Source organism: Paenibacillus sp. DCT19 (assembly GCF_003268635.1).
Lineage (GTDB): Bacteria > Bacillota > Bacilli > Paenibacillales > Paenibacillaceae > Paenibacillus.
Map to the genome: position 1 here is coordinate 990,514 of NZ_CP029639.1, position 57,671 is coordinate 1,048,184.

At 45.0% G+C, this 57,671-nt stretch carries 54 protein-coding genes, 2 pseudogenes and 2 riboswitches (2 of these 58 only partly in view); of the genes and pseudogenes, 43 read left to right on the forward strand and 13 right to left on the reverse strand.

What is annotated here, in order from left to right; all coding sequences use genetic code 11:
* The 3 genes from DMB88_RS04375 to DMB88_RS04385 all read left to right on the forward strand — a co-directional run.
* Nucleotides 1-607, forward strand: the 3' portion of a protein-coding gene (locus DMB88_RS04375) for a M48 family metallopeptidase (protein ID WP_174715268.1). The gene continues 56 nt to the left of window position 1, outside the view; the window shows 607 of its 663 coding nt (coding positions 57-663); its start codon lies beyond the left edge, outside the window; the stop codon is at nucleotides 605-607.
* A gap of 200 nt (nucleotides 608-807) precedes the next feature.
* On the forward strand, nucleotides 808-1,053 hold the full coding sequence (locus tag DMB88_RS31930) for an iron chaperone (protein ID WP_368028317.1): 246 nt from the start codon (nucleotides 808-810) through the stop codon (nucleotides 1,051-1,053).
* Nucleotides 1,054-1,082: 29 nt separating this feature from the next.
* Nucleotides 1,083-1,613, forward strand: coding sequence for an isochorismatase family protein (locus DMB88_RS04385; protein ID WP_128100355.1), 531 nt, complete (start codon nucleotides 1,083-1,085; stop codon nucleotides 1,611-1,613).
* 163 nt (nucleotides 1,614-1,776) lie between these two features.
* On the opposite strand, the gene DMB88_RS04390 is transcribed toward DMB88_RS04385, so the two are convergent.
* Nucleotides 1,777-3,186, reverse strand: coding sequence for a CAP domain-containing protein (locus DMB88_RS04390; RefSeq protein ID WP_128100356.1), 1,410 nt, complete (start codon nucleotides 3,184-3,186; stop codon nucleotides 1,777-1,779).
* A gap of 166 nt (nucleotides 3,187-3,352) precedes the next feature.
* On the opposite strand from DMB88_RS04390, the gene DMB88_RS04395 reads away from it, so the two are divergent.
* The 3 genes from DMB88_RS04395 (at nucleotide 3,353) to DMB88_RS04405 (ending at nucleotide 7,049) form a co-directional block, all read left to right on the forward strand.
* Complete coding sequence (locus DMB88_RS04395) at nucleotides 3,353-4,951, forward strand: glycosyltransferase family 39 protein (protein ID WP_128100357.1); 1,599 nt, start codon at nucleotides 3,353-3,355, stop codon at nucleotides 4,949-4,951.
* 4 nt (nucleotides 4,952-4,955) lie between these two features.
* Nucleotides 4,956-5,504 carry a hypothetical protein gene (locus DMB88_RS04400; RefSeq protein ID WP_128100358.1) on the forward strand — a complete coding sequence of 183 codons (549 nt, stop codon included), beginning with the start codon at nucleotides 4,956-4,958 and terminating at the stop codon, nucleotides 5,502-5,504.
* Between the two features lie 558 nt (nucleotides 5,505-6,062).
* A complete protein-coding gene (locus DMB88_RS04405; RefSeq protein ID WP_128100359.1) occupies nucleotides 6,063-7,049 on the forward strand; it encodes a phosphotransferase enzyme family protein in 987 nt (328 codons plus the stop codon).
* A gap of 207 nt (nucleotides 7,050-7,256) precedes the next feature.
* Here the strand turns inward: DMB88_RS04405 and DMB88_RS04410 are convergent, their stop codons facing one another.
* The gene (locus DMB88_RS04410; RefSeq protein WP_128100360.1) at nucleotides 7,257-7,862 is read right to left on the reverse strand and encodes a hypothetical protein; all 606 of its coding nucleotides are present in this window, start codon (nucleotides 7,860-7,862) and stop codon (nucleotides 7,257-7,259) included.
* Nucleotides 7,863-8,020: 158 nt separating this feature from the next.
* Nucleotides 8,021-9,028, reverse strand: coding sequence for an AraC family transcriptional regulator (locus DMB88_RS04415; protein WP_128100361.1), 1,008 nt, complete (start codon nucleotides 9,026-9,028; stop codon nucleotides 8,021-8,023).
* A 299-nt stretch (nucleotides 9,029-9,327) separates the two neighbouring features.
* On the opposite strand from DMB88_RS04415, the gene DMB88_RS04420 reads away from it, so the two are divergent.
* The 5 genes from DMB88_RS04420 (at nucleotide 9,328) to DMB88_RS04435 (ending at nucleotide 15,255) form a co-directional block, all read left to right on the forward strand.
* The gene (locus tag DMB88_RS04420; protein ID WP_128100362.1) at nucleotides 9,328-12,024 is read left to right on the forward strand and encodes a glycosyl hydrolase; all 2,697 of its coding nucleotides are present in this window, start codon (nucleotides 9,328-9,330) and stop codon (nucleotides 12,022-12,024) included.
* A gap of 92 nt (nucleotides 12,025-12,116) precedes the next feature.
* Nucleotides 12,117-13,259 carry a PTS transporter subunit EIIC gene (locus DMB88_RS30540; protein WP_217363768.1) on the forward strand — a complete coding sequence of 381 codons (1,143 nt, stop codon included), beginning with the start codon at nucleotides 12,117-12,119 and terminating at the stop codon, nucleotides 13,257-13,259.
* On the forward strand, nucleotides 13,232-14,035 hold the full coding sequence (locus DMB88_RS30545; protein ID WP_217363769.1) for a PTS sugar transporter subunit IIA: 804 nt from the start codon (nucleotides 13,232-13,234) through the stop codon (nucleotides 14,033-14,035). Before DMB88_RS30540 ends, DMB88_RS30545 begins: the two co-directional genes overlap by 28 nt.
* Nucleotides 14,036-14,289: 254 nt before the next feature.
* Nucleotides 14,290-14,763, forward strand: coding sequence for a GyrI-like domain-containing protein (locus DMB88_RS04430; RefSeq protein ID WP_128100363.1), 474 nt, complete (start codon nucleotides 14,290-14,292; stop codon nucleotides 14,761-14,763).
* 42 nt (nucleotides 14,764-14,805) lie between these two features.
* On the forward strand, nucleotides 14,806-15,255 hold the full coding sequence (locus tag DMB88_RS04435; protein ID WP_128100364.1) for a hypothetical protein: 450 nt from the start codon (nucleotides 14,806-14,808) through the stop codon (nucleotides 15,253-15,255).
* Nucleotides 15,256-15,454: 199 nt separating this feature from the next.
* On the opposite strand, the gene DMB88_RS04440 is transcribed toward DMB88_RS04435, so the two are convergent.
* Nucleotides 15,455-15,859, reverse strand: coding sequence for a CBS domain-containing protein (locus DMB88_RS04440; protein WP_056692743.1), 405 nt, complete (start codon nucleotides 15,857-15,859; stop codon nucleotides 15,455-15,457).
* Between the two features lie 146 nt (nucleotides 15,860-16,005).
* Between DMB88_RS04440 and DMB88_RS04445 the strand changes: the two genes are divergently transcribed.
* Nucleotides 16,006-18,117, forward strand: coding sequence for a penicillin-binding protein PBP4(5) (locus DMB88_RS04445; protein WP_128100365.1), 2,112 nt, complete (start codon nucleotides 16,006-16,008; stop codon nucleotides 18,115-18,117).
* Nucleotides 18,118-18,206: 89 nt separating this feature from the next.
* Here the strand turns inward: DMB88_RS04445 and DMB88_RS04450 are convergent, their stop codons facing one another.
* Nucleotides 18,207-18,959: a class I SAM-dependent methyltransferase gene (locus tag DMB88_RS04450; protein ID WP_128100366.1), complete on the reverse strand. Its 753-nt coding sequence runs from the start codon at nucleotides 18,957-18,959 to the stop codon at nucleotides 18,207-18,209.
* Between the two features lie 273 nt (nucleotides 18,960-19,232).
* Between DMB88_RS04450 and DMB88_RS04455 the strand changes: the two genes are divergently transcribed.
* The 14 genes from DMB88_RS04455 (at nucleotide 19,233) to DMB88_RS04515 (ending at nucleotide 31,452) form a co-directional block, all read left to right on the forward strand.
* Nucleotides 19,233-19,652 (forward strand): VOC family protein, encoded by a 420-nt coding sequence (locus tag DMB88_RS04455; RefSeq protein WP_128104307.1) that lies wholly within the window; start codon nucleotides 19,233-19,235, stop codon nucleotides 19,650-19,652.
* 179 nt (nucleotides 19,653-19,831) lie between these two features.
* Nucleotides 19,832-20,014, forward strand: coding sequence for a hypothetical protein (locus DMB88_RS04460; RefSeq protein WP_128100367.1), 183 nt, complete (start codon nucleotides 19,832-19,834; stop codon nucleotides 20,012-20,014).
* Nucleotides 20,015-20,117: 103 nt separating this feature from the next.
* Nucleotides 20,118-20,288 (forward strand): hypothetical protein, encoded by a 171-nt coding sequence (locus DMB88_RS30135; RefSeq protein WP_164848566.1) that lies wholly within the window; start codon nucleotides 20,118-20,120, stop codon nucleotides 20,286-20,288.
* A gap of 236 nt (nucleotides 20,289-20,524) precedes the next feature.
* Entirely contained in the window at nucleotides 20,525-21,124 is a 600-nt protein-coding gene (locus DMB88_RS04465; RefSeq protein ID WP_128100368.1) for a TetR/AcrR family transcriptional regulator, read from the forward strand.
* A 68-nt stretch (nucleotides 21,125-21,192) separates the two neighbouring features.
* On the forward strand, nucleotides 21,193-22,416 hold the full coding sequence (locus DMB88_RS04470; RefSeq protein WP_128100369.1) for an MFS transporter: 1,224 nt from the start codon (nucleotides 21,193-21,195) through the stop codon (nucleotides 22,414-22,416).
* A gap of 131 nt (nucleotides 22,417-22,547) precedes the next feature.
* Nucleotides 22,548-22,712 carry a DUF3934 family protein gene (locus DMB88_RS04475; RefSeq protein WP_082560289.1) on the forward strand — a complete coding sequence of 55 codons (165 nt, stop codon included), beginning with the start codon at nucleotides 22,548-22,550 and terminating at the stop codon, nucleotides 22,710-22,712.
* A gap of 185 nt (nucleotides 22,713-22,897) precedes the next feature.
* On the forward strand, nucleotides 22,898-24,001 hold the full coding sequence (locus tag DMB88_RS04480; RefSeq protein ID WP_128100370.1) for a PsbP-related protein: 1,104 nt from the start codon (nucleotides 22,898-22,900) through the stop codon (nucleotides 23,999-24,001).
* Nucleotides 24,002-24,293: 292 nt separating this feature from the next.
* Nucleotides 24,294-25,211: an ABC transporter ATP-binding protein gene (locus tag DMB88_RS04485; RefSeq protein ID WP_128100371.1), complete on the forward strand. Its 918-nt coding sequence runs from the start codon at nucleotides 24,294-24,296 to the stop codon at nucleotides 25,209-25,211.
* A gap of 4 nt (nucleotides 25,212-25,215) precedes the next feature.
* Nucleotides 25,216-25,941, forward strand: coding sequence for an ABC transporter permease (locus DMB88_RS04490; RefSeq protein WP_128100372.1), 726 nt, complete (start codon nucleotides 25,216-25,218; stop codon nucleotides 25,939-25,941).
* A 2-nt stretch (nucleotides 25,942-25,943) separates the two neighbouring features.
* A complete protein-coding gene (locus DMB88_RS04495; protein ID WP_128100373.1) occupies nucleotides 25,944-26,372 on the forward strand; it encodes an ABC transporter permease in 429 nt (142 codons plus the stop codon).
* Nucleotide 26,373: 1 nt separating this feature from the next.
* Complete coding sequence (locus DMB88_RS04500; protein WP_128100374.1) at nucleotides 26,374-27,480, forward strand: ABC transporter permease; 1,107 nt, start codon at nucleotides 26,374-26,376, stop codon at nucleotides 27,478-27,480.
* Between the two features lie 562 nt (nucleotides 27,481-28,042).
* On the forward strand, nucleotides 28,043-29,374 hold the full coding sequence (locus DMB88_RS04505; protein WP_254438449.1) for a sensor histidine kinase: 1,332 nt from the start codon (nucleotides 28,043-28,045) through the stop codon (nucleotides 29,372-29,374).
* 23 nt (nucleotides 29,375-29,397) lie between these two features.
* Complete coding sequence (locus DMB88_RS04510; protein ID WP_254438450.1) at nucleotides 29,398-30,696, forward strand: sensor histidine kinase; 1,299 nt, start codon at nucleotides 29,398-29,400, stop codon at nucleotides 30,694-30,696.
* Nucleotides 30,697-30,717: 21 nt separating this feature from the next.
* Nucleotides 30,718-31,452 (forward strand): LytR/AlgR family response regulator transcription factor, encoded by a 735-nt coding sequence (locus DMB88_RS04515; protein WP_128100375.1) that lies wholly within the window; start codon nucleotides 30,718-30,720, stop codon nucleotides 31,450-31,452.
* Between the two features lie 148 nt (nucleotides 31,453-31,600).
* Here DMB88_RS04515 and DMB88_RS04520 read toward each other — a convergent pair whose 3' ends face one another.
* Both DMB88_RS04520 and DMB88_RS04525 read right to left on the reverse strand, forming a co-directional pair.
* Nucleotides 31,601-32,251: a hypothetical protein gene (locus tag DMB88_RS04520; protein WP_128100376.1), complete on the reverse strand. Its 651-nt coding sequence runs from the start codon at nucleotides 32,249-32,251 to the stop codon at nucleotides 31,601-31,603.
* On the reverse strand, nucleotides 32,248-32,664 hold the full coding sequence (locus tag DMB88_RS04525) for a hypothetical protein (protein ID WP_128100377.1): 417 nt from the start codon (nucleotides 32,662-32,664) through the stop codon (nucleotides 32,248-32,250). Before DMB88_RS04525 ends, DMB88_RS04520 begins: the two co-directional genes overlap by 4 nt.
* Nucleotides 32,665-32,987: 323 nt before the next feature.
* Between DMB88_RS04525 and DMB88_RS04530 the strand changes: the two genes are divergently transcribed.
* The 3 genes from DMB88_RS04530 to DMB88_RS04540 all read left to right on the forward strand — a co-directional run bounded on the left by DMB88_RS04530 (nucleotide 32,988) and on the right by DMB88_RS04540 (nucleotide 35,069).
* Nucleotides 32,988-33,611 (forward strand): deoxynucleoside kinase, encoded by a 624-nt coding sequence (locus tag DMB88_RS04530; protein ID WP_128100378.1) that lies wholly within the window; start codon nucleotides 32,988-32,990, stop codon nucleotides 33,609-33,611.
* On the forward strand, nucleotides 33,608-34,264 hold the full coding sequence (locus tag DMB88_RS04535; protein WP_128100379.1) for a deoxynucleoside kinase: 657 nt from the start codon (nucleotides 33,608-33,610) through the stop codon (nucleotides 34,262-34,264). Before DMB88_RS04530 ends, DMB88_RS04535 begins: the two co-directional genes overlap by 4 nt.
* 325 nt (nucleotides 34,265-34,589) lie before the next feature.
* Nucleotides 34,590-35,069, forward strand: a complete 480-nt coding sequence (locus DMB88_RS04540) for a hypothetical protein (RefSeq protein WP_254438451.1) — start codon at nucleotides 34,590-34,592, stop codon at nucleotides 35,067-35,069.
* Between the two features lie 266 nt (nucleotides 35,070-35,335).
* Here DMB88_RS04540 and DMB88_RS04545 read toward each other — a convergent pair.
* A pseudogene (locus DMB88_RS04545) lies at nucleotides 35,336-36,084 on the reverse strand (MerR family transcriptional regulator).
* Between the two features lie 271 nt (nucleotides 36,085-36,355).
* Here DMB88_RS04545 and DMB88_RS04550 point away from each other — a divergent pair.
* The 6 genes and pseudogenes from DMB88_RS04550 to DMB88_RS04575 all read left to right on the forward strand — a co-directional run bounded on the left by DMB88_RS04550 (nucleotide 36,356) and on the right by DMB88_RS04575 (nucleotide 42,948).
* A pseudogene (locus DMB88_RS04550) lies at nucleotides 36,356-37,323 on the forward strand (ABC transporter ATP-binding protein).
* Nucleotides 37,324-37,356: 33 nt separating this feature from the next.
* Nucleotides 37,357-38,376 (forward strand): ABC transporter ATP-binding protein, encoded by a 1,020-nt coding sequence (locus tag DMB88_RS04555; RefSeq protein WP_128100380.1) that lies wholly within the window; start codon nucleotides 37,357-37,359, stop codon nucleotides 38,374-38,376.
* A gap of 4 nt (nucleotides 38,377-38,380) precedes the next feature.
* Nucleotides 38,381-39,331, forward strand: coding sequence for an ABC transporter permease (locus tag DMB88_RS04560; protein ID WP_164848608.1), 951 nt, complete (start codon nucleotides 38,381-38,383; stop codon nucleotides 39,329-39,331).
* 41 nt (nucleotides 39,332-39,372) lie between these two features.
* Nucleotides 39,373-40,290 (forward strand): oligopeptide ABC transporter permease, encoded by a 918-nt coding sequence (gene opp4C, locus DMB88_RS04565; protein ID WP_128100381.1) that lies wholly within the window; start codon nucleotides 39,373-39,375, stop codon nucleotides 40,288-40,290.
* Between the two features lie 150 nt (nucleotides 40,291-40,440).
* A complete protein-coding gene (locus DMB88_RS04570; RefSeq protein WP_254438452.1) occupies nucleotides 40,441-42,087 on the forward strand; it encodes an ABC transporter substrate-binding protein in 1,647 nt (548 codons plus the stop codon).
* A gap of 21 nt (nucleotides 42,088-42,108) precedes the next feature.
* Entirely contained in the window at nucleotides 42,109-42,948 is an 840-nt protein-coding gene (locus tag DMB88_RS04575) for an amidohydrolase family protein (RefSeq protein WP_128100382.1), read from the forward strand.
* A gap of 379 nt (nucleotides 42,949-43,327) precedes the next feature.
* Here DMB88_RS04575 and DMB88_RS04580 read toward each other — a convergent pair whose 3' ends face one another.
* From DMB88_RS04580 to thiM, 4 genes are all read right to left on the reverse strand, one after another.
* On the reverse strand, nucleotides 43,328-44,269 hold the full coding sequence (locus tag DMB88_RS04580) for a dipeptidase (protein ID WP_128100383.1): 942 nt from the start codon (nucleotides 44,267-44,269) through the stop codon (nucleotides 43,328-43,330).
* Between the two features lie 445 nt (nucleotides 44,270-44,714).
* On the reverse strand, nucleotides 44,715-45,380 hold the full coding sequence (gene thiE, locus DMB88_RS04585; protein WP_128100384.1) for a thiamine phosphate synthase: 666 nt from the start codon (nucleotides 45,378-45,380) through the stop codon (nucleotides 44,715-44,717).
* Nucleotides 45,380-46,189 (reverse strand): bifunctional hydroxymethylpyrimidine kinase/phosphomethylpyrimidine kinase, encoded by an 810-nt coding sequence (gene thiD / locus DMB88_RS04590; RefSeq protein ID WP_128100385.1) that lies wholly within the window; start codon nucleotides 46,187-46,189, stop codon nucleotides 45,380-45,382. The genes thiE and thiD overlap by 1 nt, the downstream gene beginning before the upstream one ends.
* Nucleotides 46,180-47,004: a hydroxyethylthiazole kinase gene (thiM, locus tag DMB88_RS04595; RefSeq protein ID WP_128100386.1), complete on the reverse strand. Its 825-nt coding sequence runs from the start codon at nucleotides 47,002-47,004 to the stop codon at nucleotides 46,180-46,182. Before thiM ends, thiD begins: the two co-directional genes overlap by 10 nt.
* Before the next feature lie 226 nt (nucleotides 47,005-47,230).
* Nucleotides 47,231-47,331: riboswitch (TPP riboswitch) on the reverse strand.
* A 276-nt stretch (nucleotides 47,332-47,607) separates the two neighbouring features.
* Between thiM and DMB88_RS04600 the strand changes: the two genes are divergently transcribed.
* Entirely contained in the window at nucleotides 47,608-48,483 is an 876-nt protein-coding gene (locus DMB88_RS04600) for a radical SAM/SPASM domain-containing protein (RefSeq protein ID WP_174715269.1), read from the forward strand.
* A 347-nt stretch (nucleotides 48,484-48,830) separates the two neighbouring features.
* Complete coding sequence (locus DMB88_RS04605; protein WP_128100387.1) at nucleotides 48,831-49,499, forward strand: pectate lyase; 669 nt, start codon at nucleotides 48,831-48,833, stop codon at nucleotides 49,497-49,499.
* Nucleotides 49,500-49,591: 92 nt separating this feature from the next.
* Here DMB88_RS04605 and DMB88_RS04610 read toward each other — a convergent pair whose 3' ends face one another.
* On the reverse strand, nucleotides 49,592-50,545 hold the full coding sequence (locus tag DMB88_RS04610; protein WP_164848609.1) for a copper amine oxidase N-terminal domain-containing protein: 954 nt from the start codon (nucleotides 50,543-50,545) through the stop codon (nucleotides 49,592-49,594).
* Between the two features lie 208 nt (nucleotides 50,546-50,753).
* Nucleotides 50,754-50,862, forward strand: a riboswitch (TPP riboswitch).
* A gap of 283 nt (nucleotides 50,863-51,145) precedes the next feature.
* Here DMB88_RS04610 and DMB88_RS04615 point away from each other — a divergent pair.
* The 6 genes from DMB88_RS04615 to DMB88_RS04640 form a co-directional block, all read left to right on the forward strand.
* Nucleotides 51,146-51,739, forward strand: a complete 594-nt coding sequence (locus DMB88_RS04615) for an ECF transporter S component (RefSeq protein ID WP_128100389.1) — start codon at nucleotides 51,146-51,148, stop codon at nucleotides 51,737-51,739.
* A complete protein-coding gene (locus tag DMB88_RS04620; RefSeq protein ID WP_128100390.1) occupies nucleotides 51,740-53,296 on the forward strand; it encodes an ABC transporter ATP-binding protein in 1,557 nt (518 codons plus the stop codon).
* Nucleotides 53,271-54,065 (forward strand): energy-coupling factor transporter transmembrane component T family protein, encoded by a 795-nt coding sequence (locus DMB88_RS04625; protein ID WP_128100391.1) that lies wholly within the window; start codon nucleotides 53,271-53,273, stop codon nucleotides 54,063-54,065. Before DMB88_RS04620 ends, DMB88_RS04625 begins: the two co-directional genes overlap by 26 nt.
* A gap of 116 nt (nucleotides 54,066-54,181) precedes the next feature.
* Nucleotides 54,182-56,455, forward strand: a complete 2,274-nt coding sequence (locus DMB88_RS04630) for an outer membrane protein assembly factor BamB family protein (protein ID WP_128100392.1) — start codon at nucleotides 54,182-54,184, stop codon at nucleotides 56,453-56,455.
* 169 nt (nucleotides 56,456-56,624) lie between these two features.
* Entirely contained in the window at nucleotides 56,625-57,455 is an 831-nt protein-coding gene (locus tag DMB88_RS04635) for a methionine ABC transporter ATP-binding protein (RefSeq protein ID WP_128100393.1), read from the forward strand.
* On the forward strand, nucleotides 57,445-57,671 hold the 5' portion of the coding sequence (locus DMB88_RS04640) for a methionine ABC transporter permease (RefSeq protein ID WP_128100394.1). It continues 442 nt past the right edge of the window; 227 of the gene's 669 nt are visible here — the first part of the coding sequence; it begins with the start codon at nucleotides 57,445-57,447; its stop codon lies beyond the right edge, outside the window. The genes DMB88_RS04635 and DMB88_RS04640 overlap by 11 nt, the downstream gene beginning before the upstream one ends.

The following is a 57,671-nucleotide window of genomic DNA, read 5'->3' on the forward strand; positions in this document are numbered from 1 at the left end:
ACGAAAAAAAGCTTCCATCACGATGGACTTGCCCTACATGGTCACCATTAAGGCACCTAATGGCACCAGTGAAGAGGCGTTAACAGCACTCGTGCAGCAGCACGGAGAGGTCATCCTGACCAAATCGGCGCTCATGCAACAGGCACTGGAAGGCCCTCAGGCTAAGGAGTACGAACAAGAGGGCAAGGGAGCATTTTTACATTTTGGTAAGGAATATGCACTACATGAATTAATCCCTGTCGAGGGATTGGGGGAAGAGGAGCTAAGAGCGACGCTGAAGAAGTTCTACTTTAGTGAATGCAAAAGAGTAATTGGGGAGCGCATCATCCGCTACCAACAGGAGTTGAAGGTGAAGCCGAAGTCTGTAGATATTGTGGAATCTGCCACGAAGTGGGGAAGTTGTAGTTGGGACAAAAAGCTAACCTTTAACTATCGCCTAGCTATGGCACCATATGAGGTCATTGATTATGTCATTATCCATGAGCTCTGCCACATTCATCATATGAATCATGACCGCTCGTTCTGGCGTCGTGTCGGCAGCATTATGCCTGATTACAAATCGAAGGAAGACTACCTGATGAGACATGGACGAGCGATGACGTTGTGAATTACAATGAATCCAAATACCCGTACCACGAGGTTTACTCCGTGGTGGAAGGAGTTAATGATGCCAGATAACACCCCATTTTCTGTGCAGGTGGACGAATATATTATGGGTTTTGCACCTGAGGTGCAGGCACGACTTCAAGCGTTAAGGCAGATGATCCGGGAAGCAGCCCGAATGCGGAAGAGAAGATCAGTTACAAGATGCCCACGTATGCGCAGCATGGGAATTTGGTTCATTTTGCTGCATACCAGAATCATATTGGATTCTACCCAGCTCCTAGTGGGATCACAGCATTTCAAGAGGAACTCTCCATATTCAAAAGTGCGAAGGGATCGGTTCAGTTCCCGCACAATCAGCCTTTACCCGAAGCGTTGATTCGACGAATTGTTGAATTCCGGGTGAAAGAGAACGTGGAGAAAGCAGCAACGAAGAAGCAGAAGAAGTAATAAACCCACCTGATCAAAGGAGAGTTTAGATGAATAAGGCCTTAATCGTACTGGATGTACAGCAGGGGATTGTACGTTTGCGTGACGTATCAGAACCAGTTGCCAAGATTCAGTCTGTCATTGCTGAGTTTGAGGAACGGGACTGGCCGATTGTATATATGAAGCATGTAGATTACAAGCAAGAGGGCTCGTCTTTGTATTATAAGGAGCATGCCAATCTAGAGATTGTGCTCGATACGAAGCAGCACCCTGTGCTGGAGAAGAGCAAGCCGAGTGCGTTCAGCAATCCGGAGTTAAAGACATGGATGTTGGAACGGCACATCGAGCATGTATGTATTGTAGGGTTCAATACGGAATACTGTTGTCTGTTCACAGCAATTACGGCAGAGCATGAAGGTTTCCAGGTGACCTTGATCGAGGATGCGACAGGCACTGTCAACACCGAGGAGACGTATGAGATGAAGGGATTAGACATACAGGACTTTGTCGGCTCGATTCTCAATTGGTCTGGGTGTATTGAAGTGTTATATGTGGATGAGTTCAAGGAAATGTACACCTAAGTTTATTTATCAAAAGATTTCTGCCACAGATTCCTGACGGAATGGATATGCATCATTACAAGAAAACAGTCGGACATGCCTTCAAGGCTTCCCGACTGTTTTTGTTGTTGATCAGAGCGTTGCTCTGTCATCGGAGTGGTTCGTGTAAACCAGTTGAATCTAGTTAATTAATATAGTAGGTCACGTTTGAGTTGCCGGCCGCTGTAATGAGATAGGTAATATCATCGCTGACCTTCATGTAGATGTTGAGATCGGAAGCGGACAGGTTAGGGAGTGTGAGACCGAATCTACCACGTGCATCTACATTTACAGTGACTGTTCTGATATGGCTCTCATCGGGTGATGGTCCATAGATCTGGAAGGTGAAGGTTTGGTTAGCATATTTCAACAGTGTCCCATTAATCTTTAATGTACGGTCTGCTGTGTATTGGAATTTAACTAGGAAATTATCCAAGATATCTTGGGGATCAGGTTCCTGTGAACCTGGGTCTACCCCCGGATTCGGTTGTGTCTTATTTACAGAGAAGAATCGGGTTTGATACGTAATCTCGGCATTGGAGCCGTCTTTCTTCTTCAGACCTGTAATTCGGATGTTAAACGTGTCATTTTCTTTCAAAGACTGAATCTGATCTGGACGGAAAATGATAGCGTAATTGTATGCATACGAATCGTTATTTACATTAAAGTATGCCCCTGAAGGGTCAGTGCTGTTCTTATGATTGGCTCCTAATACCCACGTCCGTTGATCTGATGAGCGAACAACCTCAACTCGTACATTCGATTGGGAAGGCTTCGCGAAGACATCTGGGTTCAGTTGTACGGACCAAGCTTGAGAGCTTTTGAATGCTTCAATCGGAAAGTCCCCTTTATTCGGATACAAGCTGTAATTATAGTTTACCTTTTCCGCACGGCTGGTATCGAAAACTTGCATGGTACTGAACTGGTTGGCATACGACTTGTTATCACGGTACGCAACACCGAATCCGGTCTTCTTCAATTGTGTGCTCAAAATCCAGCGGCGATGACCTAGTGCAGCAATGTTGCTCGCATCCGAATCATCCATATAAGCCTCAATACTATTAACTGCGACATTTCCTCTGGAGCTGTAGGCCGCAAACAGATTGGAGCTTGATGCCGACTTGGCACCTAAGTCGTAAAAGTCCTTTGGCATGTCCACCGGTTGAGGCGGATAATGCGACAGCGCCGATGTAGAGATAACGACTGCTCCATGTTGTGCTTGATGATTGAGCGCAGCATCTAGAACGAGATCCCCCTCGAGTCCTGACAGGAAACGATAAAAGTTAGCTGCATTCAGAGCGTGCTCTAAGGAAGCATCACTAATTTTCCCCGCAATATAAGGTGCCATAGCGGAAGGTGTCTCAGTGAATGTCACGGATTTATCTTTCTCACTCATCCATTCATTCCACTTCTGAGTAATCTCTTGCTCGCTCCGCTCCGGTAACAAACTGTCGATAGGAGCTGCCGAAGCCTGCTGGGATGCAAACAAAACGAGTAGTAGACCTGCTAGAGGTACTGTTAGTAACGAACGGATGTAGCGTTTTCCATTAAACATGTTTCAATCTCCTTTTTTAATTATAAATTTTAATATTATGTATCTAATGGTTATTATCGACAGCAGAGGTATCTTTCGTTAGCTTTGTTCTCCTTAAATTCAGCGATTTTTCAGTTAGAGCCCTTATAATACGGTTCGAATCCTGTAATGGAAAAGGAGTTGTGACATGTTTAAGGTGATTCATCAGACGCTCTATCTCATTATGGCGTTATGTATTGGGCTATTTATCGCTTCGTCCTTCTTTCTCCGGGCGCAGTACAATTACGCCATGTATGGAGATAATCCCATATTAGAGACGCAGCAATGGGATATATTCATTCCAATCATTATCGTACTACTCGTATCTAGCATCCTGCTCTACAGACTCTGCCTGACATTGGATAAATTCCGCCCCAAGGTTGTCATTCCTGTGGTGTTACTTTGTTCGTTTGTCGTACAAGTAGGGATTATTTTCCTGTTCCCGCGTGTGCCTACAGATGATTCACAGACCGTGTTATCTCTGGCGATGAACATGCTCTATGAACAGGACTATTCCTCGTTTGAGACGGGTGGATATCTGCATATGTTTCCATTCAATTTCTCAATCGTGCTGTATTTAAAAACGTTGCTCTACTTGTTTCCAGACAACTATCTGGTTATTAAGCTATTTAATATTTTCTTTTCACTCGTAACGACCTATATGGTCTATCTGATCTATAAACAATTGAATCGCAGATCCACAGCGCGTGATTATGGCATTCTAATCTTTGCAGCGACGTATCTTCCGTCGTTATTTATGAACAATCTGATCTATAACGATGTGATTGCGACCGCATTTTTTACAACTTCCTTATATTGCTTGATCCGATTTACGAAAAAAACTTCGTGGAGCATGTTGATCATAGCTGCTGTTCTATTGGCGATCGGTAACTATTTCCGAAGTGTTGGTGCGGTCATCCTGATTGCTGCTATTCTGTATATCCTGCTGAACTGGCGCAATATTGGAGTCAAAAAAGTTATAGCATCCATCGGCATACTGGCTATTCTATTTAACGTTCCAAGCTGGACGCAGAATGCAGTGTTGCAATCGACGCATACCGTTGAAGGATCCGTGAATGAGAACTCGGCACCGATCTACATGTGGCTCAATATGGGGATTAATCTGGAACGATTCGGATTCTGGGACAATATGGAGAGTTATCGAATCTATCAGAGAGAGGCGAACTACAATCAAGCAACAAGTGTAGAGCTATTCAAGCAAGAGATTGAGAGGAAGTTATCCGAGGCAAGCTTAGGTGAACTGGCGGAAATGTACTATAAGAAGGTCATATGGACGTGGACTGAGGGTACCTATCAGATGGATCGATATGGAATCGGTAATGAAAGTGGGACGGACATGGGAAGAGGTAGAGGTGGGGGTGCAGGAATTGCAGGCTCCTACAGTTATACGAATCCAATGACAGAATTATTTGCAGGAGATTCGCCGTACCGAGTTGGTGTGTTATGGATCGTATATGTCATGAACTTCTTGATGTATTGTTTCATCCTGATTCGGGTGATTGGTGCGATACGTGCCAAGAGATACGATGAGGTTTCGCTGATATTAGTGATTCTAGGGTTTATCGGATTCTATATCTTGTGGGAGATCAAGTCGAGGTACATTTATCCGGTATATCCGCTGCTCATTGTGCTGTCCTACATGGGATTCAAGGATGTATATGACTTCGTACTTCGAGGAAAAATCGACTGGAAACCAGCTTCACAGACTTCCCTAGGAAAAGGGTGACCGTATGCATAAACGTAATAGAACTACATTTTATATATGGATGATGCTTGTATGTTCTGTCCTTTTGGTATCCTGTGATGCCATTACGTCTCAGCAGATTGCAATGCCGAGTTCCAATCCAGATATGACTGGATTTCCTAATATGAATGGCGGCGATGGAGGTATGAACGGTGCGCCTAATGCTAACGGAGGTTTCAATCGAGGTGGTGCTGGCGGAACAGATTCAGATGCACGTACAGGTAACCGGGAAGCCATGCGGGGAGGCATGATGAATGCAGATTCCATGGGCAAAGTGATCTCTGTCGATGGCAATGTAATCACCGTGGCATTATTGGAGTCGGTGCAGAACGGACAACCCTCCAGTTCGAGCGACAACAGTCAGCAGGGGAGTTTTCCAGGGGCTAACATGGAAATGAATGATACGGGGGTGGAAATGAAATGGACGGTGAATGATGATGTGACCATTACTCGAGGAATGCCGATGGGGAATCAGGATAACAAGTCAAACGCTAGTTCGGCATTACAGTTGTCTGATCTCAAGCAAGGGATATGATCATGATCTGGTACCAAGACAATACGGAGAAGGTAGAACGGATTGTGATCAACGCTTTCTAATTGTTGAGGATGTTACATGCTAAGTGTTGAGGTAGTGAGGCGATTTTGTAATTGCTTACATGTAATATATGGATTAATATAGAAATAACTTTGTTTATCGAAGGGAGTGAGCGTCATGAAACGACGGGCTAAGATGAACCCAATGACTACAACCATTAAGGTGATTATAAACTGAATAGATGCAGCAGACATCGGGGGTTAGGCTGCGGCAATAGGCTGCTCAGAATTCCATCGGATGGCTGCTGACCATAGGGATATAACTGCATTTTTTTCCTGGTGCTGACGAGGTTTATTTGTTTATGCATACTTCTCGTACACCACGAATTTTAAAAGCCGCAGGCATAGCCTGCGGTTTTTTGCGCGTCCAAATAGCAATTCAACCCGGTGTTGGCTCAATGAAACGATCCATTGTAGGCAATAGATGCTGGGAGTCAATCCTTTGACCCAGTACGCCCAAGCAGTATTAACAAAATCAAAAATGAGGAGCTAGATGCCCATGTTAAAATTAAAATATTTATTCCACAACCATGATCTTGCCGAGATGATATTGAAGCAATGGGACTATGATGCTGAGTCGCTCGATATGTTCCAACATTACCGGATATCGTCGAATGCGGTGTACCCGTTCCGATTTCAAGAGGAGGTTCGGTTGCTTCGTTTTGCACCTGTGGACGAAAAGGATAAATCGAATATAGAAGCCGAATTAGCATTCCTGCATGAGCTTCACCGACATCAATATGGAGCGCTGGAGGCTGTTCCGGCACATAACGGGGAGGAGCTTGTTCAGGTTCATACACCGTGGGGAGCCTATTATGCATCGGTGTTCAAGCGGGTTCCAGGGATATCACTTGCTCGTGTTGAACTGGATGAGGGGATTGTTCACGGTTATGGTCAGGCACTAGGCAAGCTGCACAACTTGTCCCGTCAATACGTGCCAGAGCATACGGGTCGCTGGACTTATACAGAAGTGCTGGATTGGATGCAAGGTGTGTTAGAGGAGTTTTCGGATGAAACAAAGGCTTTAGATGAGGTCAATGCTGTGAGGACGGTGTTAGCATCCTGGCCTGTAACAAAGGAGAACTTCGGTCTCATTCATTATGATTTTGAATTGGATAATGTATTTTATGATCAGGCGAATCATGCCTTTTATGCCATTGATTTCGATGATGCTATGGTTCACTGGTATGCGATGGATGTGCAGCAATCATTGGATAGTTTACAGGAGGAGATTGAGCCAGAGCACTGGGAGCGGATGAAACAATCCTTTATGCAGGGGTATTGGTCTGTATCCGAAGAAACGGTTGATATGGAGACGATGTTTCCGGTATGTCGCCGCTTCGCCAACCTGTACGGCTATGTACGTATACTTCGATCTACCTCTCAGCAATGGGCGCATGAGCCTGAGTGGATGTGTGGATTGCGGGAGAGGCTGGAGAAGTCATTGGTAGAAAAAGCGAAGCTATTCGCTCAACCGCTATCGTAGAGTTGTAGGAGCTGCAATGCGTACGTAGTATGACTACCTTATCAGAGTTCATAACGTGTAAATAGCACCAGCTAGTCCCCACAAGCAGCACTCCTAAAGCAACATGCTAAAGGCAACGTATACTTTACTATCATGAAAGAGCGCAGGTGAACCCACATCAGGGTAAACCTAGCGCTCTTTCATATTATGTATCGCCAAACTGCCAAACTATGATTCCGAAGCATGAATGGTTAGATCGAAATCGGGTTTGCACATGTAGCTAAGGGGATAGAGATCATCCCTGGCAGAGATTAAGGCACGGAAATGGAGCATACCGTAGCGTTGACCGGTGGATGATGTAGTGGAGTAAGGAACAATCTCACCTACTACAAATACGTCTTCTTCATTTGTGCATCGATAAATGACATTATTCGGATTGCGCACTTCTTCAGCGTATGCATACGTCATTACGTGAAATGTCCGACCACGCCAATTGGTACGAATCACTTGATAGGATTGTGTCTGCACAAGGTCAATATAACGCTCCAGTGGGAACGTATGCTCAAACTTTGTAATGTACCCCTTCTTGTCCACATCAATGGTAAATTCAACATCATAACTTTTCCCAAATTCCTCTTGATAGGTGCCTTCCATCATGGTCATTTTATCGAAGCACGCGCCATATTCCGCATCATCCACGTAGGGGATAGCGATTCGTTCAGGATCAACCACAGTGGTGATCTGGCTGCTGGAGCAGTCTACGTCCAGTGCCACTGGTTGAAGTGCAATCATGCCAATCGTAAATCCAGTACCAGCTTCGCAAGTTATCCGCATAGTCATCTCCCTATTCAGTTATTAGTGATTAGACGAACGGTAGTAGGAAAGGTTGCGAACCAATAAGCATATGTCACGATGCCTGGAATGAATTGGAGAGCACAGGCTCTGACCAGAAGTTATAGCGACATCGTACTGTTGCTCCTTACTCGTAGAGCTTACTCTGGCAGCCTAACCATGTGCTGTTCCCGATATTGCTGTGGTGTTATACCGAAATGACTCTGAAATTTTTTATAGAAAAAATTGAGGTTGCTGTGCCCTGTACTGTTTGCAATTTCATAGATAGGGCGATCTGTATTGGCGAGCAAGAATGAGCAGTAGTTAAGCTTCTCGCGTTGGACAAGCTCCTTGAAGGATTGGCCTGTTGTTTTTTTGATCATAGTGGACAAGTAATTGGGATTGAAGTTGAAGTGTTCTGCGGTGGATGTGAGCGTACAGTCCATATAATGTTGGTCGATGTATTTCAATATTTCAATGATGGTCACTTTACTTTGGGTCAACGTGCCTGGACGATTCGTGTCATATTGGAACACCCGCAGCAGCTCATAGAAGATCAACAGCATATAAGAATTCATGATATCGGAAGAGCCTAATGAGGGCTCATAGTACTCACAGAGCAGTTGTCTCATCAGGAGTGGGACGTTGGTATTGTTCTCTGAGTGAAAAATAATGTACCTGTTGTGGTTCTGTCGATCAGAGATCGCATTGCCTAGAAAGTGGGATAATATGCCGTTGTTCGACAGCTTGCTTAGAAATGAAGAGGTGAAATACTCCTTACGAATCAGGATATTGATGATGATATCCTCTTCTGATGTAGGCAGAATCGCGTGCGGAACACCCGTATCGACAATGCAAATCTGCCCTTGTTTCAAGGTGACCTTTTTCCCATTAATAATCTGCGAACATTGCCCTGAATAGACAAAGCTTAGCTCAATAAAGGTGTGAATGTGAGGTGGAACCTCAGCAAAACGTGTGTGCTTAGATATCATGATATTGTCTTTTATTGCTATGACATCTGCAAATACGTAAACTTCCTGCCCTTCATAGTTTTTTTTATCTATTAAATTGTAGGAGGAAGATAGAGCAGCAGCAGCAGGTTGAGCCTTGTAACGAATTTCGCTGTCTGTAAGCGTGCGAAGTTTAACATCTAATTGATCGTGATTCACATGAAGCACCTCCTAGCGGACTCAATAATTGATGCAACCATAACATCTGTAATTATGACAGTCAATATATGCTGTTTTGATATTTCGACGTTAGATTGAAAGCGCTATATTGGAAATGTAGTTTTGGATTATGCTTTGTTTTGTTTTATATATGCCCGATTCACTAAAAAAAGTGATGAATTATGCATGATTACCCCGTTATATCGTAATGGTTAATTTTTCAACTATATGAAGTTTTGATACTTATAATCATTTGTATTAATAATTTGGTTGGATGCAAGGCGAGAGGAGAGAACTCGATGAGAAAGCTAACTGAGGTATTGGAAAAGAAAGAGAGTAACTATATTCTGCCCTTCTTCTGGCAGCATGGTGAGGAAGAGCATGTACTGCGTGAACATATGCAGATCATTGACGAGAGTGGCATCAAGGCTGTGTGTGTAGAATCACGTCCGCATCCGGACTTTGTGGGTCCGCGCTGGTGGACAGATCTGGACATCATCATGGATGAGGCACGAGAACGCAACATGAAAGTGTGGATTTTAGATGACTCCCATTTTCCGACGGGGTATGCCGCGGGGAGGATCAAGAGCGATTATCCCCAGTATCAGAAGCAATTTCTGAAAGTCCATCAACAGGACTTGGTTGGTCCACAAAATCAGGCAGGCATAATGGTGAAGTGGGCACTGCAAAGACCAGGGCAGAGAGGCATTAGTGTTGGTATCGAGCAATTGGATTCGGATCAGGAGAAGAGTGAACAGCTGGAAGCTTTCTCGGCTAAAGATCGCATTGTAGGTGTGGTGGCGGCTCGCAAAATTGCACCCGATGAGATCGATCCTGACTCACTCATTAATCTGACTCCCCACTTGAATGGAGGAACCGTTCATTGGGATCTGCCTGAAGGGCGCTGGAGAATTTTCACCCTGGTTCTAACCTATGAGGGCGGTGAGCAGGCAACGGAAGGATATCTGAATCCGATTGTACCAGAAGCAACACAGGTGCTGATTGACACCGTGTATGAAGCGCATTATGAACGATATAAGCATGATTTTGGCTCGACTCTGGCTGGTTTCTTCTCTGACGAGCCGCGATTCGGCAATATAAAAGGACCGATGGCTTCCATCGGACGTCTAGATATGGTTTTACCATGGCGAGAGGATCTTCCTGAACTGTTAAAGGAACAGCTTGCGGATGAGGATGTTATTCGCTTGTTACCTCTATTATGGGCGAATGCAGGTTCAAGAGGTCATGAAATGCGCTATCACTATATGAATCTGATCACGGCGTTATACGCAGAGCATTTCACAGCAAGATTGGGCGATTGGTGCAGGGAACATCGTGTGGAGTATATTGGGCATGTCATCGAGGACAATAATGCTCATGCCAGATTAGGTTATGGAGCGGGTCACTTCTACCGGAGTTTATGGGGACAAGATATGTCAGGCCTAGACGTTGTGCTGCATCAGATCTTGCCGGGAATGGATGATGGGTATTTCAAGTCCTTTACCTCCACGGGATGGGACGGTGAGTTCTTCCATTACGGATTGGCGAAGATGGGGGCCTCTCTGGGACATCTCGATCCGAAGAAACAAGGGCGTACGATGTGTGAGGTATACGGCGCATATGGGTTTGGGGAAGGGCTTAAGCTGATGAAATGGCTTACGGATCATATGCTTGTCAGAGGTGTGAATCACTTTGTACCCCATGCATTCTCACCGAAAAAGTATCCTGATCCTGATTGCCCACCACATTGGTATGCGAATGGGCATGATCCTCAATACCGTTACTTGCCAACGCTCACACATTATATGAATAGAGTTAGTCATCTGTTATCAGACGGTGTGCATGTCGCACCAGCAGCAATTCTGTATCATGCCGAAGCGGAATGGTCTGGCGAATATATGCTGTTCCAGAAACCAGCGCGAGAGCTTACACAGCATCAGATTGATTTTGATATTGTGCCTGCTGAACTGGTTATATCGGCGCAAGCCTCGGATGGGAAACTTCAGATGAACGGCGAACAATTCTCTGCTCTGATCATTCCATATGCAGAAGCACTGCCAAGTGATCTCATGGCACAGTTGCTTGTCTTGGCGGAAGCGGGATTGCGCGTGTACTTCGTGCAAGGGATGCCTGAACGCAGCAGTGAAGGCGAAGATGGTTCAGCAGTCTTGTCAGCCTTGGCACAGCATGAGCGTGTTAGCATCGTTGGACTGGATGAACTATCTGCTCGGATGCAGAGGGAAGCTATGCATGAAATTTCTGTATCAGAGTATCAGCCATACCTGCGCTATTATCACTACCGTCATAAGGACGGAGATATCTATATGTTCTTCAATGAAGATCCAGCACAGTCGTTGGAGACAACGGTTGAGATACCTGTGCAGGAAGGATTAAACGAATGGGTGATCTATGATGCCTTTGCTAATACACTCCGCCCGCTTCATGTGCGTGTAGATGGTGCGAAACATACGTTCACTCTGCGATTGGATAAGTATGAATCGGCAATGATTGTTCAAGGTTCAGGAGTAATGAATCAGATCACAGCTGGTTTAGAGACGAACGGAGCTTACGAGCAGGTACAGGAGATTACAGGAACGTGGAATATCTCTTTGGCGAAAGCGATGCAATACCCGGAATTTACAACCTATGGGCAGGCTGTAGAGCTAACTTCTCTCGCTGTCCCAGAGCGACGACCAGACTTCTCAGGCACCGTTCGATATGAGATTGATTTTGATCTACATGAGGTTCCTGACCGTGCACGACTAGTCATTAAAGAACCATATGAAGTGGCCCAAGTTTGGTTGAATGGTTATGACATTGGAACACGAATTTGCCCGCCGTACGCATATGAAGCAAGCGGATGTCTACAATTGACGGGCAATCGACTTGTCATCGAAGTAACCAATACTCTGGTGAAAGAGCAGCAGGATTTCCTATCCCAGTTCCTAATTCAGGAGCCAACAGGGATCGTAGGTCACGTTTATTTACAATACTGAAAATGGATACGGAATGAATCAAAATGTGAATGGCAGAATGAATTTACCTTCACGTAGGTTCATTCCGAATCCCTCTTAAGGAGTGATTGGGCATGGATCATCGTCAACTGGCAACGGATGTATTACGCAGTGTCGGAGGCAAGGAGAACATCAATAAAGTTACTCACTGTGTTACCCGTTTGAGATTTGAGTTGAAAAATAACAAAATCCCTAATGCTGAGGAAATCAAGAAAATGGATGGTGTGCTCACTGTCATTCAGCAAGGTGGGCAATATCAGGTTGTCATAGGAAATCAAGTTGTGCCTGTATTCAACGAGCTGTCATCCCTTCTAGGGGACCTAGGGGAGTCTAATTCGTCCGATGATGTACAGGGTGAGAAAAAGAATCTGTTCGACCGCTTCACATCGATGATCTCCGGTGTATTCATGCCAATTATGGGAGCGCTTGCAGCGAGCGGTATTATTAAAGGTTTGTTAGCGTGTCTGTCTGCGTTTGGTGTTTTAACTGCCACGGATGGAACCTATATTGTGTTAAACGCGATCGGAGATACACTGTTCTATTTCTTCCCCGTATTTTTAGGCGCCTCTGCAGCCAAGTACTTTGGTCTTAATCAATATATCGGTATGGTTATTGGCGGTTCAATGGTATACCCTTCATTGCTGAGTTTTGTAGGTTCCGAGCAGCAGTTGACCTTCCTTAGCCTTCCGATGAATATCATGAATTACACCTCATCCGTATTTCCAGCGATTGTAGCAGTCTGGTTCGCATCGCTGCTGAATCGCGTAATTGAAAAGCGTATAGCTCAAGGCTTCCGTTATTTCCTGGCTCCATTCATCGTGTTATTAATAACTGTTCCACTAACCTTATTTATCATTGGTCCTGTAATATCGTACCTCAGTAACGGGTTAGCGGACATTACTACAGCCATTTACAATTTTAATCCTGTTCTCGCTGGGCTTGTATTGGGTGGACCTTGGATTCTAATTGTTATGTTTGGATTACATTGGGCATTTATTCCGATCTTTATTAACAATATGGCAACCATCGGCTATGACTCCGTTATGGGCTTGCTGGCAGCCAATCAGTTTGCCATGGCAGGAGCGGCATTGGCTTTTGGACTGAGAGCCAAAGATAAACAAATGAGAACGTTAGGTATTTCTACGGGAGGAACTACTTTGCTAGGTGTGAGTGAGCCGGCGTTGTACGGGTGTTACTTCCACAGAAAAAACCGCTAGTTATGGCGATTATCGGTGGTAGTGTGGGTGGAGTCATCGGTGGAGCTTTCTTGTCCAAGGTATATGCCTTTGCTCCATCTGGCGTATTTGGTATTCCAGGTGCCGTCAACCCGCAAGGTGTTGATGCGGGGTTCTACGGTTACGTTTTGCAGATGGCGGTAGGTCTTGTTGTGGGCTTCATCTTAACGTATTTGTGGGGATATAAACCTCGGAATGTATCCACCAAGTCAGAGTCAGACACACATGGAGCAATAGCAGATGCGGAATCTGTAAAAGAAGTTCATGCAACACAGCATAGTTCAGCTTCAGTTCAGTCAGTAACGGCGTTGACAGTGCATAGCCCACTGTCTGGTCAGGTAGTTCCACTTGCCAATGTGGCTGATGAAGCTTTCGCAAGTGAAGCAATGGGCAAGGGAGTGGCAATTATTCCGTCCGCGGGAACCGTTGTCTCTCCGGTAGATGGCGTAGTAGCAACGATAACCAAGTCCAAACATGCAATTGCTGTCATTGGTAACGATGGGGTAGAGGTACTCATCCATGTCGGAATGGATACTGTCAAACTGAAGGGTGAAGGCTTTACTCTCCATGTGAAGGAAGGAGATCAGGTTCATGTTGGCGATGTGTTGATGGAGGTCGATTTAGTGCTGATCCAAAATAAAGGCTTTGATATCGTTACTCCAGTAATCATCACGAATTCTGGCAGCTATGCATCAGTGAGTGGATTCGAAGCGGAAACAATTACCACAGGGACACCAATAATCTTAATTAAACCATAGTTGATCTGGTAGGTCGGGTAACTTCACTGCGCCCGATTGCACTAAGGGATAGTATCTCCATCCTAACTTATGAAGTATCCCTCTATATAAATATTTCAATTTCTGAAGCACCGAAGCCCGCGACTACAGCGGGCTTTTTTACGTAGAAGAACAAAGGGGAAGCATAGTATTTCCATTCGTAAGACTCTTTTGATACAGTAGTTAAAGGTCTTCCTGAGGGAAGACACAAGCGCGAATTGGAGAGGGGAATTCTAATGAATGTAAAGTATAACGTTATTGAGCAGCAGGCTCTTACTTTTGCCGGGATCAAACGAACCTTCTCTTGCGTAGACGGTGAGAATCTTAGAGGCATTCCTCAAATGTGGCAAGAAGCTCTAGCTGAGGGGATTGAGGATCGACTGGGCGAGTTGAATAACGGGGTAATCCCTGGCTTGGTGGGTATCTGTGTAGATCAGAGGCAATTACATGACGGGCAAATGGAGTACTGGATTGCTACCTCTCATTCGGGTGAAGTTCCAGCAGGCATGTATGGAATAGAGCTTCCTGCGGTGAAATGGGTTGTATTTGAAGCAGAAGAACTTGCGCCAGAAGCGATACAGCGCTTGTGGACATATATTATCTCTGAATGGTTCCCTACAGGTTCTTATGAGCATGCAGGCATTCCGGAACTTGAAGTATACAGTGGTGACGGTGCTCCGCCCCAAGTGTGGATACCTGTAAAGTCGTAAGCGGGTTAATTTCTAGAAGGTTCAATCATTAGGAGGCGTATCATGTTATCAACTCGGGTAATGGAGTACTGTGAGGATCAAGGCTGGTGGCATGAAGATGTCCCGGCAGATTATGAAGAAGCGTTACGGAAACTGGGTATTGATTTGGAGTCCGATTTTGCGCAGTTTTATTTGCATGCTGAAGATGGGCCTACATTCTATAGTAGAAATCAGGAGCTTTATCAGATTTGCTGGTTTATGGTGAATACCGTTTATATGGAAGACATCACTGTAGCACAGCTCACGTTGGGGCTACCGGAAGCATATATTCCGCTGGATAGCTTCGAGGGTGAGGGAGGATTCTTTTATAATCGTGTGACGGGCGAAGTTATTTTGGTTGAGCTCGGCGAATCAATTGAGCGTTTCCTTCGGGGAGAGAGTACACCACAATGGTCGAATTTTAATGTTTTTCTAGAATGGTACTTCAAGCTCGATGAGGAACCTACGCAATGAAGGAAGGGTTATATTGAAGGAAAATGAAGTAAATCTGAGCGTAGAGCAAGTTACGACCTAGCCTGGTGACATACCCAAGTGTCATAGCCAAAATCATGCAAAAAAGACGAGCCGCGGCTCGCCTTATTTGTTTCACCCTCTTGTACAGCAGTGTAGCTTGGTGCTATGTAGCGTGCAGTGGGCAAGTGTTGTTTTTGCTCTAATCAGAGATATTGCGCGTATAGTATTCGATAATGTCTTTACGACGGATGATGCCAAGGAACACACGATCCACATCAACAACAGGTACGAAATTTTGATCCGCTGCCAATGTCAGCATATCCTCCATTTCGGCCTCGATGTATACGCATTCATTGTATACACGATTGTTAATCTCATGTACCTCAACCTGATCCATATTATCAAAAGTCAATCCAGGCGTACTTCGCATTTTCCATAACAAGTCACCTTCGGACAGGGTAGCAACATATTTTCCATCCTGATCAATTACGGGTATGGCAGTATAATGCTGCGCTTCAAGCTGCTCGATTGCATCCTTCATGGAAGCAGAAGACTTGATATAGGCCACTTCGGCTTTGGGGAGTAAAAAATAGCTGATTTCCATCATCGGGCTCCTTTGCAGTAATTTCACTCTCCTTATTTAAACATATTATGTGAGCATTCGGCTATTTTTAATGATAATTTCGTCAGATTTGTGCCATTGTTTAAATGAGTTTGGAAATCTATAGTATATTGTAGAGGTGATATGACATGAAAAAGAAACATAAAATTTTGTACGGACTACTCCCGATCTTGTTTGCGGGTGGAGTCGGAATGTACTTATATATGCAAAACGGTAAGGCTGAAGAAGCGAAGCCAGAGACCACTGTAGCCCAGTACATAGATCATCTGCAGAAAAAGGAATTCGATCAGCTATATACGATGATGACACCTGCTTCACTGGATGAATCTGGACTGAGCAGAGAACAGTTTGTGGAAAAGTATAATGCAATCTACTCTGGCATGGAGGTATCCGAGGTAAAGGCGGAAGTGAAACTGCGGGTCACCGAAACGACATCGGATTCCAACGAATCGGAATCCGGAACAAGTGAAAAAGCAAGCGCCGAGGGAACGAACCCTGACATCTACGAGGTGGACTATAGTCTGCAATTGACAACCTTGCTTGGCGACTTGAACGAAACTCAGTCGTTGAAACTTGTCAGACAAGAGCTTGAGGATGGCACTAAAGTCTGGCGGATTGATTGGCAGCCGTCGATGATTCTCAAAGATATGGTTAAAGGCAGTAAGGTGAGAGTGCGGACACTATTTCCGGAACGTGGCAGCATCGTAGATCATGAAGGAATGCCTCTTGCTACAAAAGGGTCGGTCAATGAATGGGGCATTGTGCCAGGAGAGCTGGGCGACAACCCAGATGCAATACTTGCCCAGATTGCTCAGCATTACAACGTGTCTGTAGACGCCATTAATAAGCTATTAGACCAGAAGTGGGTGAAGCCAGAATATTTTGTTCCGATTGCTACGACCGATGAATCCAGCGTGCCTGACGGGCTAAATGGCGTGAAGCTGCAATCCAAAACCATTCGATACTACCCGCTGGGTGAAGCGGCTGCTCATCTGGTTGGTTATGTGCGTAAAGTGACAAAAGAGGATCTGGATAAAGATACCGAAGGTTATTACCGGGCAGAGGACTGGATTGGTAAAGCTGGCCTGGAGCAATCCATGGAGAAACAACTTCGCGGCGAGCGAGGTGGCTTGATTGAGATAACGGATGAACTAGGAAATGTACGATCTGAGTTAATTCGTAAAGATGCCGTCGATGGACAAGATGTACAGTTGACCATTGATGCGCAAACACAGCGAAAATTGTATCAGACCCTTTCCAGCGGTGGAGACGCCGGAGCCATGGTGCTGATGAATCCGACAGATGGCCATCTACTTGCTATGGCTAGTGCGCCAGCCTACGATCCAAATAAAATGGTTACAGGTCTTACGCAGGCGGAGTGGGATGCGTATTCCGCAGATGAAGGGTTACCTTTTATCAATCGATTCACGAATCGTTATGCACCAGGATCAACGTTCAAAGCAATAACGGCAGCAGCAGGACTTATGGAGAACGTAACTACTGCGGATAAGGAACATGATATCCCTGGTTTACAATGGCGTAAGGATGAGAGCTGGGGCGGTTATTATGTGAAACGTGTGAAGAGTGTATCACCGGTGAATATGGTCGATGCCTTGGTCTATTCAGACAATATCTATTTTGCCCAAGAAGCCATTGAGATGGGAAGTGCCAAATTCATCGAAGGTATTCAAAAGTTTGGATTCGGTGATAACTTCGGATTGGACGAATTGTATTTGAAGCCAAGCCAGTATGCAAATGAGGCGCATCTGGATCTTGCATCAGAGGTGCTTCTCGCCGATACGTCCTACGGTCAAGGAGAGATGTTGATGTCTCCGATCCATCTGGCGACTTCGTTTACACCCTTTATTAATGAAGGGAAAATGGTGAAGCCAGTACTGATTATAGGCAAAGAAACATCTGAACCCGAGGTGATTATCACACCTGATGTTGCAGCTACGGTGAAGGATGCACTCGGTCAAGTCGTTACCCGTTCAGGTGGAACGGCTCATTCCCTTAATCCGCTACCAGGAGAACTGGCCGCCAAGACGGGAACCGCAGAATTGAAAGCGAAGAAAGGAGAGAAAGGACAGGAGAACGGATTCGTCGTGGTGTTTGATACCGAGTCCCCGTCCTTCCTCATCTCTGCTGTCATCGAACAAGTGAACGGCCGGGGCGGAAGTCATTATGTCGTGGATAAGCTAGAGCCGTTTCTGGAGAAATTGAACGTACCGGCATCATGATAATATATAACAGCCCACCAGACCTGAATTGCATTGCCAAAGGTCTGGTGGGCTGTTTCTTTGTTATTTTTTAGCTAGACTATAGAGCTTTATTTACGTGCTGTTATCATGAAACGTGCGGCGTTTGTCCGAATTCCCTGATCACACTGATATTGCTGAATAAAACGCTGGAACGTCTGCACATCTGTAGCCCGTTCTCCGAAACCAGGAATAATCGGCGCATGGGTTAACAGGAAGAGCAGATCTTCTGGACGAGAATAATACTCGGTCGCATTATATTCCTTGAGTTGAACATCACGGAATCCAGCTTCACGTAGCTCGTTCACATATCTCTCCGCTAATGGGCTTGTTGGCAAATCTTCGGTTGCCTTGAAGCCGAAGGTTTCTTTGATGTTATATTTATCATTTTCCCGAACCTGCTGGGTCAGAAACATACCTCCATCAGCGAGTACACGATATGCTTCTGATGCGCAGAAGGGAGCATGTCTGCAAGAAATGATATTGAAAAATTGATCCGGGAATTGAAGTTGCTCGGCATTCATCTGCACAAATCGGACGTTGGAGTGGCCTGACTTGAGAAGATTACGCTGGGCAGTCTCCATCATGCCGTGGGAAAGATCGATCCCAACAAGTAATGACGCAGACGCTGCATGAGCGAGTAGAGATTCTCCGCCACCTGTGCCAATGTCGAGTAAGAGATCAGAGGGACGTATGTGGCGTATAACTTCAGTATACAGGTTCCATAGGACACCTTCGGATACAACCTGAATGGAACTAAAATCCCAACCGTTGATCGCCCCGATCTGTTCATAAAAAGCATCATATTGTATGGTTTGTTTCATTCGTATTCCTCCAAATTTGAGTTGATACAACAAGTGGTAATGTTATTCACGTTCGATACAGTAACCTGCTGAGTTAGGTCAAGAAGACAGACGTATCCCTGCATAGCTGTTACGCGTTTTGACCCAGCCCGATAACTAATTACTTCGAACGAATTGGAATAACATGCTTGTCACCTCACCATTTGGAATATAACCAGTATAATCATTTGACAGCCTATATGCGAAATGTTATTTTGAGTTGGAATCTAATTCAACAGATCGAGGTGATCGATGGTGGCTGTAAGCGCAAATCAGATTTTTGTTAACCTACCCGTCAAAGATTTGAAGAAATCAGTGGAGTTTTTCACCAAGATCGGTTTTGAATTTAATGCTAATTTTACGGATGAATCAACCACCTGTATGATCATTGGGGACAACATTTATGCTATGCTGCTGGTGGAAGAGCGTTTTCTATCGTTCATTCCTAAGAAAATCTCTAATGCTGCCGAGACGGCCGAAGTTATCGTTGCGCTATCCGTAGATAGCCGTGAACAGGTCGATCAGATTGTACAAGCTGCTCTGGATGCAGGCGGCAAGCACTACAACGATCCGCAGGATCATGGCTTCATGTATGGCTGGAGTTTTCAAGATCTGGACGATCACTTGTGGGAAATAACTTATATGGATATGAGTGCATTCCCTGCTGGAGAATAATTGAACATTAAGCATATAAACAATAAAGTGTATACATTAAATGAGATAACCTTCCTATGCCATAGGAAGGTTATTTTTTTGAGAAATCTATCGTACATACAGCATTCACACAGCCCCTCGAATATGGACATGAATAACATAGAGCATGCATGACCACAACGATGTACAGGGAGATGGATATGAACCGTTCCAATGTGAAAAGTTACCGTTATCGTGTCGGGAAGAATCAGTACATTGTCATTCAGATTCACCAAACTGCCAAAGGTTACGCGGAGTCTGGGAATGTGCTTGCGAGTAATGCTGTTAATGTTCAGATTATAAAAGAGAAGAAGAAGGGAAGCAGATCCTCGCGTAAACGCTAGTCTGGTCAACGAATCAACCAATCAATGAATCAATGAATGCGAAGTGTCCACCATGCTTCTGTTTCTACAAAAGAGAACGATTAAGACTGGGAGGTAGATCGGTGTGGCTAAGAAAAAACAAGCTAAACACGTAAACCGGGTAGAGGTAGACAAAAGTCGTTTGAAGTTTCATGCGACACAATCTGCGAAAGCTTCGGTGGGTCAGGGTGGTAATGCCTTCGCCATCAATGCCAATGAACTCGGGAATATTAGGGTACGTGCGGGACAACAATAATCGGTATTAAGCCAAATAAATAGAAGCTAAGAAGGTGCCGGATGGCACCTTCTTTGTTGTATATTAGACTGCCATTAACGCTGGAGAAGAGAGAAGTCACGTGAAGAGGCGAACCGGGTATGTCATTTTTGTCACGAAAACAACCGGGATAGGATATTGCTTATTAAACATTCATCCGTTAAAATATAGAACGAATGTTCAGTATGCAAGCAGTATGTAAGAAACGGAGTGAAAGAATGAACAAAAAGCAACTTCAAACAGAGCAGACGAAGAAGAAACTAGCGGATGCCTCTAGAGCTCTTTTTGTGCAAAAAGGCTATAAGGCAACATCCATTGAAGATATCGTGGCGGCAACGGGAAGCAGCAAGGGCAATATATATTACCATTTCAAAAGTAAAGAAGGTCTCTTTCTATATTTGATCGATGAATGGGATCGGGAATGGGAAGAAAATTGGACAGCCAAGGAGCATCTCTATCGCACCTCTACCGAGAAAATTTACGGTCTGGCGGAACAGCTTGTCCTGGATGAGATGAATCACCCACTGACCAAGGCAGCCGATGAATTCTTCACCAAGGAGAAGAAAGAGAACGATATCGAAGAACGCATCACGGTGATGTTTGAGCGGCATATTCAATTTAACAGACAACTGGTACAAGAGGGGATCGATAACGGAGAGTTCAAGGCCGACAACGTAGATCACCTCGCGCTTATATTGGAAAGTACCATTATCGGACTAAGTCACATGTCGCGCAGTATGGAGCCAGAACAGGCTCTTGCCTTATATCGTCACGCTGCAAGTGTATTCTTGCACGGCATTGCAAAAGATAAGGATTGAACATAGGGTTGCCACTTGAACGGAATATATGAGCAGGCAACATTTTGACAACTACGGAGGATGCAATCATGGCTTTGTTAACGCGCAATAGGGGCGCATTACTACTATTAATGGTTAATATTTTTCTCGTCTTTACAGGTATAGGTCTTGTTGTGCCCATTATGCCTGCGTATATGGAGCTACTGCACATTACCGGATTCACGGTAGGGCTGCTGGTAGCGGCATTTTCCTTCACACAGTTTCTGTTCTCCCCGGTGGCGGGTCGTTGGTCTGATGCCCTGGGGCGCAAAAGAATTATCGTCGTCGGCATGTTAATCTTCGCTGTATCCGAATTTTTGTTTGGTGCGGTTAATGCACCGGTACTGCTCTTCGCCGCGCGTATGCTTGGCGGCATTGGTGCAGCGTTGATCTTCCCTGCAGTTATGGCCTACACCGCAGATATAACAACAGAGGAAGAACGCGGTCGAGGAATGGGATTAATCAATGCCGCGATCTCAACCGGGTTCATCATTGGGCCTGGTATCGGTGGCTATCTGGCTGAATTCGGTATTCGGATTCCGTTCTACGCTGCAGGTGTTGCTGGTTTGTTAGCAGCACTCATCACACTGGCCATTTTGCCAGAGTCGACGCGTAGTCCCGCAACGAGTAAACCTGATGTGGGAGCACCTAAAGTTAAGGTCAAAACACAGAGCTTGGCATCTCAATTGCTACGATCATATCAGGCGCCTTACTTTTTCAGTTTGATTATCGTATTCGTGATGGCATTTGGACTTGCAAACTATGAGACGGTATTTTCGTTATTTGTATATCAAAAATTCGGATTTACAACACAGGATATTGCGTTCATCATTACGTTTGGTTCCATTGCAGGGGCTGTAGTACAGGTGGCTCTCATCGGCTGGTTACTGAACCGGTTTGGGGAGAAAATGGTCATTTCGGTCTGTCTGTTCTTTGTAGCGTTGTTTGTCATGCTGACCTTATTCGTGCACACGTATTGGCTGATTCTGGTCGTTACCTTTATTGTGTTCCTCGGAATGGATATCTTGCGCCCGGCAATCAGTACACAAATGTCCAAACTAGCGCAGGAGCAGCAAGGCTTTGTGGCGGGATTGAATTCAGCGTATACAAGTCTAGGCAATATTGCAGGGCCGATCGTTGCAGGGGCATTATTTGATGTAAATATTAATTACCCGTACGTTTCTGCTTCCATTGTGCTGGGAATCTGTTTCCTATTATCCATGTGGGTGCTTAGAGGAGGCAAACAGGCTAGACAACTGAAAGCCGAAATGTAACGATTAACGATATTTGAAGTGATATTTTGTTATAATAATAGATGCTGGAAGTGAATAATTGGGCTGGGTTACGATGAACGTTATCTAGAATGGTCATTTTTAAGCATATACAGGATTATTGGAGTGATACGATGAGTAAATCTAAAGGTGGCGGAACAGGCCGCGGTACAGGCAAAAAAGGCTGGAATCGCTGGCAAGCGAGTGCCAATCGTGCCAAAAGTGCACCGAAACCCTATAAGAGTAAGGGTACGAAGAAAAAGGATGATAACGAAACCTCAGATGACAAGTCCCAGTGAGTGGGGACTGGCAAAGCGTGAGGTGTTCATGATGAAGAGATCTGACCTAAAGACAGGGGCAGATCTCTTTTTTTACTTAAGTGCCACTTTATTATTCCATCCAAATTGCCGATATAAATGGTAAAATAAACCTCTAACTTGCAGAGAGCATTATTCTCATTATTTTATCAAAGGAGTCTATATCATTGGCTAAGCATGTTACCAAAGGCATTGTATGTACTACTATACTGAGTTTGTCCGCGATGGCTACCCTTACTGGATGCAGTGAACCTTCTACACCGTCCTATGTATCTGAGCCCACCATCAACTCGGAGTCCATCGTTTCCTCAAAAGATGCTGTGGAAAAGCTCGTAACGTTCTATCCTCAGCAGAAAGAACTATCAGTCAGCCTCCCTTCCGAATGGGAAGTTGTTACGGAGGAGATCAGCCCGTCCCTTTTAAAATTAGCTACAAAGGATCAAACGAAATCACTTCGAATTGACCGTGTGAACCGTGAAGACTATATTCCAGACATGTCATTGACGGATTATATGGTTCGGCATCAGGAAAACATAAATGCAGCACAAGAGTCAGTAGACACAAGTGATGAGGTGATTAGAACAAGTCAGCTGATAATTGATCAAAAAGAAGCCTATGTAAAAGAAGGACGCACGAAATATGGCAAACATCAATTCGGATACATCACAGCATTTCTAGAGACGGATCAGCATTTCTATATCATTACATATACGAAGATGTACCAATTTACGGCAGTAGATCAGGAGTTTTTTGAACAACAAGTGGCTAAGCATCTCCGTATTTTGAATGACCAGCCAACGGACTATAGCACATCTTCGACAGAATTGGTTGCCCATCAAGGAAAATACGCACAGTTCCAGATTAGCACACCTTCCAACTGGCAGGTTCATGAATTTGATCTATCGGAATCAGCGCTGGATATATCTTTGGCAGAGAATAATGAGCAGTTGTCGATATACCTTGCATCCAAGGATGAGTTCAGTTCAGATCTAACATTAGAGGATTACGGGCGATATGTCGCTGAAGTCTACGCGGATGGTAAGGATACTCCAATACCAGAGATGATACCTGTTGAGATCAACGGTCTGAAAGGAATACAGCTGGAAGGACACTACGTGGATAATAAGCGCCAAACCGCTGAGTTACGCACCATTTTGGAGTCACCAAAGCATTTTGTAGAGATTATATTCTACACCACAGAGAGCAGATTTGATCGGGTGAAAAAAGACTATGAAATGTACACGAGTACGTATGTGGAGCCTGAAAAGTAACATTCACGAACGACGTGAACTTGAACTTGTGTCAGCACAGTTCACTGAAATAGCTCAAACTATAATATTACAGCGGTTCTTTGGATACGGTACGTCGTATCTAGGGGATCGCTGTTTTGTGTATGACATACCAACATGTATTTTGCTTTAACAGTTAAGTCATCATTTTGTATCTTTGGATGTACAGTTATGACATCATATCTGCATGTTATGACTATATAACGTAAGTATTTTAGCGGGATGCTACACTCAATTTACATACAAGGCATGAAGTGATTGGGAGGTAGTATTAATGCAAACCGTATTCGCCGGAGAGAATATTCAGTTCAGTTATAACAAGAAGAAACCTGTATTAAAGCAACTGTCAATATCGGTGGGGGATCGTCAAATTTATGGATTGCTTGGCCCCAACGGTGCGGGAAAATCCACGTTAACCAGAGTGATGTTGGGACTAGATAAGCCCCAAAGTGGGAAAATTCAGTGGTTTAATGAATATCTCAATGCAAGTACAAACAAACGTGTAGGATACGTTCCACAGGATCTAGCGTTGATCTATGATTTATCTGCCTATGAGAATGTGTTGTTTTTCGGTAAGTTGTATGGATTAAAGGGAGAACGTTTGAAAAACCAAGTTCGCTTCGCGCTTGAATTCGTGGGACTGTGGGAAGAACGCAAACAGAAACCTAAAAAGTTCTCCGGCGGTATGAAAAGAAGGCTTAACATCGCATGTGGTATTGTCCACAACCCGGATGTCATTATACTTGATGAACCAACGGTTGGTGTTGATCCGCAATCCCGTAATCGCATCTTGGATGCCATTACAGAGCTGAATCAGCTCGGAACCACGGTTATCTATATCTCGCACTATATGGAAGAGGTTGAGAAGATCTGCTCTCATGTCGGTATTATGGATGACGGACAATTGTTATGCCAAGGCAAGTTACATGACGTTATTCAGGAGTATACCGATCAGGCGATCATTCGATTGGAGCTACAGCAGAAAAGTACAGCGTATGCCAAGCAGCTTGAAGATTATGTTGTACTACTGTCAGATGGCAATCGTGTAGAGCTTGGTGTTCCCAAAAATGATATAAACACGTTAAGTCAGATCAGAGAATCTTTTGGGGAAGACATGAAGAGCTTTCAATATATAACGCCGAATCTAGAGCAAGTTTTTTTTCAATTAACCAGAAAGAACTTGAGGGATTAGAGCGATGTGGACGATATTTGCTACCAGTATGAAGCGCAAGCTTCAGAACCCTGTCGTGTTTGTAAATTATATTCTGCTGCCCCTGTTGTTAATTCTGATTCTGGGCAACGCATTGTCAGGGGTATTCCAGTCAGAGGATCAGGAATCGAAGCATTCTCTGATCCCACAGATCTCTACTGTTGTTGTGAATGAAGATGATGGTGAAGTCGGCAAAAATGTAGTTGCTTTCTTGAGTAGTTCTGCCAATGAAGAGATGTTCGACATCCAGATACAGACGAGTAGTGAGACAGCTATGAAAATGCTCGAGTCTGGTCAAGTGGAACAATTTATCTATCTGCCTAGTGATCTAACGCTGGACTATGAAGCACATCAGATTGGTAATATCACTGTATATGGGAAAGACAATCATATTGAAAAAGTAAATATAACCGATTTGGCGTTATCTGCCTACGGGGATGGATATTTGGCGATGGAAATCGCAAGTGCAAGCAATCAGAACATCGTTTACTCTCATCAGTACAGCAATATGTTAACTGCATCTGGAGAAACAGATCGGGCATCTGCCTCATCAAGTGGCTCCAGTATTACAGCAATGAGTTATTACGGTGTAACCATGCTTGTTCTAATCCTGGTATATGGTCTGGCTAACACGATGAACTTTGTACAGGAAGAATACAGTGAAGCGTTGGGGATCGTTATCTGGTTACTCCAATCTCCAAGACAGCGTTAATTATGGGGCAATTTCTGACAGGTGTGACGATATCCATCATGCAAGGAGTAGTCATCGTCGTATGTGCCAAATTGTTTTTCGATGTTAGCTATGGAGATAGCATTATGTTTGTGTTGTTCATTATCCTTGCAGGTGCCATCTTCTTCAATGCGTTGGGATTGCTGCTCGGTGTGATTGCCCGTCGAATCAAGCAAGTGGATGGTCTAGTCACCATATTGATTCCAGTGATGACGTTTGTGGGTGGTGGATTCGTTAAACTGGATATGGGAGAGCTGAGTTCAATAAGTATCAATGAAGTGTTCCAACGTCCTATGTTTGATTATATTCAGCAAGGTGTCATAGATCTGATGCCTGTATTCACAGCGCTTATTACCGCAATGGGATTTCTCCTCATTTCGGTGTACTCCCTGACTAGAAAGGTGGTTCGATAAGGTGCGGGTATTCGAACTATATCTCAAGCGGATTTTCAAACGAAAGCTTACGTTTATCCTGATTTTATTTTTGCCCGTTGTATTTACGTACTCGGTCGTTGCGCAGTATGAGGAAGCGACGAAGGTTACACTTACAATGTATATAGAGGATACAACGGTGAATTCATATGTATCAGACATGCTGAAGAAGCAAAATGTCACCATTACACAGGCCTCATCCGCAGATGATGCCATTCATCATCGTACTAATCTGGGTATCGTGTTTACGCCAACAATTGCGGATATCACTGCTGATCCGGACACACTGAATGTGAGTAGCTATGTGAATGAACAAAGCGTAAATTCGAATTCATTGCAGGTTAAGCTGAACAGTGTATTTTCTGTATTGAAAACACTCGCCAAAAATGCGACAAGCGAACAATCATTAACCACAGGTATGAAAGAAGCCGCTGCAGCGAACGCTCCAATTCTAGTGGAACAGAAGATACTAGGGAATCCTAATGCAGTTGTCTTGACGAGTTCCTTCAATATGATTGTGTTTATTATTATGTTTCTTACGATGACGAACACACTATTATTCCTAGGTGATAAAGTGCATACCACAACCCAACGTCTATTACTGGCTGCGGGTAGCAAATTAAGTTACTATCTACAGACGGTTAGTGTGTTTGCGGTGATTGGTGTGGGACAATTTATACTTATGGTTGCCTTGATGACAGGCGTTTTTCAAATAAATCTTTCCCTATCTGTGTGGGAACTTCTGTTACTCGTGCTAGCCTATGGACTATTAAACATGATTGCAGCAGGACTTGGGTTGCTACTCATAAGTCGTACATCCAAAATGTCTACGGGACGGCTGCTTATTACTGTTGTATCGCTACCTCTGGCGATGCTGGGAGGTACCTTATGGCCAAGTTCAATTATGCCTGAAGGGATGCAGAAGCTGGCACGATTTCTGCCAACCCAGTGGATCACTGAACTGAACAATGATATGTTCAGTGGTTTTACAGGTAATAGTAGTATGGTTGCCGTGCATATCATCAGTTTGTTCGTCTGCGCTGCGATAATTTTCTTATTGCTGACAAGAGTGAGGACAGAAGATATATAATAGATTCGAATTCTCTTAAAGAGGTTGTTCAAAAAGTTCGCTTTTGATTACGAAGGATGCCTGATGGCATCTCAGCGTCAAATATGGGATTCAGCCGAAATAAGTGGATGCTTACGAAGTTTGTTTCCTTCAGAAACAATGTAGTTGCTCACGTAGTTCTGCCTACGCTCCGCTACTCCATTTCTAGCTTCATCCCATCTTCTCGGTACTGAAAACCGTCCTTTTTGAACACGCACTTAAATAGGCTATCTTATCGAATTCTCAGTTAAAGACTGATGAAGGTAGGATAGTCTGTTTCATTGATAAATGTTATATTGTTCCATATAGAGGTTGTTCAAAAAGTCCGCTTTTGATTACGAAGGGTGCGCGAGCGGCATCTCAGCGTCGAATATGGGATTCAGCCGAAATGTCCGTTGCTCACGTAGTTTTGCCTACGCTCCGCTACTCCATTTCTATCTTCACCCCATCTTCTCGGTACTGAAAACCGCCCTTTTTGAACACGCACATATAGGGGTTATCATATATAGAAATTTAGTATAACGTTGAGAGAAGGATTTTGATCATGTTATTGTTTTTGGCCGCCATTATACAGATGGCAACATTTAGCCTGTCCATCCCGATCATGTTGAAGCATCAACTTAGCAAGAAATCGATTGCTTTTATCGTCGTTGGCTCAATCATCATCGGGTACTCACTGTTTGGAGTGATGGGCTCAGCAAGTAGTTTTGTCGTCTTATTCTTCTTGGTCATCAGTTTATATTTTAAGCTGAGAAAGATTCTTCTCAGTATTTTATTTCCAACGATAACGCTGATTTTCATGGTCATCAGTGATTATATGTGCGGGATAATCAATATTAATGTGTTGGGTGGTTCGAGTGCATCCATTCATAATAATATGTTCTATACGGTCATCTATGTAACAGGCATCATGATCATCACATTTCTAATGAGCGCACTTGTCAGAGTACTGCTTACGAAGCTGAAGAACCACGATGCATTTTTTAGAAGATATGGTCTATTTCTTACGATTCTGACCTTCTTCACCGTTGTCATTTTCTACATTAATATATGGATCGGCCAAAGCCAAGGTTTCTCCGATGATAACATTCAAGCGAATAGCATTTTGTTTCTGTTTTATTTTGCCCTACTTATTGGTGTATTTGTGATATTAAGCCGAACGATTATGAAGGAAGCAGCGATGCAGAACCAGCGGGAACAGTACGAGCAATTAACGGAGTACACAGAGAATCTGGAACATTTATACACCGATATGCAGAAATTTAGGCACGATTATATTAATATTCTTCTTAGCATGTCTGAATATATTCGTCATAAAGACATGGATCAGTTACAGACGTATTTTGATGAGAAAATTATGCCGATCAGTCAAGGAATGCGGTCTAATACATACAAACTGGGAGCCTTACATCATCTAAAAGTACAAGAACTAAAAGGCATTATCTCTGCGAAGATGATTAAGGCACAAGAGCTTAACATCGATGCCATCATTGAGGTTGCCGAGCCAATCGAACGTATCCATATGGATGCCGTACCATTATGCCGCTGTGTAGGAATTCTACTGGATAATGCTATCGAAGAAGCGATTCATTGTGAGGTGCCAAGTGTGCATATGGCGATGATTCGCCAAGAACTTGGTATATTAATTGTGGTCAGCAACAGTTGCCGCGAAGAGACACCTGAGTTGTACAAATTGTTTGAGAAGGGTTTTTCAACCAAAGGTAGTAATCGTGGTCTAGGGCTTAGCAATCTAAGAGAAATTGTGTCGCAATACAAGCATGTTATATTGGATACCCATCGTAAAGAAGGAACGTTTATTCAGCTATTGGAAGTATTCGATTCTTCGGTGGGAGGAACTGAGGGCATGGTAGGTTAGGGTTTGGATAAGGAGAGCAGCCAATGGAAGTTTTACTAGGGATTATCGTTCAAGTCTTGTTTCTTATCTTATTTCTGTCTTTCATGTCGGTTCGAACGATGAATATACGTTTTTGTAGTTTACTTCTTGTGGGCGGGACTACGATCGGAATGATGTTGTTTCCTTGGATTGGGGCATCCGCCATATTCGGTGTCGTAATCTATTTCTATGCATGTTTACATTGGAAAACAAAAGAGATGTTGTGGAGTATCATTTTCCCTGTTATTTCTGTACTCGTATCAGTAGTAGGTGAGTATCTGTTTGGTCTCCTCAAAATAAACATGTTTCATCATTCAATGAATGCTAACACTTCGAGTTTAATGATAACCATTGTAAATTTAATAGGTAGTGGATTGTTATCCATGGCTATGCTACTTACCGGGCTTCACTTCGTTAAACGATTTAGAGGCAAACTGATCTTGAAGAGGTACAGTGTATTATTTAGCGTAGTCTGTATCTTTACCTTAATCATTTTCTACATCAATATATGGATTGGAGAGCGGCAAGGCTTCTCGGATGATAACATCCAAGCAAATAGTATTTTGTTTCTGTTTTATTTTGCCCTACTGATTGGAGTGTTTGTAATATTGTCGCGAACGATCAGGAAGGAAGCGGCTATGCAGAACCAGCGGGAGCAGTACGAGCAATTAACAGAATACACAGAGAATCTGGAACATTTATATACCGATATGCAGAAGTTTAGGCACGATTATATTAATATTCTTCTTAGTATGTCTGAATACATTCGTCATAAGGATATGGATCAGTTACAGGCCTATTTTGAACACAAAATTATGCCAATCAGTCAAGGGATGCAGTCCAATACATATAAACTGGGAGCCTTACATCATCTAAAAGTACAAGAACTAAAAGGCATTATCTCTGCTAAGATGATTAAGGCACAGGAGCTTAACATCGATGCCATCATTGAGGTTGCCGAGCCGATCGAACGTATCCATATGGATGCCGTACCATTATGCCGTTGTGTAGGAATTCTACTGGATAATGCCATCGAAGAGGCGATTCATTGTGAGGTGCCAACTGTGCATATGGCGTTGATTCGCCAAGAACTTGGGACATTAATTGTGGTGAGCAACAGTTGCCGCGAAGAGACACCTGAGTTGTACAAGCTGTTTGAGAAGGGTTTTTCAACCAAAGGTAGTGATCGTGGTCTAGGGCTTAGCAATCTAAGAGAGATGGTTGCACAATATAAAGGGGTAGTGCTGGATACCCAGCGTAGAGAGAGCACGTTTATTCAGCTCTTGGAAGTGTTCGAGAATTAAAGCACAGAGGAGATGTGGCATATGTTAGAGATTTTTATCTGTGAGGACGATGAGGAGCAACGTAAACGTCTAACCAAATATGTGTCCGATTACATCATGATAGAGAATCTGGACATGAAGGTTGTGATCTCTACTGCACACTCCAAAGACATTATTAATCATTTACAGCAGAATGATACAACCGGTTTATATTTTCTAGATGTTGATCTACAGGAAGAAAAAAGTGGAATAGCGCTGGGCGCGGAGATTCGCCAATATGATACGCAAGGTGCGATCGTATTCATAACCACACATCCAGAATTAACGTATCTGACATTTACATATAAAGTGGAAGCGATGGACTATATCACAAAGGATCAGTTTACCGACATTCAGAAACGGGTTATTGACTGCATTGATACGGCGTATCATCGCTACATGCAAAACAAGCATAATCATCGGAAATTGTTTCAAACCAAGATGGGAGATAAAGTGATCAGCATTGAGTACAATGACATTCTATTTTTTGAAACCTCCTCCCAACTTCATAAAATCATCCTGCATGCCCACAATCGTCAGGTTGAATTCTATGGGAAGTTAAAGGCGTTACCTGAGATGGACAATCGCTTCTATCGCTGCCACAATTCTTATGTGGTTAACAAAGATAATATCGCTGAAATTGACATTACTAAGCGGGAAATCCGAATGGTTAATGGACAAATCTGCTATGCCTCCAGTCGGTTTCTAAAAGGGCTGAAGGATATTGTCCCAAAATAAGCATATAACATAACCACACAATATGAAGCAAACAGAATAACCTTCTTACGATTACCTAAGTCAGGTCATACGATAAGAAGGTTATTTTAGTTTAAAATTTAGAGAACAGTAATCTATTACTGTTCCTCGCGGTAGCTCTCCGTCGATTCTAGGTATGTTTGCTTAGATTCCATAAAAAGATTTTCTGTAGCCGAGAAACTAATGATCGCAAAGTGATCTGGATAATCAAGGATGGTGTACATGTAGATGTGGTTGACGTTGTCCATCGTAGAAAGTATCTCAAACTGGAAGCCTGGTCTTCCATCAATTTCGACAGCCACTTTATCGGTTTAGTGACATCATCCGAGAACTCAGTCTGGCGTTCGATGTAGTCATCAACGTACTCTTCGAGTGTTGTACCTGGATCGGACCAAGATTTGGGACTTTGCAGACTTATGAAATATTCCTCACCGCTTAAGGAGGTTGCTTCCAGTTTGGCATCAATAATTATTCTAAAATCACTTTCCCAATCTGAAGGGATACGAATGGAGGTCTTCCCGTCCTCTGATTTAATAACTTTGGTAGAACCAGAAGTCGATTCGGTTTCAACAACAGCAGGCTGATCGTTCAGGATTCGCATGGATTGGGCAAGCTGGGTGAAGAATTTCCGATCGGTATCATTCAATTCACGCTGGCGGGTGAAGTTAAGATGATAGAAGTGATTCTCCTTCTCCAGCGAGGCACTGATGATGTAACTTGTCCCTGTAGGCAACGTCATTTTTCCTTCAGTAAGGTAGGCTTCTTCTGAATCAATTGTCATACTTCCCGTTCGTTTCGATTCATATGTACTGCCTCAGCGAAAGAGAACTCATCTTCCCATTTGTCTATAAGATCCTCAAGAGATGCTTCCGCTGTATCTTCTCGGCTTACTCGTTCAATCATGATCGCGCTCTCGCCGTCTTTATCCATGGCAGCCAATAAATTTGGTGTTCCTAATTGTGGAAAAGTATTCCAATCAATTGGGACAGTGATTTCGACTTCATTCTGAGCAGAAGATAGAACATGATTCTGTTCTTCGGTCTGTGTTTCTGTTTCCGTAGCTACAGGTGCTGGGCTGGAGGTGCTGGCTTGGGTAGCACAACCAGTAAGCGTAAGGGTTAGGGCAGCGGCGATCGTTATCGTTCGTGGAAGTGAAAGCGTTGTTTTCATGAATTGGTGAATATTGTTCAGCAATCTAATTCTCTCCTTAGAGCATGATGATATGTAGTCATATGTGGGCTCGTGTAGTCTTATAACTGAATAAAATAGTATAATAATAGTAAGAGGGTTATTTTACCATTTATTAAATCATTTGAATATATAACTTTAGACTTAAAGTTCCAAAAGTGGGGATAAGGTCTTTCATCCGATGAATGTTTAGCTTTGTTACGTGAATACGCATAATATTCAATTTATACATAAAATACTGGCCTTCGATGCTACGAAGCTGTGATACAATAGGTGAGGTCTATAGAGAAACGGAAACACGCATAAGCACGAGGAGGAACAGGAACACGATGAAATCAGCCCCGTTTATTGCTGTGGAGGGTCCAATTGGTGCTGGGAAAACAACGCTCGCAACGATGCTTTCTCAGGAGTTGAATCTTCCGCTAGTGAAGGAGATCGTAGAAGAGAATCCATTTCTGGCTTCCTTCTATCAGGATATAGATGAGTGGAGCTTCCAGCTTGAGATGTTTTTCTTATGTAATCGATTTAAGCAATTGGAAGATACCGGAGCTCACTATGTGCAGCAGCATACACCCGTCATTTCGGATTATCATATCTACAAAAATATGATTTTTGCCGAACGCACCTTGAAGGGCACGAAGCGGGACAAGTACCGTCAAATCTATCATTTGTTAACCGATGACCTGCCAAAACCTAACTTGGTGCTGTACATTGAAGCAGAGCTTGATACCTTGATGTATCGGATCAACAAGCGAGGAAGATCCTTCGAGCAGGATATGGATCCAGGATATATGGAACAGCTTATTGCTGATTACAAAACAGGCATGGCCTATTTGGCAGATGGCCCTAATCCTCCAATTATTATTAAAGTGGATGCAGAAGCACTCGATTTTGTAGAGCATCCAGAACATTTCAGGCAGATCGTTAATCAGGTAAAGGAGTATATCACATGAATAACTATGGCATTCCAGCAAATGCATTAATTACCGTCGCAGGTACGGTTGGTGTGGGCAAATCCACGCTAACAGCAGCGCTTGCGGAACGTTTGAATTTCAAAACTTCTCTGGAACAGGTGGATCATAATCCGTACCTGGAGAAATTTTATCATGATTTTGAACGGTGGAGCTTCCATCTACAGATTTACTTCTTGGCAGAACGTTTTAAGGAACAGAAGAAAATTTTCGAAATGGGCGGAGGCTTCGTACAGGATCGTTCGATCTATGAAGACACGGGGATCTTTGCGCAGATGCACGCGGATCAAGGTACAATGTCTGCAACGGATTTCGAAACCTATAGCAGCTTGTTCGAGGCGATGGTTATGACGCCATATTTCCCGCACCCGGACGTACTGATCTATCTGGAAGGCAGCTTGCCATCCATCCTGAACCGGATTACTGAGCGTGGACGTGAGATGGAGATTCAGACAGATCGCTCGTATTGGGAACACATGCATGAGCGCTATTCTGTATGGATTGACCAATTCACAGCTTGTCCAGTATTGCGCTTGAACATTGACGAATATGATGTGCATGATTCGGCATCGGTTGATGCGATCCTGGCGCAGATTGCGTCTGTAATTACACCAGCGAAGGAAGCACAACGTTAAGTATATCAGCTTGCTGAAGCTCTAAGGCTTAATTAGCAGAAGAAAAGCATGTGTAAATAGTATGGAATGGACTCTCCCTATGTCATGTTGAATAGTGGGGAGTTTTTTTGTTTTTTTCTGTTTGTTTGGCTGAGGTTTGACGATGTCCCCCGGGAAATGCACGATTTTACGCGGGTCATGAAATGCACGCCATTGAGCTAGCTTGGGTATCGCTTACAACTTCATCATCGTAGAAAATGGTTGAATTAACGAATGAAATGTGGTTTTATTAGTTAGGTGAATTTTGGAAAATAAGCCTAAGCATGACTCAGGAGGGAAAGACATCGTGGAAGAAAAGCAAGGAATCAAGATTGGGATGCCGATTATCGGCGGGTTAATTGCGGCAATTGTGGGTGGTGCTGTATGGGCTGCAGTCGCAGCAATGACCGAGTATGAGGTAGGTTTAATTGCAATTCTCATTGGTGCACTGACAGGTTATGCTGTCGTGTTGTTGTCCAATAAACGGATTGCAACAGTACATAAAGTGATTGCGGTCATTTTTGCGCTTGTCGGCATTGTACTTGGGAAATACATGACGGTTGTTTATTTTGCATCCGAGATGTTTGATGAAGGTTTCATGCAATTGGTATTTGACGGCGAGATCGTTAACGCATTTATCGAAACGTTCTCGGATTATTTCGGTGAACCGATGGATCTGTTGTTTATTGGTCTTGCGATCGTATCCGCATGGCAGATTCCTGGTCGAATGGCCAAAACCAGTATGGCAACCGAAGCCTCATCAACTGACCACGCTCCACGAGCATAATCCTATATTCTTCATTCAAAAAAAATCTCAGAGTGAATGTGCCGAGAAGAAGGCTCCTTCACATTGCGGCTGAGAAACAAGCAAGAGGGACGTAACGCCAGAAGGCGTGCGTCCCTTTTTTGGTGATGATGTTTTACCTTGTAGATAGGTGAGAATCCAGCCTGTGGTAAATGTAATTGAGATTCACGCAACATTTCTAACGAACTCAGTTGGCCTTATTGTCAGGAAAATGAAAATCTGTGTGCTTCGAAATATTCAGACACGTCTTAGTCTGCTTGCTGCTGATCCGCAAAGATCGCCATGGCTTCTTTCATAAAGGCAGCTAATCCTTCGCCAAATTGGTCAATGTTACGTGTGAAGCGTTCATCATCCACATACATCTGACCCAATCCTCGAAAAGCCTCGGGTGAATAATGCCCCATCTGATTCAAATAGGTGTACCACTGCGCAATGACCGCTTGGGATTCAGCCGATGCGGGTGAAGTGTCACGAAGGGTTGCCAACTGAGTGAAGATGCCATTCATCTGGTCCGATAGAGCCTTCTGTTCATTGGGTGATTTGCCTTGTAATTTTTCATTCGCCTGATCTACAGCTTTATTCCCCAGCGCTGGCGCGCTTCCTGTTCATAGGGGTTCTCCTTGAAGTTAAATCCTTCGAATTGTTCCTTTGTCGTCATATCAATGTCTCCTCTCATATGCATAACACTTTTATCGATGGTGGCAATCATACGGTCTAAGCGTACCCTTTTCTCCAGAAGGATCTGGCGATGCATCTGAAGTGCTTCCTCCCGGTTGAAGGAAGGGCTATTTATAATGTCTTTGATATCTTTCAGTGAGAAGTCCAGTTCTTTGAAAAATAATATCTGCTGCAGCATGTCTAGATTGGCGTCTGAATAGAGTCGATACCCTGCAGAAGTGACTTCACTAGGAGTTAACAAACCGATCTCATCATAATGATGCAGTGTGCGCACACTGATCGAGGCAAGCTCGGCAACTTCTTTTACCTTCATGGCCATGGTTTCAACCTCCTTACATCACCGATTGTACAGTGTCACGTTACGTGAGAGTCAACCCTGTTCATTGGATTAGATTTTTTGGTTTTTGAAGCACTAGTTTGGGTGTTAACTGCATTAATTCAGCATCTATAGTATTGGAATATTCTATACCTGTATTTAAATTTTTGATAAAAACAATTTCAGAGATCATGCTACACTAATCCTTATAATTCCAATAAGATTTATTGTATATAGACATATGATGTTGAAAAAAAGTGAGTCAGGTGATCTTATGAACAATCTTCTTGAAATTGAAGCGCTACGTGTCACATTCACAACAACGAAAGGTGAAGTTAGTCCAGTAGACGGCATTAATCTAGCGATAACTCCGGGTGAAACATTATGCATAGTCGGGGAATCAGGTAGTGGCAAGAGTGTCACTTCCTTATCGATTCTAGGTTTGCTGGGAGAGAAAGGACGCATTGCTGAAGGACATATCCGATTGAATGGCACGGATCTGACCGAACTGAATCAGACGCAGTTAAGAAAAATTAGAGGCAAGCAGGTTTCAATGGTTTTCCAAGAACCGATGACAGCTCTCAATCCGGTGATGACGATTGGCAATCAGCTGCTTGAGGTAATTCAGGTTCACACGAAGCTTAACCGAAGACAGGCAGAGCATGCTGTACTTCAGATGTTACAGAAGGTAGGCATTGCACGACCCGAAGCGGTGATGAGAGAGTATCCTCACTCCCTGTCGGGGGCATGAGACAACGGATTGTCATCGCTATTGCTCTCATATGTGAGCCGAAATTACTCATTGCGGACGAGCCTACAACAGCACTCGATGTTACGATTCAAGCACAGATTCTGAATTTAATGAAGCAACTGCGTGAAGAGAGAGAGACAGCGATACTGCTGATCACGCATGACCTGAGTATTGTCGCCGAAATGGCGGATCGGGTCGCTGTCATGTATGCGGGTCAGATTGTCGAAGAGGCAGAGGTATTCTCCCTGTTTGATGAGCCTTTGCATCCATATACACAAGGACTGATGCGATCAGTTCCTACCATTCAGAGTGGGGCAGAGGATCGACTTGTACCGATTCCTGGCACGGTCCCTTCGCTTACGGATCTACCTCAAGGTTGTAGATTTCAGGCGAGGTGTCCCTATGCGATCGAACAATGTAGCCTGGAGGCGCCGTCTCTGAGGCAAGTCAGTGCCAAGCATGTGGTGAGATGCTGGCTTCCTCAACAATAACTGCAATTGAATGCACCAGGAGGTTTAGACTCAATGAGCAATTACCGTGTTAGCCCTGGAAACGAAGCTGCATCTCCGTTGCTCCGTCTGGAGGAATTACGCACATACTATCCGATTCGACAAGGGGTGCTAGGCCGCACTTCAGGATATATCAAGGCTGTGGACGGCATTAATTTGGATATATCGGCAGGTGAAACATTAGGTCTTGTCGGAGAGTCGGGCTGTGGTAAATCCTCAATTGGACGAACTATGCTGCGCCTGGAGCCTGCTCATTCGGGACGTATTTTTTTTGAAGGGCAGGATATTACGAATCTATCTCAGCACAGGATGAAGAAGGTTCGAACCAAACTACAGATCATTTTTCAAGACCCGTATTCATCACTGAATCCCCGCAAAAGAGTGGGAGATCTGATCTCCGAGCCGATTCTTGCACACCGGCTTGCTACACGACAAGAGGCGGAAGCAGAGGTTATTCGTTTACTTGATCTCGTCGGGTTGCCGCGGTCAGCCATGTCCCGTCATCCCCATGAATTCTCAGGTGGACAACGGCAGCGAATTGGCATTGCCCGTGCTTTATCATTGAAGCCTAAGCTGATCGTATGTGATGAACCGGTATCTGCACTCGATGTATCCATACAGGCACAGATTCTGAATCTATTTCGCGATTTGCAGCAGGAGCTGAATCTGACGTATGTATTCATTGCCCATGGATTGGGTGCAGTCAACTATATTAGTACACGGATTGCGGTCATGTATTTAGGCAAAATTGTGGAAATTGGCGCAAAAGAAGATGTCTTTAGTGACGCCAAGCATCCATACACACGCAGTCTATTAACGGCTAATCCGATCACTCATCCGCGTATGCGAGAGCAATCTCGCTTCGTTTTGGAAGGTGATGTGCCTAGCCCAGCTAATCCACCGCAAGGGTGTCGGTTTCATTCTCGCTGCCCGTATGCACAGGCGAAGTGTCAGGAAGAAGAGCCGCAGCTCGCAGATACGGGGATGCCTGCTCATCAGGTGGCCTGTCACTTTCCAATTGTGGAGGGATCTTGACGCCATGGTACCTTACATTATACGCCGTTTATTAATTGCACTTCCCGTATTGATAGGGATCACAATTATCAACTTTATCATCATTAATCTTGCTCCAGGTAATCCTGTGGAGATGATGATTGATCCCAACACATCCCAGGAGTTAATTGAGGCGAAGAAAGAGATGCTCGGCTTGAATAGCCCTGCAATCGTGCAATATGGCAAATGGATGATGAGCCTGATGCAAGGCAATTTGGGGTACTCCTTCAGTTCATTCGCTCCGGTATCTCAATTGATTGCAGAACGAATTGGCCCTACCCTTTTGCTAACCTTTACTTCGCTTCTGATCAGTTTGGCAATAGCTATTCCGGCAGGCATCTATAGTGCAGTTAAGCATAATACAAAGGTTGACTACATCCTGACTGGTTTATCCTTTATTGGCACGTCCATGCCACAATTCTTTCTAGGACTTGGGGTCATTTATGTGTTCTCGCTGAAACTAAATCTTCTACCTTCGGGCGGTATGGGGGTACTTGGAGGCGGTGGTGGTGTGCTGGATACGTTATGGCATCTCATATTACCTGCAAGTGTACTAGCGGTGGGAATTGTGGGCAAAAAAATTCGTTATGTCCGGGCAAGCATGCTGGATGTGCTCCATCAGGACTATCTTCGAACCGCGAGAGCCAAAGGGGTTGGTGAGTTTATGGTGACCAACAGACACGCCCTTCGCAACGCGTTATTACCGATTATCACGGTGTTTGCGATGGAGATTCCACTGCTACTGGGAGGCAGCATTTTGATCGAACAGATATTTCAGTGGCCCGGAATAGGACAGCTAACGATGCAATCCATCCTTTCGCGTGATTATCCTACGTTAATGGCATTAAATCTAGTCGCCGCAATCATTGTACTGGCTACGAATCTGTTGACTGATATGATCTATGCCGTTGCAGATCCGCGAGTTAAATATAACTAAACGATTTTATTAAACTACATTCATTCAGGAGGAGAGAGCGTATGAGAACAACATCCGACCTCCGTTTACAGGAGAGTTCCACCGCGGGGGCGGAATTATCACAGGGCTGGAAGTCAGTGGAGAACAGCCATTTCAGACTTGTAGTCAGCCGTTTTGCACGCAATCGATTCGCTGTTGGTGGACTAATCGTGATTGTTTTGTTAATTCTGGTTGCAATGTTTGCCACGCAGCTTGCTCCTCACTCGCCAGATCAGGTAACAGCGTATTTCTCAGCACCTCCTTCAGGAGAACACCTGCTTGGGACAGATCAGGTTGGACGGGATGTGTTAAGTCGCTTAATTGTCGCCTCAAGGGTATCCCTTCTGGTGGGCTTCGCAACGGTTGCCTTATATGTGACGGTGGGCACGCTGATTGGTTTGATATCAGGCTATTTCGGTGGCTGGCTAGACATGGTGATCATGCGAATTACCGATATGTTCATGGCTTTTCCGTTCCTGATGGTGATTCTGGTCATCGTCAGTGCTCTTGGAGCGAGTCTTCAGACGATCATTTGTGTGCTCGCACTGTTCTCGTGGCCAGGGGTGGCGCGATTAGTGCGAAGCAGTGTGCTAACGATCAAACAACAGGATTATGTCCGTGCCGGAACGGCATTGGGTCTGGGGAACAGACGAATTCTGCTGGGACATATTTTACCTAATACGCTGGGGCCAATTATCGTCAATGCTACATTTGGCGTGGCGAGTGCCATTCTGAGTGAAGCAGGGCTAAGTTTTCTCGGGATGGGAGTACAACCACCAACGGCAAGCTGGGGCAATATGCTGAGTGATGCTCAATCCTTTACCGTGTTAACCGATCAGTTGTGGTTGTGGGTTCCGGCAGGGCTGATGCTGCTCATTACGGTGTTATCTATTAATTTTGTAGGGGATGGCTTGCGTGATGCATTAGATCCCAAGGAATGAGGAGAGGACAGAACAGATAATTCATGAAGAAGCATCGTGTGCACCAGTCTTGTTGCTTGTAGCGATTCTGGAATAGAGACTCACTGATATTGAAGAATTAAGCCATTGAAGGATTCAGCATCTAAATATCCAAAACAGGGGGAATATGTTGTGAGAAAAAATGTTCGTAACGGATTGTCCGTCATCCTTATCTTGTCGTTGTTCCTGCTTAGTGCATGTGGCTCGGCTGCTTCTACGAATACAGGCGGGACAGCAGAGGCTGGGGCGAGTACTCCGGAAACCCAAGAAACTGTTAAGGAAAAAATAGTAACGGTTGGCATTGTGAACTCCCCTCTAACGTTAAATCAGATCAATGATCAGGGGGACTCAGCTTCCAAAAACGCACTTGCTCTCATTAACGATGCTCTGCTTGATATTAATTCATCATTTGAATTTTTGCCTAAACTGGCGGATTCAGTGGACACCGAGGATAAGCAGCTCTACACCATTAAGCTCAATAAGGATGCAAAATGGAATGATGGACAGCCGTTCACCACAGCCGATGTGCTGTTCACGCTGAACACTGCTCTGAATCCAAAGGTGGAGACTTCATTACGGCTTAGCTTCATTGAAGGACTGAATGATGCGGGTAAGCTAGAGGATGGTCAGAATGAAATTACGGGACTCAGCATCATTGATGACCATACGTTTACGATCAAGACCAAGACCCCCATTGATCCAAACATTTTTAAAGAAACATTTGCGACCAAGCTGTACTTCCTGCCCCAACATATTTTGAAAGATGTGCCGCTTGATCAGCTTGCAGTTAATCCCTATTTCCAGAAGCCAGAAGTAACGGTTGGCCCATTCCAATTCAAGTCCTTTGCCAAGGATCAGTATGTGGAAGTTGTGAAAAACGAAAATTATTATCGATCTGTTGCTAAATTGGACAAGATTTTCATTAAAGTTCTCCCCGCTACGAACCTAGTTGCCCAGTTGCAGACGGGTGATATTCAGATGAATTCTCTTCCAGTAGGTCTTATTCCAATCACCGATTATGAGAAGGTTAAGGCATTGCCAAACGTCAATCTAGATTCCAGCGGCCCTTCAGAGCCAGCGGAGTTGTTCTTGAACAACAAGGTGTTTGATTCTCCTAAAGTTCGACAGGCCGTTGCTTATGCACTGAACCGTCAGCTGATTGTGGAACAGCTTCTCAAAGGTCAGGCTGAGGTAATCGACGGAAGTGTGCCGAGCGACAATCCATATTATGACCAAGATGCAGCGATCTATAGTTACGATCCAGAGAAGGCCAAGGCACTGCTCGCAGAGGCAGGTTGGGACTCCAATAAGGTCGTTCGCTTTCTGATTCCGGTGGGCAATAAGATTCGGGAGCAGGCGGCAGATATTCTGACTCAGAATTTGAAGGATGTAGGCATCAAGGTGGAAGTGCAGAAATATGATTTTGGAACGTTGATCCAAAAGGTCATTAAGAGTGAATACGAATTAACGATCTTTAACCGGGACTATTACATTGAGCCGAGCCTATACTTCTCCTTGTTCGCAAGCGACAACGCCAACAATTTCTTGGGATATAACAATTCGAAGGTGGACGCGCTGATCAAGGAGGGGGTAGCCGAAGCGGATGAAACGAAGCGCCATGACATCTACAAGCAGCTCCAGCAGATCTTACATGAAGAACTACCAACCATTAGCGTATATTCTGAGAAAAGATTGCAAGCTGTCGCCAAAAATGTACTTGTAGGTAAACCATCCAATATCGGGATGTTTAATAACGTGAATGAATGGGATATTCAATAGGAGTCTGAAGGAGCGTGCCTGATGATTATTGATTTTAGAATGAAGCCACCTGTCCCAGAGTGGGTGGAGTACGGGGATTACAATCAAGGAAGAGAGTCTGCAATCAAGCTGCTCAATCTAAAGGGTATCGAACCAACGCAGTCCATTACGTATGATCAGGTATTGGCCGATATGGACAAACTCGGAATCCGTTATGGAGTCATTATGGGACGAGGGGGTGAACGAGGTTCATCCAATCAGGAATTAGCGAGTTTCCTCGCGGATCATTCGCAGCGCTTCATTGGCTTTATTGGTGCAGATAGCGAGACAGTTGAAGGCTCGGTCGCGCTGATTGAGCAATACGGACGTTCGCCATTATTTCGTGGAGTATCCCTCAATCCTGCGGTACAACAACCTAGAATCCCTATTGGTGATCCGGCGGCAGATCCGATCTTCGAGGCATGTCGTAAGTATGGTTTACCGCTTGCAATTACCCTTAGCGGCATTCTTGGACTTCTGGGTGATGAACCAGATTATGACTATGCTCGTCCTTCAAGGCTTGTAAGAGCAGCACGCAAATATGCTGACGTTCCAATCATTATCTCCCATGCCGCATGGCCGTTCGTTGCCGAAGCTATCCAGACTGCGATATACTGCCCTAACGTTTACCTTTCTCCAGATCTGTATCTGGGGTTCCCTGGCAGCAGTTTATATGTTGAAGCCGCCAACTTTACGCTAGGTGACCGGATATTGTACGGAAGTTGCTTCCCAAATGTGCCGTATGATTGGGCATTGGAGCATTTTCGTAAACAGTCGTGGAACGAAGGTGTTCTGGATAAGGTTTTATATCAAAACGGTGCAGCCTTATTGAATCTGCCGTGATTCCCCAACAAGGATACGGAATGACAAAGCCCCTCGATTCGTTTAAGAACGAACGGTGGGGCTTGATTGTGGTTAGCTAGTGAACGTTGAGAAGGGACAGTCCCATGTCATGAATGTGAACGGGGGTCAGCCCCTGTAACGATAAATAGATGTAATGAATCTGACACACGCTATTCGCTCTCATTTTCCCGAATCTTAGATCTAACGAATCACAGAGGCTTTATTTCACGAATTCAGTCGATTATTCGCGTTTTCAAACCGTATTAGGACGGAATAGCTTTACTGAGGTTCGTTAAATTTTGCAAACGTAGATGATCCGCCTGTTAAGATGTGGTGGGTTCGTTAGCGCTTGGAGCGAAGAGATATTCGCATTTACTCGTTAGAGCTGATAAGCAGATAGACTGTTAAGGAAATTCTCTGAGGCGAATCCCTTCACTTCTTGTTCGCTATAGCGTTTGAGTAGTGCATTGATTAAGTTTTGAGTATGTCCTGCGTGCTCTAATCCCTCCACATAGTGGATCAGACCATCAAAATCCGATCCTAGTCCGATGTGCTTCACACCGCCAATGGAACAAAAATGCTCCACATGTCGCAGTACATCATCAATAGATGCTGCTTCGTCCTGATCGGATCTGAGAAAGTCGGGGAGGTATAAGACGTGCACGGTAGCATTTTTGGCGAAGAGAGCCTGTGCTTGTTCATCGGATAAATTGCGGGGATGGTTATAAATGCCCTGTGCATTGGAATGACTGGCAATGGGGTAGTCCGCCAACTGCAACACATCCCAGAAGCCAGCTTCACTAAGGTGGCTAACATCCGAGAGAAGGCGATACTCGTTATTGAATTCAATGATCTGTTTGCCAAATTGAGTTAACCCTGAACCGCGGGGCTCCAATGCGCCGTCTGCAGCGAGATTAGCGTAGTTCCATGTTAGTCCAACGGAGCGTACACCAAGCCGATATAACAGGTTTAGCTTGTGAAGATCATTACCAATCGGATCGACACCCTCTAGGGTGAGAAATGCACCAATTTCTCCATCACGTAGATTACGAATCTGTGACCAGTCAGTAATGTGAATGATCTCTGGATTTTTGTCCAGAATTTCCGTATAGAAATAATGCACTTGATCTAAGGCCGCTTCAAATTTAGCAGAATCCTTGAGATTAGGCGGGACAAAAATAGCAAAACCTTGAACTTTCACTTGACCAGCAATGAGTCGTGGTTTGCTTGCTTCTAGGCTGTCGGTGTGATCGAAGGCTAGCTTACCTCCAGCTCTCCAGATCCGAAACAGGGCATCACAGTGCAGATCGATGACATTCATGTGTAATAGACTCCTTTATTCAATTTGGCAAACTGTAACAGGGATTACTGGCTTGAGTTATGTAAGTGGTATACTTCGTTTCGCTGTAATGGAAGTTATTAGATTCACATAGGAACACGCGGCATCGTGATGCCTGCGGTGGCCGAATGCGCTGAGTAGACCGTACCGAATCATTCATATAGTACATGTCGCTACTGCTCAGCCAGGGTAAATATGCGAAATTAGTATAGTTTTTATTACACACTATTCTTATTTGTTAACTTTGTTTTGAGATGTAACGATTCTATCATTGAGCTTGTCTCTACACAATTCATCGAGCAATCAATAGTTCCTATATCACTATCAAAATAATCTATATGGCAAAGTAATAAGAAAAGCAGTGAGGTCTCTAGCTGGCGCATAATCCAAGCGCCCGGCGGGGTTGCCGCGGTGCAGGGGTGCTTGGCTACGCCAGCATCCCACCCACCGCCGCAGCGAACCGCGCAGCCGCTGCGCGCACGTCGGCCGCGCCCGCAATGGCGGAGATGACGGCTACGCCGTCGGCTCCAGCCGCCATCACGGCGGCCGTGGTATCGGGCGTAATGCCGCCGATACCCACCACCGGAACTGCGATGCCTGCGGCGCGCAGTTCCAAGATCCCTGCGGAGCCCAGCACAGCATGGGCATCCGCTTTGGATCGCGTCGGGTACATTGGCCCGACGCCAAGATAGTCGGCGCCCGCCTGCACCGCACGGCGGGCTTCCGACGCAGAGTGGGCGGATACGCCAAGCATCCGCCCAGCTCCAATGCGGGCGCGTACAAGCGCCGCGTCCGCATCATCTTGGCCGACATGCACGCCGTCGGCCTCCACAGCTACAGCCAGCTCCACATCATCGTTCACGATGAACGGTATCCCGTGCTGGCTGCACACCTCGCGAAGCCGCCATGCAAGAGCCAGGCGGGCTTCGCCAATCAGGGCACCAGTTCCTTTTTCCCGGAACTGGAACAGCGTAATGCCGCCAGCAATCGCCTGGCGCAGCACCTCCACAGGGTCTTGCGTGGTATTCACGCTGCCCATCACCAAATACACCTGCATTGCGCGTCGCACCGCGTCTGCATTCAGCTTAGGCATCACCGCTCACCCCGCTGCCTGCGCTGATACGCAAAATGATTCGTCGGCCCATGCCCAGCGCCAATGCCGAGCTCATCCTCAATGGCTGCCTGAATGAATGCTCGCGCAGTCGTGACGGCAGCCAGAACGGACGAACCCTTCGCCAGTTCAGCTGTAATGGCGGCAGAATACGTACAGCCCGTTCCGTGGGTATGAGGGGTCACTATACGAATATTCTCCAGATAGTGAAAGGACTGCCCATCATAGAGTACATCGACAATCATGCCGCCCGTATCATGGCCGCCTTTGATCAGGGCATACGTTGAGCCCATCTGCACAAGGCGTCGGGCTGCTTCTTCCCGTTCACTTACATTTCGAATGGACATGCCTGTCAGCAGTTCGGCTTCAGGGATGTTTGGCGTGGTGATCTGTGCATGCGGGATCAGCTCCGTAATCAGTGTCTGAATAGCCTGCTGCTGAAGCAGCGGTGCGCCGCCCTTGGCTACCATAACGGGATCAATGACCAGATTAGACCATTCATAATGGCGCCATTTCTCGGCTACCAATTGAATAATTTCGGTACTGTAGAGCATGCCTGTTTTTACCGCATTTGGCTTGAAGTCGTCGCCGGTCGAATCAAGCTGTTGGGCTATGCCTTCATACGAAATAGGAAAAACACCCTGAACTCCTGTTGTATTCTGCGCCGCAATGGCAGTAATAACGGTCATGCCGTATACATCAAGTTCCTGAAAGGTTTTGAGATCGGCTTGAATTCCAGCACCGCCGCCATTGTCCGATCCAGCGATTGTTAGAGCCTGAGCTATACGCATGGTGTATCTTCACCTCCATGGATGTGGCGAATAAGAGCACGTTGCTGTAGTACAGATGGGGATACTAGGTCGAGCTGATTCAATAGCTCGATCTGGAAACTGCCAGGGCCCTGGCTTTCCGTACGATCTGCAGCAATCTCAGCAGCAACGCCGTAGAAGGCGAGAGCTTCTACCACGCTATCCAGACGCTCCTTGTCATCAGTCGCCACAGCTGCAAATGCGCCAATTACAGCACTGAGCAGACATCCCGCACCGGTAACTTGGGTTAAGAGGACGTGACCGTTGCTCACGAGATAGGTCAGATGTCCATTCGTAATGACATCTTCGCGACCTGTGATCACAACGATACAGTTTAACTTTTGAGCTGCACGCTCAGCTATTCCGATTCGATCTCCTTCACCTTGTCCAGCATCTACACCTTTGCTATTCCAGTGCTCACCAATAACATTGGCGACTTCTGCCACATTGCCACGCAAGATCGTGAGACGTAGCTCACGAACGAGCATCTGAACCTGCTCGGAGCGATAGGATGTGGCACCAGCGCCAACAGGATCAAGCACGACAGGGACTTGATGGGCGTTGGCGGATATACCAGCGAGCAGGATGGACTGCACAACATCTTTATTAAGTGTGCCAATGTTGAGGACGACCGCGCCGGACATTTTCGCAACATCGGCAACCTCCTCGTGTGCATAAGCCATAAAAGGTGATGCTCCAAGTGCAAGCAAGCCATTGGCTACAAAGGGAGCTACCACAATGTTGGTGATATTGTGCACTAACGGATTTTGAGTGCGTATACGTTCCAAGTAAGACATCTGTTTTCCTCCTTAAATTCATTTTCATAACTCACTGGCATTTTCCCAGAATTACATGTAGGCAAGCGGCGAGAAATGCTATATTCTGATCTGCGATGACTCATTTTTCATCCTAAAAAATGCAAAAAGCCCCGCCCATTTCCGGAGAAATGAGTGGGGCTGTATTTTCAATTCGCAAGTGTATTTCATCTTACATGTTCTGCATGATGAAACGCATGAAGTTTATTGAAAGGCCGCTCCACTTCCCTCCGCTGGTATGATCCAGATCAGGTTCAAAGGGTCCGAAAGTTCATTCGTCTCAGCCGTTAGGCTCCCCCAGTGCAATTGTTCAACTATATTCAGTTATAACCGTTTTTGAACAGGTATTTATAGCTCCAGCATATATCACATGCAAGCCGGATGTAAAGAAGGGATGATCCAAGTTTATGCTTCGACATAGCAACAGGAATCTGATACGAAACGTTGTTGTTCCCTACTTCCCAACCCGATATAATAGAGGTTGTTCCAAAAGAACACTTAGATCACGCAATGGTGAAAGTGTTATCGTTATATCACGAAATGAAGGTGGGACGCTCTCCCTCCGGAGAAGAATGGGGATCCGAGTTGAAAACATTCAAGAAAGTCTACATCGAAATTACAAGCATCTGTAACTTGGCGTGCAGCTTCTGTCCACAGACCAAGCGTGCCAAAAATTTCATTGACCCTGACGTCTTTAACAATATACTGGATCAGATTAAGCCACATACCAAACACATATATCTTCATGTCAAAGGTGAGCCGTTACTGCATCCCAAAATCGATCTGTTGCTAGATTCTGCACATGAGAAAGGATTCAAGGTCAACATCACGACCAATGGTACGCTACTGCCCAAGACGCAGCATAAGCTTCTTGGCAAGCCAGCGTTACGTCAGATGAACTTCTCCTTGCACAGCTTCGACGGACATGAAGGCTCGACAGACCGCGAAGGATATTTGAATAACATATTGACCTTTGCTCGTGAAGCAGTGAAACATAATGTCATCATTTCGTTCCGACTCTGGAACCTGACACAGGATAATTTTACGAATGCCCAGATGAACCGAAATCGCGAAACGCTTGAGGTGTTAGAGCGGGAGTTCGACTTGGATTTTCGGATTGAAGAAAAGGTCGTGCCGGGTAGCGGAGTCAAAATTGCTCCGAATGTATACCTCAATCAGGATCATGAATTTCAGTGGCCAAGCCTTGATGCACCCGAGGATGACGGTAAAGGCTTCTGTCATGCACTTCGTAGTCAGGCCGCCGTATTGGTGGATGGCACGGTTGTACCGTGTTGCCTGGATGGCGAAGGTGTAATTAACTTAGGCAACGTACATGAGAAGTCATTCTCGGAGATCGTTGACGGGGAACGGGCCAATAACTTATTTTATGGATTCTCGAAGAGGCAGGCCGTGGAAGAGTTGTGCCGCAAGTGCGGGTATCGCCAGCGGTTTGGTGCATAGGATGCATCGTTAGTCATCACAAATAAAGACTTAAGATCACGTTATCTGGTTACAGATGGCGTGATTTTTTGCTGTTTTGTACAATATTCATGTGTTTATCTGCCTAAATAGAGCATATTTGAAGTTCAGAATAGCATACTGCCCGGATAAGCCAGCGTACGTAATGTGCTGATAAGGAAGGCTCCAAGGCGAATACCAAGACATATCATCTAATGATTATTCTCGTTACATTCCTTATTTGGTAGGATCAGGATACGTTCCAAGCAGAGGTGCACATCTGGGGAACCGTGAGGACAAGCGTAAGCTTATGCGCTTCCAATCCATATGAATAGAGGAGGACGTTTTCGATGAAAAAATTGTTAACGGTGTTATTGTCGGTTGGTCTGGTCGCTTCCGTATTTGGTGCAATTCCTGCTTCTGCTGCTCCCGAGATTGTGAAGACAACCATCGTTGTAGAGAAGGGCAAGACGTATGATGGAAAAGGGAAAAGCGTCGCTGCCGATCCGAATACACTTGGTGATGGCAGTCAAAAAGAAAATCAAAAGCCTATCTTTCGCCTTGAGGCAGGCGCCACATTGAAGAACGTGGTCATTGAAGCGCCAGCAGCTGATGGCGTGCACTGTTATGGTAGCTGTAACATTGAGAATGTCACTTGGAAGGATGTTGGAGAGGATGCATTGACCTTGAAATCATCAGGAACGGTAAACATCACGGGCGGAGCAGCCTACAAAGCCTATGACAAAGTATTTCAGATGAATGCATCCGGAACCATTAACATCAAAAATTTCAGAGCAGATGATATTGGCAAGCTTGTTCGTCAAAATGGAGGCACCTCGTATGCTGTGACCATGAATGTAGATAATTCGAACATTTCCAATGTGAAGGATTCCATTTTGCGAACAGACAGCGGCAGTACGAAGGGGAAAATTACGAACACCAGATATTCGAAGGTGCCTACATTGTTCAAAGGGTTCTCGTCAGGCAATACAAGTCAATCAGGGAATACGCAGTATTAATGTAGCGAACAGATAAAAGGCATCCTGTGGGATGCCTTTTCCTATAGTTTCAGCTAGATGAGGTAGCATGCATGTCCATAAGGCTCCTACTTCTACTTTTCATCCGGTGCGTTAACAAAGATACTTCCTTTGGATGGTACAGCCGCCCCTTCAGCTACCGAGCCGGCTTTGTTGGTGACCGTATAAGAGGTTTCCTCGGCCATGAGTGAGTACTGGAATGACACGATCGTTTTACCAGCTAATGAAGGGCGTGTTCCAGCTTCAGCATATGGCTTCGTTTTGACGAAGAATAGATCACCAAGAGTCCCGGAACCGTTACCTATGTTTGCTTGCCATTTGAGTAAGGCCTGACCGTTTTTAACCTCATAATAACTGATTAGATCGTTGTTTTTGTTAATGAAGAATCGATCTTTTTTTCCTTGTTCAAATATATAGGTTGTGGTGGAGTCCACATCACCACGCTCTTCACGTAGCTCCAGACGAGGTTGTCCCAACTTCGAGAAACGTGGTAGATGAATTGCAGCCTCGCGCGCAGCCACGAGATCGTTGCCGTTATATGCTTTAACGAGGGCAGTATCCGTTTGATAGATGTAAGCTTCCTTCGCGGCCTGATTCCAACTAACCTGGGCGCCAAAGGCATCGCCAATGGCTCGGAGTGGGAGCATAGCTTTGCCATTGACCAGAATAGGAGCTGCTGTAAGTGTCGCTGTTTGACCATTTTTCGTTATCGTTTTGGTGTTAGGCGCAAGAATGTATTTGTCGCGATCGGTCTGGATGCTAATTTCTTTAGTTTTGTTGTTATAGCCGAATGTATAGTTGCCCAAGAATTGAAGTTCGGTCAGTGCTACATAGGTGACACCTTGCCGAATGACGACGTCATAGGAAGCTGGAATGTTATTAATGTACGCCGTGGGTTTGTGATTAGTAGCTGCTTCCACGACATGGGGGGACAGCAGAGCAGGTGCCGTACCTGCGGTGAGAATCGAGGCGGCAAGAATCATCTTCCATTTTTTCTGCTGCCAAGCTGAGTGAATTGTTTTCATCATAATCAATCTCCTTTCTAGTTTACAGACGGCTGGATATCCCAAAAGTTTCATATTCTTGCAAATTACATTCTGTCATTAACCTAACGTATCTATAGCGAAACAATGCTCGCAGGTGGATTCAGACACTAGATTAGTAAGCGTACCAAGGTAGTTTTAGTGAACATAGCATTGCTACAATTACCCAGATAGTGTACATTAGAGGCAATGAAATAAGTGAACCGGGTGCTCAATGAAGTTGGGCTGAGAGGGTGGCCTTGTGCTGCTGACCGTATATCTGATCTGGGTAATGCCAGCGTAGAGAACATAGAATCACAGTGAACAAGACGTTGAAAAGCGTAATAAGTATCATTTCGAAGCCTAGTTATTTTGCAATCATCTATGGATGTACATATTGCGATCCTGTTTAAGAGGGTCACTGTAAACTTATGCAAAATATAATGACGGATGTGAGTCCGATCACGTAATGAAATGCACTTATTATATTTTTGGTACATTGTCTACTGCTGATCACCATGACGATACGTAGGTCTGCCTGGAAACCGGGGAGGCTTTTTTTGTGTTCTACCAATCTAAACAACACGAAGGAAGGAAGTTGTTCACATGGGAAATGCAGTGCGTAGTAATAAGTTGAGGTTAACGGATATTTTAGTAACGATTGTGATTGCGGTTGTTTTTGGCGTGATCTACAAAATATGGGGGCCAACTTATGATCTAATGAAGCCTTTTGGCATTCATGCCGAGCAGATGATCTATGGCATGTGGTTTATGGCAGGAACCTTTGCCTTTGTTGTGATTCGCAAACCCGGTGTAGCCATATTAGCCGAGGTTGCCGCAGCAACGGTAAGTGCTTTTCTGGGAAGTGAATGGGGTATGTCTACGCTGGTCTATGGACTATTGCAGGGGCTAGGAGCCGAGGTCTTTTTTGCAGCGTTTCGCTATCGTCTTACAAACCTGTGGGTAACCTGCCTTGCAGCGGTAGGTGCAGCAGCGGCTTCGCTCATATTGGACTACCAGTATGGATACATCGATTCATTGTCGGCATGGAATTATACCTTGTTTATCGCTTTCCGCTTCCTTGGAAGTATTATCATTGCAGGTGTGTTTGCTTATTATCTAGCCAAAGCGCTGGAGCTTACTGGGGTAACACGTTCGCTTCGACCTGTATCGAAACAGGATTACGAGGCGTTGGACTAAATGTATGAAGAAGAGCGCCCGCAGATTGTAGGAGTAACTAATCTAAGATGCAAGTTTCCTGGAGAGCAGGCCTTGTTATTTCAAGGCTTGTCTCTATCTGTACGCCAGGGGGAAAAGGTACTATTGCTTGGACCGAGTGGTTCCGGCAAGTCAACGTTATTACAAATATTGAGTGGCATCATTCCGAATTCGGTAGAGATTCCGATGAAATGTGATGATATTCAGGTGCCGAAGCGAGCCGGGTTTGTTTTTCAAGACCCAGATACTCAGTTTTGCATGTCCTATACGGATGAAGAGATTGCGTTTGTGCTGGAGAACCGGAATATACCACGTGAACATATGCCTGAGCAGATTAGCCAATACCTGAACCAAGTGGGATTAAACTTCGAACGGAATCGTCAATTAATCCATTCGATGTCCCAGGGCATGAAGCAACGCCTAGCTATGGCCTCCATGCTTGCGATGCAACCTGATGTGCTGTTTCTAGACGAACCGACAGCATTACTTGATGAGGAAGGAACAGCGCAAGTGTGGGATACAGTGAAGCAGATTATGAAGAACAAAACGCTGATTATTGTGGAACACAAAATTAATGAGATTGTGGAATTAGTAGATCGAATCATCGTGCTGTCACCAGACGGAAAGATTGTCGCGGACGACTGTGCGGAGCATATTTTTGCGAACCATCGTGAAATGCTGCGAGATTATGGAATTTGGTATCCAGGTGTGTGGGATGAGCAAGAACAAGAACATGGGCAAAATCGGAAACAAGAGCAATGGTTGCATCGATCAAGTAATAGACTAGCATCAGAGGATCACCGAAAGGCATCTGATACTAGAACTGGCAAGACAGGCTCCCTAACTGATCCAGTGAAAGTGAGTACACTAGATGCTAAGCCTGCACTTGAATTACGGCAATTCACCGGGTGGCGAGGGAAAACGAAGTTTATTGAGATTGAACAGGCACAGGTGTGGCATGGGGACTGGATCGCGGTCGTTGGAGCCAATGGTGCCGGCAAAAGCTCCTTGTTATTAGCCCTCATGAACATATTGAAAACAACTGGTTATTATCGCGTAGAAGGGCAATTACCTGGGAAAACGGAGAAATTGGCTGATCATATTGCTTTTGTATTCCAGAATCCAGAATTTCAATTTGTTGCTCATTCCGTCAAGGATGAAGTGGAATTTTCGCTTCTGTATGGAACGCTCTCTGCGGAAGAGCGACATCAGCAGACGTACGCCATGCTGGAGCAATTTAACTTGCAGCATCTAACGGATCGACATCCTTATCAATTATCCATGGGACAGAAACGGCGGTTAAGTGTTGCTTCTGCCCTGGTACGCGAGCAACGTATTCTGTTGCTGGATGAACCGACATTTGGTCAGGATGCCCGCAATACATTCGCGATGCTGTCACAGCTGGAGCGTCTACGTTGCCAAGGAACGGCGATTATTATGGTCACACATGACCGGGAAATCGTAAAGAGGTATTGCACACATGTCTGGACGATTGATCAGGGGAGGTTAACGGATGCAGATCTCGTTTCCACACCGTGAAACCTGGCTCCATGCGGTCAACCCCGGTCTCAAAATGATTACTCTGACGCTGATGTTTATTATGGTCATTCTCATACACAATCTGAATATCATGGCTAATGTAGCAATCGTTATGCTGCTATTATTATGCTGGTCAGGTCATCCGTGGTACAGGCTGTTTTTATACGCCTCGCCCTTTATTCTAGTGTTCATCTCCACCTCTACCGGAATGATGATGTTTGGTAAGGGAGAAACCACTTGGTTCCGCTGGGGGCTTATTCATATTACAGAAGAAAGCTTTTATCGTGGGATTCATTTGGGGTTCCGTTCTTTAAGCATGGCAGCAGCGGGTTTGTTGTTTGGTCTTACGACCAAGCCTGTTCGTTTGTTTTATTCATTAATGCAGCAATGGCGTTTACCAGCCAAGTATGCGTATAGCTTTCTTTCGGCGATGCGTATGATGCCAATACTGCTGGATGAATTTCAGACGTTACGCTATGCGATTCGTATTCGAGGTACGAAGCAGCGTAGTTCTCGCTGGAACCTATATGGCACGTTGAAACGGTACGCGATTCCTCTACTTGCTCAGAGCATAAGGCGCGCGCAACGAATGGCGATTGCGATGGAGGCAAAAGGGTTCACAGAAGGGCAAAGTCGCACCTATTATGTGCAGGTTGGTTACTCGCGTGCTGATCTATGGTTCACATTGTATTATGTCATCATGTTATCCATCGCCTTTGCCTTGGGAATCCTGTACCCTTACCATCCTAATCTGGTGGACGTCAGATAGTACGAGAACACGAGAATGCAAGTGAGCAGGGAAATTAAATTTGATTCAATGGGTAACTTTTCTTTGTTCAAAACGTCTTTAATGGAAATAACTTCTATTTGAGTGGAGTGAACATCGTGAAGATTGGGCCAAACGGAGTAAAAGCAAGGTATCCATGGGTTACAGTAATGGGGGTATCCCTCATGCTCGTTACAGGCTGTGGGTTACTGGATAATCGCACGGATGTTGGAGGAGAACCAAGCTCAATTACAGTAACGCAAGCTAAGCCTACCCAAGTTAATTATAAACAGGGAGAAGCCGTGACGGTTGTGCCCAATACACCTTTGTTCATCCAGAGAGTAGAGCGCCGTGAAGATCTGGACAGCGTGAAGTTACAATCGTACACGACCCACATGGAGAAATGGAAGGTACGATCTGCAGAAGGGGAATGGATTAAGATTCAGGATGAGAATCGGGGAACGGTGTGGTTCCCGGCGTGGTATGCATCGAAAGAGAGTCGTAGTATTGAAGCGGTCACTCCACAGACTTTCAAACTGCATTCAGGCCGTAAATTATATTTATCTCCAGAGAGCAAAACAAGCTGGCCAATCGGTGCTGAAGAAGCATTTCTAATAAAAAAATGGAATGGATGGTATGGTGTCTCAATAACGCCGCGCAACTGGACGAAGAATAGTTTGGAGTACCTTCCGCCACTGCTCTGGGTTAAGGCAGAGGATATTGACCAGCATGAACATATAAAGGATGGTTGGCTCCAGCAGAATTCGGCGTTGACCACTACAGCGATCAGACATCTAACCTTTCTAAAGTTCAATAAGGCAGCAACTTCCAAGCAGGTGAAGCAGTGGCTTGGTGAACCGGATTGGAAAGAGCATTCAAGCAATCTCTCCGATACATACCAGAAGATGAGTATTGGCGAGACTTGGCGGTATGAACGAAAGGATAGTCAGTTTCTTGTTACCTTTACCCAGGCCGGCAAGATCGCTCGAACAGAGTGGCGTATTTTACAGAATGGACAGACTTACAGTTGGGATAAGTATTATTTTAGTACCGGTGAAGAGTATGAATACACGAACAAGACAGACGCCAAAGTTCTGCCAGCGACGCTGCCATGGAAGCCGATCTGGACGAACCAGGGCGGAATTAATTATACCTTCCTTCAAGCGGCGAATGAGGATGTGCTTTTAATGGAAGGTGACGATGGTGGATTAAGTGGTAACCATTACGAAAGTTCAATGTATGCTCTGGATCGACATTCTGGAGAGAAGCTATGGGAGGTCAATGCCGGTTATGGTATACAGCAGGCTCAGATGGATATTGAACGTGAGCATGTTACCATATTTACAGATTATGATCCGGATAAGAAAAGCTACAATGATCGTGTCCGTCATCTCCGACTGAATGATGGTAAGGTGATGTGGGGTTTCGATCCTAAACAGGGATATGAAGTGAACTATATAACGGCAGCGAAAAATGTGGTCGTTGTGGATAGTCGTCTGAGCGAAACTTCCAATGGTGGGCATCTATCCGTACTTCATAGTAAGAATGGCAAGATATTGTGGACACGTAAGCTTAACAAGGACTACCAATTGTTGAACCAGCGTGCAGAAGATCCATATGTGCTGTATTGGGATAAAGGGAAACTGACGGCTGCTGATCCGTTAACAGGACGTGTCGTTTGGAATATCGTAGCTAAGAAGTCTACGGTAGATCACCCAGAGAACAATCCGTATTTTGATGGTATATATCGTATAGATCCGTTTCAGAGTGCCAAGCCTGAACGCTGGATGCTGCTTGCAGATCAGTGGACGCTGGTCGATTTGAATACAGGCAAGAAGCAGGAATATTTTGCAGCGAAACACGAACAACAGATCGAGGTATTAAACGATGGGATGGTATTGATTCGTGAAAATAAAAAAGGGAGTCAGTACGGTGAATACGAAGATTTCACAACAACACTCTATGATCCACAGCGTGGACAGAAGCGTTGGAGTGTGAACGCTAAGATTGAACGTGGCCTTGTAGACAATGAACAAGTATACGTGATTATGAATGGCTCTCCTGCTGCACTGGATTATAAGACGGGGAAATTACGCTGGAGCGTTAAGGAGACATTAGGAGCGGTGCGGCACCCTATCAATCAGGGAAGTTACACGCTCATTGATGATCAGTTACTGCTGCCTATGGGGGCAGATTTGCTCGTCTTCAACGCGCAAAACGGAGAACTGATAGGCAGGGTGAATGATGTTGTTACAGGCCAGCCAGAGCATAGAGATCGACAGGCCAAGAACGGAGCGATAAATCGTATTGGAGATGAAGTCTATATCGGCTCATCCAATGGGCGATTCAGTTTATTTAAATCACAAGACTTATTAACAGAGGTTGTTCAATAACCATCTCTTATGAACTCTCATTAATAGGAATAGCCTTAAGGGTTGTCTCACAGTTCATGTTGATTTATTATAAATAAACAGGATTGCTCGCGCTCCGGTTATCGGCTGTGCGGGCTTTCTTCATGTGTTCGCGAAGAACCATGCACGATTAATCGCGGGAGGAATCTCCATGATTTCATTATACGGAGTAAGCAAACGTTATTACGAGCGGGGCGAACGTGCAGATCAGGGGTTCGAGGCGTTAAGCTCTGTCTCGCTTGAGATAGGACAAGGCAAGATCCATGGCATTATCGGTGCCAGTGGTGCGGGCAAATCTACGCTGCTAAGGCTGCTTAATGGGCTGGAGAAACCGGATGAAGGCGATGTACTTGTGAATGGGCAGAATCTTACGGGGATGAGCGAACAACATCTTCGTCAAGCTCGTCAATCCATCGGGATGATCTTTCAGCATTTTAATCTGGTTAGCAATCGCTCCGTGATTGGTAATGTCTGTATGCCTTTGGAGCTGGCAGGTGGGTCATCCCGTACTGAGCGGACTGCTCGGGGCATGGAGGTCTTGAGATTTGTCGGCCTTGAGGATAAAGCGAAGCAGTATCCTGCACAGTTAAGCGGCGGTCAGAAGCAACGTGTGGCGATTGCCAGAGCGCTTGCTAGTCGTCCCAGTGTCCTGCTCTGCGATGAGCCTACATCCTCACTCGACCCGCAGACCACGAATGGAATTCTGGATGTACTTCGTCATGTGAACCAGACACTAGGTGTGACGATTGTTGTGGTTACCCATGAGATGGAGGTTGCACGCAGGCTCTGCCATCAAATATCGGTGATGAGAGAAGGGCGTATCATCAGAACATTATCTGAAGCAGAGGTCGACAGCATTCCAGAACCTCAGCCCGACATGCTGACATCATTATTGTTGTATGATGAGGCGGAGAGTAAGCCAGAGTGGACTGGCTCAGTCTCAGGTCACACGGAACAAGGGGGACGTAAGCATGATACCTGAATCCGTGATCAAATATCAGGATGAGATATGGCAAGCGATCGGAGATACCTTTGTCATGGTCGGCATCTCCATTGGGGCAGCTGTTCTGATCGGGTTGCCTCTGGGAACGTTGCTGTATTTGTTCAGAAGGGGTCAGCGATACGAAAATAAACCGTTGTTTACGATTCTCGGAAGCCTGGTTAATATTATTCGTTCGTTTCCTTTCCTGCTGCTCGT

Excerpts from the sequence above, each read along its gene's own strand:
- DMB88_RS04535 (WP_128100379.1), top strand. The coding sequence starts at position 33,608 with ATGAATAACTATGGCATTCCAGCAAATGCATTAATTACCGTCGCAGGT.
- DMB88_RS04445 (WP_128100365.1), top strand. The coding sequence starts at position 16,006 with ATGAAAAAGAAACATAAAATTTTGTACGGACTACTCCCGATCTTGTTT.
- DMB88_RS04435 (WP_128100364.1), top strand. The coding sequence starts at position 14,806 with ATGTTATCAACTCGGGTAATGGAGTACTGTGAGGATCAAGGCTGGTGG.
- DMB88_RS04520 (WP_128100376.1), bottom strand. The coding sequence starts at position 32,251 with ATGACAATTGATTCAGAAGAAGCCTACCTTACTGAAGGAAAAATGACG.
- DMB88_RS04625 (WP_128100391.1), top strand. The coding sequence starts at position 53,271 with ATGCAGATCTCGTTTCCACACCGTGAAACCTGGCTCCATGCGGTCAAC.
- DMB88_RS04475 (WP_082560289.1), top strand. The coding sequence starts at position 22,548 with ATGAGTAAATCTAAAGGTGGCGGAACAGGCCGCGGTACAGGCAAAAAA.
- DMB88_RS04610 (WP_164848609.1), bottom strand. The coding sequence starts at position 50,545 with ATGATGAAAACAATTCACTCAGCTTGGCAGCAGAAAAAATGGAAGATG.
- DMB88_RS04400 (WP_128100358.1), top strand. The coding sequence starts at position 4,956 with ATGCATAAACGTAATAGAACTACATTTTATATATGGATGATGCTTGTA.
- DMB88_RS04420 (WP_128100362.1), top strand. The coding sequence starts at position 9,328 with ATGAGAAAGCTAACTGAGGTATTGGAAAAGAAAGAGAGTAACTATATT.
- DMB88_RS04395 (WP_128100357.1), top strand. The coding sequence starts at position 3,353 with ATGTTTAAGGTGATTCATCAGACGCTCTATCTCATTATGGCGTTATGT.
- DMB88_RS30540 (WP_217363768.1), top strand. The coding sequence starts at position 12,117 with ATGGATCATCGTCAACTGGCAACGGATGTATTACGCAGTGTCGGAGGC.
- DMB88_RS04510 (WP_254438450.1), top strand. The coding sequence starts at position 29,398 with ATGGAAGTTTTACTAGGGATTATCGTTCAAGTCTTGTTTCTTATCTTA.
- DMB88_RS04605 (WP_128100387.1), top strand. The coding sequence starts at position 48,831 with ATGAAAAAATTGTTAACGGTGTTATTGTCGGTTGGTCTGGTCGCTTCC.
- DMB88_RS04385 (WP_128100355.1), top strand. The coding sequence starts at position 1,083 with ATGAATAAGGCCTTAATCGTACTGGATGTACAGCAGGGGATTGTACGT.
- DMB88_RS04515 (WP_128100375.1), top strand. The coding sequence starts at position 30,718 with ATGTTAGAGATTTTTATCTGTGAGGACGATGAGGAGCAACGTAAACGT.
- DMB88_RS04485 (WP_128100371.1), top strand. The coding sequence starts at position 24,294 with ATGCAAACCGTATTCGCCGGAGAGAATATTCAGTTCAGTTATAACAAG.
- DMB88_RS04465 (WP_128100368.1), top strand. The coding sequence starts at position 20,525 with ATGAACAAAAAGCAACTTCAAACAGAGCAGACGAAGAAGAAACTAGCG.
- DMB88_RS04560 (WP_164848608.1), top strand. The coding sequence starts at position 38,381 with ATGGTACCTTACATTATACGCCGTTTATTAATTGCACTTCCCGTATTG.
- DMB88_RS04555 (WP_128100380.1), top strand. The coding sequence starts at position 37,357 with ATGAGCAATTACCGTGTTAGCCCTGGAAACGAAGCTGCATCTCCGTTG.
- DMB88_RS04470 (WP_128100369.1), top strand. The coding sequence starts at position 21,193 with ATGGCTTTGTTAACGCGCAATAGGGGCGCATTACTACTATTAATGGTT.
- DMB88_RS04405 (WP_128100359.1), top strand. The coding sequence starts at position 6,063 with ATGTTAAAATTAAAATATTTATTCCACAACCATGATCTTGCCGAGATG.
- DMB88_RS04450 (WP_128100366.1), bottom strand. The coding sequence starts at position 18,959 with ATGAAACAAACCATACAATATGATGCTTTTTATGAACAGATCGGGGCG.
- DMB88_RS04390 (WP_128100356.1), bottom strand. The coding sequence starts at position 3,186 with ATGTTTAATGGAAAACGCTACATCCGTTCGTTACTAACAGTACCTCTA.
- DMB88_RS04620 (WP_128100390.1), top strand. The coding sequence starts at position 51,740 with ATGTATGAAGAAGAGCGCCCGCAGATTGTAGGAGTAACTAATCTAAGA.
- DMB88_RS04490 (WP_128100372.1), top strand. The coding sequence starts at position 25,216 with ATGTGGACGATATTTGCTACCAGTATGAAGCGCAAGCTTCAGAACCCT.
- DMB88_RS04495 (WP_128100373.1), top strand. The coding sequence starts at position 25,944 with ATGGGGCAATTTCTGACAGGTGTGACGATATCCATCATGCAAGGAGTA.
- DMB88_RS04505 (WP_254438449.1), top strand. The coding sequence starts at position 28,043 with ATGTTATTGTTTTTGGCCGCCATTATACAGATGGCAACATTTAGCCTG.
- DMB88_RS04615 (WP_128100389.1), top strand. The coding sequence starts at position 51,146 with ATGGGAAATGCAGTGCGTAGTAATAAGTTGAGGTTAACGGATATTTTA.
- thiE (WP_128100384.1), bottom strand. The coding sequence starts at position 45,380 with ATGCCTAAGCTGAATGCAGACGCGGTGCGACGCGCAATGCAGGTGTAT.
- DMB88_RS31930 (WP_368028317.1), top strand. The coding sequence starts at position 808 with ATGCCCACGTATGCGCAGCATGGGAATTTGGTTCATTTTGCTGCATAC.
- thiM (WP_128100386.1), bottom strand. The coding sequence starts at position 47,004 with ATGTCTTACTTGGAACGTATACGCACTCAAAATCCGTTAGTGCACAAT.
- DMB88_RS04530 (WP_128100378.1), top strand. The coding sequence starts at position 32,988 with ATGAAATCAGCCCCGTTTATTGCTGTGGAGGGTCCAATTGGTGCTGGG.
- DMB88_RS04635 (WP_128100393.1), top strand. The coding sequence starts at position 56,625 with ATGATTTCATTATACGGAGTAAGCAAACGTTATTACGAGCGGGGCGAA.
- DMB88_RS04580 (WP_128100383.1), bottom strand. The coding sequence starts at position 44,269 with ATGAATGTCATCGATCTGCACTGTGATGCCCTGTTTCGGATCTGGAGA.
- opp4C (WP_128100381.1), top strand. The coding sequence starts at position 39,373 with ATGAGAACAACATCCGACCTCCGTTTACAGGAGAGTTCCACCGCGGGG.
- DMB88_RS04440 (WP_056692743.1), bottom strand. The coding sequence starts at position 15,859 with ATGGAAATCAGCTATTTTTTACTCCCCAAAGCCGAAGTGGCCTATATC.
- DMB88_RS04430 (WP_128100363.1), top strand. The coding sequence starts at position 14,290 with ATGAATGTAAAGTATAACGTTATTGAGCAGCAGGCTCTTACTTTTGCC.
- thiD (WP_128100385.1), bottom strand. The coding sequence starts at position 46,189 with ATGCGTATAGCTCAGGCTCTAACAATCGCTGGATCGGACAATGGCGGC.
- DMB88_RS04410 (WP_128100360.1), bottom strand. The coding sequence starts at position 7,862 with ATGCGGATAACTTGCGAAGCTGGTACTGGATTTACGATTGGCATGATT.
- DMB88_RS04575 (WP_128100382.1), top strand. The coding sequence starts at position 42,109 with ATGATTATTGATTTTAGAATGAAGCCACCTGTCCCAGAGTGGGTGGAG.
- DMB88_RS04460 (WP_128100367.1), top strand. The coding sequence starts at position 19,832 with ATGAACCGTTCCAATGTGAAAAGTTACCGTTATCGTGTCGGGAAGAAT.